Origin of the sequence: Bradyrhizobium sp. CIAT3101 (assembly GCF_029714945.1) — a bacterium.
In the GTDB taxonomy this organism is placed as follows: domain Bacteria; phylum Pseudomonadota; class Alphaproteobacteria; order Rhizobiales; family Xanthobacteraceae; genus Bradyrhizobium.
The window spans coordinates 2717299-2774969 of the sequence record NZ_CP121634.1 but is presented as its reverse complement, the minus strand read 5'-3'; the positions used below and the strand labels follow the sequence as shown (position 1 = coordinate 2774969).

Here is a 57671-nt window from a genome sequence, read left to right as displayed (position 1 = left end):
TGGCTTCGGTCGCGCCAGGGATCGCGATATCAGAGACGCGGGATGCGATGGGCCGGGCTGCGGCCCTGGACATCGCTGCTGCGCTACGCGATCGCCTCGCACGGCAAGATCGCGTGAGGATGGTATTCGCCGCCGCGCCGAGCCAAGCGGAGATGCTGGACGCGCTGATCGCAGAGCGCGATATCGATTGGCGACGCGTGATTGCCTTTCACATGGACGAATATCTCGGGCTTCCGGCGCACGCACCCGAGCGCTTCGGCGTGTGGCTCACCCGCCATTTCTTCTCGCACGTCCCTCTGGGCGCCATCCATTTGATCGGACAAGAACCGGATCCGGACCGCGAAGCGGCGCGTTATGCGGCCCTTCTCAGCGATGCCCCGATCGACATCGTGTGCCTCGGCATCGGAGTCAATGGGCATCTGGCGTTCAACGATCCGCCCGTCGCGGATCTGCACGACACCAAGCAGGTCAAGATCGTCGAGCTCGACGCGATCTGCCGTCAGCAGCAGGTCGACGACAGGTGCTTTGCAACATTGGGCGACGTGCCGACGCACGCGATCACCCTGACGGTTCCCCGGCTGCTGGACGCGGATCAGCTTTTCTGCGTGGTGCCCGGCGCGGCGAAGCGAGCGGCCGTCGAGCAATCCCTGTACGGCCCGATCGGCGCGACCTGTCCGGCGAGCGCATTGCGCACGCATCCGCGATGCATGCTGTATCTCGATCGGGATTCCGCACCGCCACGGCTGCAAGCCACGGCACGCGCATGAGCGATCGGGCGACACAAATCTCGGGCCGCGATCCGGAGACTGGTCAGCCTCATACGATCACCATTTCCGATGGCTGCATCTCCGACATCGCGCCCGGCGGTGCTGATGACGAGCACTGGTTGTCGCTCGGACTGTTCGATCTGCAATTGAACGGTTTTGGCGGCCATGACCTCAATGGCGGCACCGATGCACAGACGGTCCGCGATCTCGCCCTCGCCGTCCATCGCAGCGGTGTATCGCGTTTTGCGCCGACGCTGATCACGGCATCACGTGCTGCGCTCATCGATGCATTGAAGGCGATCGCAGAGGCGCGCGACAGCGACCCGCTGATCAGGCACGCGATCCCCTTCATCCATGTCGAAGGGCCCCATATCGCACCCGAGGACGGTCCTCGCGGCGCGCATCCGGCCGAACACGTCAGACCACCGGATCTCGATGAGTTCGACGCCTGGCAAGCCGCCTGCGGCAACCTCGTCGGCCTGGTGACCTTGTCACCACACTGGCCGAAGACGGCCGACTACGTACGAGGCCTTCGCGCTCGCGGAGCCCATGTTGCGCTCGGCCATACCAACGCCACGACGGATCAGATCTCCGCCGCGGTCGACGCCGGCGCCATATTGTCGACGCACCTCGGCAATGGCATCGCGGCCCAGCTACCGCGGCATCCCAACCCGATCTGGACGCAGCTCGCGGAAGATCGGCTCTGGGCAAGCTTCATCGCCGACGGCCACCACCTTCCGCCCGAGACTTTCAAGGCCATGCTGCGCGCAAAGGGCCTCGGGCGATCCATGCTGGTTTCGGACGCCGTTGCGCTCGCCGGCTGTCCACCCGCGATCTACGACATGCCCGTCGGCGGGCGCGTCGAACTGAAGGCGAATGGCCGGCTGGAAGTCGTGGGCACGCCGTTTCTGGCAGGCGCAGCGGCCAGCCTGCCGTTCGGGATCGCGACGGCGAAACGCATGGCCGGATTGACGCTGGCCGAGGGATTGAGCCTGGCAACGATCAATCCCCGTGCGCCATTCCAGCTTCCGGCTCTCACAGTCGGCTCGCCCGCCGATCTGCTTCGATTTCGCGTCGGCGATGATGGATCCATCATTCCCGAGACCACCTATGTTGCCGGCCAGCCCTTTCCGGCCAAGCCTTGAGGAATTGAGATGAACCAACTTCGCATCGGGTTGGTCGGTCCGGGCGCGATCGGTGAAACGCACGCGCGCGCGATCAGGGCGCTCGACGAGGCCGTTTTGGCCGCTGTCGCCGGCGGCACGCCCGAGCAGATCGCCGCGTGCATCGACGGCGAACCTGTTCCGTCATTTGCAACCACCGAGGCCATGCTGGCCGGCGCAGAGATCGACGCCGTCGTCATCTGCACGCCGAGTGGCGCGCATCATGATGCAGCCCTCGCCGCCATCAGGTCCGGTCGGCATGTGCTTGTCGAGAAGCCGCTTTGCGTCGATCCAGCCGCGGCTGCATCCCTGGTCCGCGCGGCCGAGAGCTCGCAGCTGACATGCGGCGTGGTCTCGCAGCGCCGCCTCGAGCCGCAGCACCAGGCGATCAAGACGCTGCTCGACGCAGGCCACCTCGGGCAACCGCGCCTGATCGAAGCGGCGATCCACTGGTATCGATCCGACGCATATTATGCCGAGAAGCCATGGCGCGCCGAAGCCGATCACGGCGGCGGCTCGCTCTTCAATCAGGGCGTCCACAATCTGGATCTGATGCTTTGGCTGTTCGGACCGGTTGCGAGCGTTCAAGGCAAGACGGCGACGCTCGGACATTCACACGCGATCGAAGACACGACGGCGGCGCTGCTGTCCTTCGCCTCCGGCACGCTCGGCGTGATCGTGACGAGCACGGCATTGCCACCAGGACGGCCGGCCATGCTCCGCCTGTTCACTGATCGCGGCAGTTGCGAGCTCGCGCACGACAGCATCGTTCGCTGGGATTTTCCCGGTGTCTCACAGCCGGCGAGCGCGACGGGACCGGGAAGTGCCGCCAACGACCCAAAGGCGATCGGCATCGAGGGGCATATCGCGCAATGGCGCGACTTCGTCGGGGCGGTCCGGGAACGACGGACACCCGCCACGCCATTCCGGGATGGATTCGAGGCTGCGCGCGTCGTCACCGCCATCTATCGCTCGGCTGCGGAAGGCCGGGCCGTCACCCCGAACGACATCTCGCCACTGGTGTAGCTCGATGGCCGATAGCGCCCCCATGCTCGACATCGCCATCATTGGCGCCGCTCATCCGCACGTCGAATATGTGCTCTCGGAAATCGCCGTCAGGACCGACGTCAGGATCGTAGCAGTCGCCGATCACGACGCCGCGCGCCTCGCCGAACTCGAACGGCGCACGCAGGCGCCCGGCTACACCGACCCGATCGCGCTTTTGGACGCGCATAAGGTCCAGGCCGTCGCGGTCTTCACCGAATTCGGTCTCAGAGCTCCGATCGTCGCTGAACTGCTGCGCCGGAATATTTTTGCGATCGCCGACAAGCCGATGGCGGTGACGCTTCCCCAGCTCGCCCTGATCGAGGACGCCCTCGCCGGCCGCAACCTGCTGACGCTGCTGCTCGAGAAGCGCTTCTATCCTGTGACGCTCGCGCTTCGTTCGGTGCTCGACAGCGGCGAACTGGGAGACATCGTCTCGATCAGCTCGACCGGACCCCACAAGCTCGTGCCAAGCCGACGTCCCGCATGGATGTTCGAGCCGTCGACCTATGGCGGCATTCTCGCCGACCTGACGGTCCACGACATCGATCTGGCGCTTTGGCTGACAGGCTACACCAGCGGCACGATCAGCGGCTGGGTCTCGCCCACCCCGGCTGCCGGCACAACGAGCTTCCCTGCCTTGGGACGCGCCATCCTCGCCTGCGACAACGGCCCGCAATTCTCGATCGAAGTGGACTGGATTCAGCCCGAAGCTTCTCCCCGCCACGGCGACTATGCCATGCGGATCTCGGGGACACGCGGGCGCGCGGACGTTCTCTTCGCCGAGAACCGCCTGCTCGTCGAAACCGCGACACAAGCAAGACGTGAGGTCGAACTTCCCCCGGGCGGCTCGCCTGCCGGCTTCGCCTTCGATCATCTCGCGCGCGGCGAAGCCCTGCAAATTTCGGCGAAGGACGCCCTGCGCGCCACGCGCATCGCGATCCTCGCCGAGGAAAGCGCGAAGCAAGGCGGCAAACCGATACGCTGGAGCTGAGAGGCGATGCTCGACGTTACGGCAGATTGTCCCGCAGAAAAATGTCGATACGGATGCGCTCCTGGTCGGGGCTGATCGGCTCGCCGGAACAATGCGCAAGCAGGACGCGCGCCGCGGACCGCGCCTCGTGGCCGGGATCCTGGTTGATGATGGCATCGAGCGTGCCGCGAACCAGAAAACGCCGCGTGTATTGCGTCAGTTCATGGGTGATCCAGACCACCTCGCGCGCACGACCGGAGGCCTCGAGCGCATCCGCGATGCCACGGTTTCCGGCGCCGCAGCAATAGATGCCGCGCAGATCGGAATGGCGTGCGAGTAGTGCGGCGGTGAGCTCCCGCGTGCGCTCGCTGTCGTCGCGCCCCTCGATGACTGGTAACGCACGCAGGTTCGGATATTCGCTGGACAGGATCTGGTGGAAGCCGAATTGCCGCTCGGTGTGATCGCGCAGCGACAGCGATCCCGCGATCACGGCGACCGTCCCCTCGCCCCCAGCCAGGAAACGTCCCATCAGCGTCGACGCAGTCCGTCCCGCGGCCGGGTTGTCGATACCGACATAATGCAGGCGGCGCGAGCTCGGCGCGTCCGACACTAGGGTCACCACGACAACCCCGCGCGCGGTAAGTTCGTCGATCGCGGCGCGCACACGGGGATGGTCGAGCGCGATGACGGCGACGCCCTGATAGGCCGGCGACAGGTTTTCCAGCGCGCCGGCCAACACATCCGGATCGAACACGTCGACATGGAGGATATCGATGAATCCGCGCTGTCCGGCGATCCAGTCCGCGGTGCGCTGGACCTGCTCGGTCAGGTTGGTCATGAAGCTGTTGCTGCCGGACGGCAGCACGAAGGCGAAGCGAAAACTCTGCCCACGTGCGAGCCGCGCGGCCGCCACGTCCGCGCGGTAGCCGAGCTTGGCGACCGCAGCCTCGACGCGCGCGACGGTCTTGGCGCGCACGCCCTCGCGCCGGTTGACGACGCGATCGACAGTAGCGAGCGAAACGCCCGCCGCACGCGCGACGTCTTCCAGCGTGGCGCGAACGGCCGGCTGCGTCGCGCCAGCTGTCATTCGCGCGCCGCCCACAACATGCCGCGGGTCATCAAGGTCCGGATCTCCGGGACGTCGAGCTCGTAGGCACGGTGGCCAAGCGAGGAATAGAACACCCTGCCCGCGCCGTAGCGCTTCTTCCAGACCACGGGCATCACCACCCCATCGATCCAGGATGCGTGCTCGCCGGTAAAGGTCGTCGTCGCCAACACCTCGATGGCGGGGTCGATATGCATATAATATTGCTCGGACCGATGCTCGAAGTCTTTCAAGCCTTTCATGATGGGGTCGTCAGGCTTGGTCACGTCGACCTTGTAATCGATGATGTTGCCGGGATGCGCAACCCACTGCCCACCACACAGAAACTGGTAGTCCACAGAATCGCGGAACGCATCGCACATGCCACCATGATGGCCGGCGAGCCCGACGCCCCCACGCACCGCTGCACAGAGATTGAGCGCGTCCGCCTTCTCGATCTTCGACATGGTGTAGATCGGGATGATCAAGGAGAGATCATGGATTTTGGGATCGCCGAACGCCTCCGTCGTGGTTTCGATCCGGACCTCAAAGCCTTCCGCCTTCAGCCAGCCGCGGATCATCGAGGCACAGAGATCGGGATCGTGTCCCGGCCAGCCACCCCATACAATCATTGCCTTGCGCATGGTCATTTCCTCAGTCGATCTGTCCGGTTTCACGTCCGGCCGGCAGCATCGCCGGCCGCTCGACGCGGTTCTCGATCTTGACGCGCCGCCCTTCGTCGGCGGAGGTCTGGAACGCCTCCATCACCTCCAGCACATGGAAGGCGAGCGCGCCGCTGGCGCGATGCGGCCGGTTGTTCAGGATCGCGGAAGCCATATCGGCGACGCCGATGGAACGGAACTCGCCTTCGACATGACCGTGTGTCAGCGGCACCGTCTCAAATTCGCCGCCGGTCTTGGCGACCTGCACCTCTCCCCCGAAGCGGTTCGGGTCCGGCACCAGCATGCTGCCCTTGTCGCCATAAATCTCGATCGGTGCGTGCCGATGTTTTGGGACATCGAAGCTCATCGCGATCGAGACGACCGCCCCGCTCTCGAATTCCAACGTGCCCGCGACATGGGTCGAAACCTCGACCGGGATCAAGGTGCCGTTCATCGGCTGGCTGGTGACCAGGCGCTCGGATCTCGGGCGCGCGGTCGAGCCCATCACGCTGGCGACCGGACCGAGCAGCTGCACGAGATCGGTGATGTAGTACGGACCCATGTCGAGCATTGGTCCGCCGCCGCGCAGATAATAGAATCCCGGCGCCGGATGCCAACGCTCGTGGCCAGGGCAACCGAAGAAGGCGCTGCCTGCCACTGGCGTGCCGATCGCGCCGTCGTCGATCAGCTTGCGTGCGGTCTGGTGGCCGCCGCCGAGGAACGTGTCGGGCGCGCAGCCGACACGCAAACTCTTCTGCGCTGCAAGATCCATCACCTTGCGGGCTTCCGCGACGTTGATGCCGAGCGGCTTCTCGGAGTGAACGTGCTTGCCGGCGTTCAGCACCGCGAGGCTGACGTCGGTGTGGGCGAGCGGCACCGTGAGATTGATGACGATCTCGACGTCGTCGCGCTTGAGCAGCTGATCGACCCGCATCGCCGGCAGTCCGAACGCGGCGCCCTGCCGCTCCGCGACATCGCTACGCATGTCGGCCAAGGCCCTCACCTCCATGACCGGGAAGCGCTGCGCCGCCTTGATGTAAGCGGTGCTGATGACACCGCAGCCGATGATTCCGACGCCGACTTTTCTCATTTTTTTCTCCGTGAAGTCCTGCTCACCCCTTGACCGCGCCCGCCGTGAGGCCGGCGACGATGTGCTTCTGTGCCAGAAGGAACAGAATGATCGTCGGCAGGATGGTGAGCGTGATGAAGGCCAGGATCAGGTGCCACTCGGACGAATATTCGCCCTGATAAATCATGATGCCGAGAGGCCAGGGATAGAGCGCATCGGTGTTGAGCATCACCAGCGGCAGCAGATAGGCGTTCCAGCTGTTGACGAAGGTAATGGTCCCGACCGTCGCCAGGATCGGTCGCGACAACGGCAGCGTCACGTAGCGGAAGAATTTGACGTAGCTGCAGCCGTCGACCAGCGCGGCCTCGAGCAGCTCATGGGGGATGTCCTTGAAGAAGCGCCGCAACAGCAGCACGCTCATGGCCAGGCTGAAAGCCACCTGCGGCAGCGCGACGCCAAAGTAAGTATCGAGCAGTCCGAGATCGCGCACCTTGATGAACAGCGGCAGCACGGCGGTCGCGGCAGGAAACAGCAAGCCAAGCGTCAGGTAGCTCAGCAGCATCGATGAGCCGTAGAACCTGACATGGGCAAAGGTGAACGCTGCCATCGAGGCGGTGATCAGGGTCAACGTCACCGTGAGCGTCGAGATGATCAACGAGTTGCGCAGGAGCTGCCAGTAGCGCCCGGAGAACAGAATGTCGGCATAATTCTGCCATTCCCAGTGACGAGGCAAGCCAAACGGATTGACGCGCAGTTCACCCAGCGATTTGAAGCCGCCGAGCAAGGTCGCGAGTAGCGGCACCAGCACGAAGATGGCAACGACGGCGAGGAACGCCGCCTTGAACAGCACGGCGGGATCGAACGGCGCGCGGGTGGTCTCGGCGTTACTCATCGCGCATGAACCATCGCTTGTAGGTGAAGGCAAAGGTCACGCAGATCACGAACAGGATGACGCCGATGGCGCTGCCGTAGCCGACCCGCATGCGCGAGATGCCGTTGTTGTAGAGGAAGCTCACCATGGTGTTGGAGGAATCCGCCGGTCCCCCGCGCGTCAGCGGCATGACGAGATCGAACAACTGCAATGAGCCGACGATGGCGAAGAACACGGAGAGCCGGATCGTGGGATAGAGCAAGGGGATGACGACATGCCGCAGCGTTTGCGAGCGCGTTGCGCCGTCGATCCGCGCCGCCTCGACCAGGCTCTTGTCGAGACTCTGGAGCGCCGCGATGAACAGCATCATGTGGAAGCCAAAGTACTTCCAGACGATCACGATCAGCACCGCCAGCATCGCCGTGTCTGTCGAGGCCAGCAGATGCGGCGGCTCGGCGCCGAAGGTGCGCCAGATCGAAGCAACGAGGCCGTAGTCGCCATCGTAGACAAAGCTGAAGATCAAACCGGTCGCGATCTCGGCCAGGATATAGGGCATGAAGAACAGCATCCGCAGCGCCACCGCGCCGCGAAACTTCTCGGCGAGCATCAAGGCCAGCGTGAGCGCGAGCGGCAGCTGGATCGCGAGCGAAACTGCGATGATCAACCCGTTGTTGCGTAGCGCGAGCCAGAAGGCGCGCGTCTCCAGCACGAAGCGGTAATTGTCGAAGCCGATCCAGTTGGTCGGCTTGCCAAAACCGTTCCAGCTGAAGCCGGAATACCAGGCGGCCTCACCGATCGGCAGCACCACGAAAAGCGTGAACAGCAGCAGCGCCGGCGGCAGGAACAGAATCAGGACAGTGAAGCGGCCGTCCCAGCTCGGGCCGCGAGCCACGACCTGCGGGGCCGTCTCGTCAGCAACGCCCATCGGCGACGCGATCGCGATCCGTCGCGCCACCGTCAGTTACCCTGCTTGTACGCCGCTTCGATCGCTTTCGCAGCGTCCTGCGGGCTCATGCTGCCACCGGCGATCTCTGCCGTGACATCGTTGACGACGCGACCGACCGACGGGCCAAGGCTCTGGTCATAGAAGTTCTGGTGATAGTTGGACTTCGCCAGATTGGCCGCGATCTGCTTCATGAAGGCGCTGTTGAGGCCGGCCTCGCCGCCCTTGACGACGGGAACGATGAAGTTGCCGGCGGCGAGCCGCGCCTGCACGTCCTTGGAGATAAAGTACTTGAGAAAGTCGGTGGCTTCCTTGGGCGCCCCCTTGGTGATCAGCCAGCCGGTGATGCCTCCGAGCGTGTCTGACGGATCACCCTTGCCGCCGGGGACGACCGGAAAATCGAACCAGCCGAGCTTGTCGTCGGTGAGACCGACCTTGTCGGCGGCGAGCGCGCGCTGGGTGTGGTAGAAGGACGAGATGGCCAGGATCATCGCGGCCTTGCCGTCACCGAAATAGCCGACGGCCTGCGGGTTCTTGAAGCCGAGGAAGCCGTTCTGGAACGGCTGCAGATCGACAAGCTGCTTGAACAACTCGCCGGATTTCTGAAAAGTTTCACCGGCAAAGCCGCCGTTTTCACCCTTCAGCGCTGCCTCGAAGGCCGGCTTACCGCCGACGCGCACGGCGAGATGCGTCCAATAGAAATGCAGCGGCCATTTGTCGGCACCGCCAACCACAATCGGCGTAACACCCGCGGCCCTTAGCGCTTTCACCGCGCCGAGCAGATCGTCCCATGTCTTGATCTTGCTCGCATCGACATTCCCCTTGGCCATCAAGTCCTTGTTGTAGAGGAAGCCGACCTGCGACAGCGCGATCGGAAGTCCAAAGACGCGGCCGTTCTGGGAGAAGGCGGCGAGCGCCGCCGGTGCGATCGTGTCGCCGTAGCCCCCGCTCTTCACGGAATCGGTGATGTCTTCCAGCACGCCCGCGTCGATCTGCGTCTTCAGCACCCCGCCGGCCCAGCTATAGATGATGTGCGGCCGGTCCTTCGATTGCAGCATGGTCGGCAGCTTGGCCTTGTAGGCCTCGTTCTCGAGGTACTGCATCTCGATTTTCACACCCGGATGCGACGCCTCATAGGCACGCGCAACCTCCTCCCAGATCTTCACCTGGGCCGGATTGACCTCGATATGCAGCCATCTGACGGTGGTGTCGGCCGACGCGGAACTGGCCCAAAGCAGGCATGCAACAGCGGTGAGTCCCAGCTTGGCAAGCAGCCTCATCACATCCTCCCGATCGAGTCTTATTCTTTGACTGCAATCCTGCCTTCAATTTTTGAGGTACGCAACTAAAATTCTGACCTATGCACCTCACGGGCAGAATGGCTAAAGTGCGGAAAAGAGTCGGGGCGGCCTGATCGCCGCCCGCAACAAACTTGAGAGGTGCCCATGGCTGCCATCTATTCCGACCTCGCCGGCAAGGTCGTTCTCGTCACCGGTGGTGCAGCGGGAATTGGTGCTGCGATCGTGCGGCGCTTCGCGGAGCAGAAATCCAAGGTCGTGTTCTTCGACATCAAGGTCGACGAAGGCCAGCGCCTGGCGCGCGAGCTATCCAATCAGGGACTGGCTGCGCACTTCCAACACGTCGACCTGACCGACATTCCCGCGCTGCGCGCCGGGGTGGCGGAGGCACGCGAGGCGCACGGCGCGATCAACATCCTGATCAACAACGCGGCGCATGACGAACGGCACAAGACCGAGGAGATGACGCCGGAATATTGGGACGACCGCATCGCGGTGAATCTGAAGCACCAGTTCTTTGCATCGCAAGCCGTGCTGCCGGACATGAAGGCTGCGAATGCCGGAGCCATCATCAATTTCGGCTCGGTGTCGTGGATGGCCGGACAAGGCGGCATGGCCGCCTACACCGCCAGCAAATCAGGCGTGATCGGTCTGACGCGCTCGCTGGCGCGTGACTACGGTCCCTACAATATCCGCGTGAACGCGATCGCGCCGGGCTGGATCATGACCGAGCGCCAGCTGGAGAAATGGATGACGCCGGCGGGCGAGGTCGAACTGCAGCAGCGACAGTGCCTGAAGCGCAGGCTGGTGCCGGACGAGGTCGCGAAGTTCACCGTCTTCCTCGCTTCCGACGAGGCTTCCGCTTGCACCTCGCAGCACTATGTCGTCGATGGCGGGTGGGTCTAGGATGCTTTGAGGATGGCCGGCGCACAAGCTTCGAGCCGGGACGCGTTGATGATGAGGCGTGTTGACTTGTCAGGTGGGCGATTATACGCCGTACAGCTTTCGTCGCACCGGCAACGTCAAAGGCAGCATCATGATCAAGCGCGTCCTACCGTATGAGGGATTGCTCCACGAGGTTGTCGAGCACAACGGTGTGCTCTACATCGGCGGGATTGTCCCCGAGGACACAAGCCTCGATATGGTCGGCCAGGCACACGATGTACTGGGCCAGTTGTCGCGCTTGCTGGACACACTGGGATCTGACCGGTCTCATGTGCTGCAAGTGACGATCTTCCTGACGAAGCTCAGCGAGAAGGCCGCATTCAATACGGCCTGGAAAGCATTTTTCGCGGAGACTTCTCTACCGGCGCGCGCGGCTATCGGAGTGGCCGACCTCGGCCCCGGCGTCAAGCTCGAGATGACCGCAATTGCGGCTCGTCGAGCCTCGAGCTGAAGGCAGACATCTGATCCGACGCGAACGGCGCGGCGTCGTTCGAGCTACCAAAAACCAACATCCGTTGTTGCACAACCCTCTCCTCGGCAGATTGCGCTGCGCCGCTGCGAGCGTATCGTCGTTGCCAGAACGGCGATTTCGGCCAACGCCGCTCCAGGCCATAGAGATAGTTTCGGTTCACCACATATTCGGTGTATCGGGCGTCGAGATATCGGGCGTAGCGATCGTTGCCGTCGGAACGCCCGCCGAGGACGCCGGCAATTGCAGCGGCGGCGCGAATGCCGTCCTCCAACGCGTTCATGATGCCCTGTGAGGAAATTGGATCACAGGCCGCGGCCGCATCTCCTACGGCCAACCAATTGGCGCCGGTGACGCGGTCCAGGCGAAAGCTTGGTGCGGCGCGCACGACGATATCCTTCAGCCGATATCCTTCGATCGCCTGCGCCACATGGCTCGTCGTGCGGAGAAGAGCGAGCCACTCGCTCGCGTGCGCAAGATTATGGTCCCGAATGATCGAGGCGTCCGAGGCAAAGGCGATGGCGAGCCTGCGATCGGGCAACCGCGCCTTGTACCACCAGCCGAGCTCCTGCGCTTCGAGCAGCGTGAGTTGCGAGGGAGCGGCCGCCTCCGGCGCATCGAAGAACCCATAGACAAAGCTCAATCGATCCAGCGGGATCTGGCGCGCGCCCATCTGGCGCGCAATCACCGAGCGCGATCCGGTGGCATCGACGATGTAGCGCGCCGTGAGATGCCGGCCGTCCCCGCTCGGGGTGATCGCGCCGAGAACGATGCCTCCGTCCGCAGCCTGCTCGAGTGAGGCGCATTTGGCGATCGGGAAAAGGGCAACGCCGCGGCTTTCTGCTTCTCCGAGCAGCAGCGCCTCGAACCGGGCTCGGTCCAGGTGCCAACCGCTGCCCTGCGGATTCAACACGAAATCATTATAACCCAGCTCCGTCCCGCCCCATGCCGAACAACTGCCGAGGCATGCCTCATGCCTTTGCTCGAGAAACTTCTCCCAAGCCCCTAGTTCACCGAGAAGTTTCCGTACATCGGGCGGGACGGTCTCACCGACCGCCAGCCGCGGTCTGGTGGTTACGGAATAGGACAGGCCGGTCCTGACGCCTGTTCGAGCGAGCGCGATAGCGGTAGCGCAGGCGGCAATTCCTCCACCGACCACGACGACGTCGCTCCTGATCGCTCCGCTCAATGGACACTACCCATCCCAAACATGCGTCCGGTCTTGTGCCGCTGCCGCTTCGGCGACGGCGTGGTGAGCCGCAGCATTCGAATGACCTCGTCGACGGCCGGACAACCATTGGCGATCCAGCGTTGAACGACTGCACGACACGTCATGCCGGGAGAGTCCACGGCCATCTGGCCAAATACGCCTCCCATCGGTCCATTGGGCGCAATCCACGTTGTAAGGAAGGCGCTCGCCCCGGGATCTCCCGGCGTGATCATGTTGTTACGAGGCGATGCGAGAGCTGCCATGAACGCAGCCGGCGGCTGATCGAACCACCAGGCGATCGTATGCGCCACTCCGGACTCGTCAGTGAGCGAATTCGCCGTGTGCCCGGGCGTGCCTGTCTGCTGTGACTTCAATTGCTTGAGCACCGCCTCCATGGCAGCCGCGGGTGGCAGCCCCTTTGGCGGAGGCGGCTTCGGACCGCCGGCCAAAGACAAGGTATAGTCCCTCAGGAGATCGATCTCATCATCGGTAAACACCCTGAACATCGCGCCTGTCTGAAACTGGATCAGCTGGTTCAGCCTGCTGTTCTCCCAATCACCGGGTGTCAACAGATCGGACTTTATGAGCTGCAGGAACTGGTCCGGCACGGCGAACAGCTCGTTGATCGGCGTCCCGCGCAATGCGTGGGCCTGGTGGTTTCGACTGCCGAAATCGGCCTTGCTCTTGATGAGCGCGATCATCCTCTCTTCCAGGCTCGGAGGATTGGTTATGAGATCATGGAGCTGCGCGCCCAAACTTCCGATCTGCCCGAATGCGACGTAGCCGTTCCAGATCCGCCGCCATGCCTTGTTGACCGCATCGGTCCCACCGGCCCCCTGTATCGTCTGGAGATAGAGCAGAACCGCATCGAGCGCACGACGACCGTGGCCGTTGACGGCGTTGTCGATACCGATATGCATGACGTAGAAATGCGAATTCAGTCCCAAGCTCGCGAGGAGATCGCGGGTTGGCTTGAGACCGAGCACTTCCCACTCCAGCTGCAGCGTCATGCCGAGGATCTCTGGATAGTATTCCTCGGTGAACTCCGAGATCGCGAGCTCGAATGTCGGCACCGTAAACGCGCTGTCCAGAAGCTCCTCGTCGAACGCAAACTCGCGGCTGGTGAGCTCCGGTGGATAGAACCCGACGCTATGACAGAGGTCGAGATAGATGTTGCAGTGGTTTTTCGACACCTCCCCGTCGCCGAACTCGTCCATCCAGATCGAAAACAGCAGCGCGCGCACTTCGTCCGTCGGGCCAGCCTTCCCGATGTTGCGAAGCCAGGCGCCGTCCAGCAAGTTCAGCGGCGTAAACTGCTTGATACGGGTAATCATCTGCCCGACGTTCGTGATCAACGGGTCGGGGTCCACGAGATCGGCGTCATCCGACAGTTCCTGGTAGATCAGCTGCATCCTGTCCTCGATCGCCTGAGGCGAATAGGGGAAGAACGTGCGATCGTACGAGGCAACCGTGGGATCGAGCGAAAAGACTTCGGCCCATTTCAACCAGAAGTCCACATAGCGCCGTGCATTCCGCAGCGCTCCGGGATATTCGTCGATGTTGAGAAGTTGATGAAACAACTCCCGAACAGCACCCGGATTCAGATTGTCGGGGGTCGGCCCGGCGTCATCATGTGTCGGCTTCGGATCTGGAGTGGGAATTTCCGTGGCATAGTTCGGGAAAGGCACGACCGGCGTTTGGCCGGTGTCGCGCAGCTGGCTCTCGACCTCGAGGTACCAGTCTTCAGGCACGCTGGCGCCAGGCGGACTGGACTGGGGCAGATCGGCAATCGCCGGAGACTGCAGCACCGTGCCGATGCGGTGCCAGTTATAGAGCATGTCCTTGCGCTCTTGATATCTTCCCCAATTCTCCGCATCCGCAGCGTCAGTGCCCCAGCCGCGCAGCGACCATAGCTGCGGCCCCAGCTGGAAGCCGTCGGTTGGATCGTTGAGGTCGCGTGGTCCCCAGCCCACCTGGGATGCGTCGTAGACCGCAACTGGCCGCTGCGCCGGCCACGACCAGAACAAGGTCCGAGTCTTGCCCACAGGAGGATCGAGCGGATGGGTTGCGCAAGAATTGTAATCGGTGTGCCACGGCAGGGCCAGGAACTTGGAGAGATCACCGGGCTCAAGACCCGACTGATCGTCATGGCGAGGAACGTAACCGACACTGAGGAATGGTCTACCGCCGGCGAGTCCGGCATCGTAAGCAAGCGCCTTCGCCCGAATTCTGAACGGCCCGGCTCCCGACGTCTGCCAGGGAAGTACGTAGAGCGCCGGCTCGCGCATCACGAATGTCAGATCGATCCCCGGGCTCAACCTGCCTCCGATGCAATTGACGAGTGTCGCTTTGTCGAGGAACTCTCCCGGGCCGAGGGCGCTCAAGCCAGGCCGAAAATGGCCGAGCCCCTTGTTCCATTGCTGCAGGAAGAAGTACTGCGTTCTCCGCAGAGCGAGCAGCGACTCATCTGCATCGCCGAGGTGCAAGGGCATTAGTGTAGTATTTCTCTTCTGATCCTGCGACGGATCCCTGAAGACTGCGGAAAGACCTGCGAGTGACGTCCGCGCGGGATCGGTCGTTTCCGTAATCCGCGCCAAAGCAGCATGTGCGGAGATGCCGGTTTGGCTGAGATTGGCCACCCAGTGCTGCTGGCTCGCGCTTTTGAGGATGGGCGCAACCTGGTCGACGAAAGTGGGCATGTAGGCCGGGTTGTAGTCCCTGGTCGCGTTGTCGAATATGTCGGGGGCGAGTTCGAGCTGTCGTACCCAGACGTCGTAGACATCATCCCACATCGAGACGACGTTGAGGATTTGCGGCGCGAAGGAAGGATCGGTCGCCGTCACCCACGCGCCGTGGGCGGCTGCACGGCCGCCGTCCTCGAAGACGATCGTCGCGCTGACTGGCCCGTCCGATGTGTCGTCGAACCATTGATCGTTGTTGACGTCATCGTCGAGGGGCGACTTTCCCGCAATCTTCCACGCAACCGCGCGGCCGCGACCGCCGAGCACGAGAAGCCGGCCGGAGGAATCGGTTTGAATTTCGCCCAGGCTGTCGATCGCACCAGACGGGCAATCGAGTTGCCCAAGGTCATCGGATGGAAACGATTTCGGGTAGTTCGGCATATCGACGACCGCTCCGCGGGCACCGTCGAAATATCTGGCAGGTGTCGGTGCATCAAAGCGGACAGGCGCTGCCGACACGCCGGATACGACACGCGGGCCCGGATCGATCACGAGCTTGCGCAAGCGATCCGGCGAAGCGAGCGTTCCGAGCTTATCGGGCGGCTGCGGAGCGCCGGCCTGCGTCAGGGACGGATTTCGGATCGGGGGGAGATTCCCGTCCTCGTAGCTTGCGATTCCCTGCGGATCGCTCTCGGCGAGAATGAACCAGTTGGTCTTCTTGTTCGCGACATGCACGGTCCAGATGATGTCTGCGATCCTTCGCCCGTCGATCTCGTCGCCGATCCGCACTTCGCGCCCGTCGCCACGGGGCCAGCTTTCCGAACCGCCATCAGCGTAGGAAAAAAGGCGAAACCGCGCGGCGTGACGCTTCAGGGCCCCGGACCCATCGCGAAGATCGCTGCTGCGAATGGGATCGGACTCCGTCCCGCGCCGGATCGGCAATCCGCCTGTCAGACGGCCGCCGCCGGGAAGTAAGCTGCCCGCCATCGTCTCCGGCGCGATGACATAGTCATCGGAATTGCCGACACGCGCGACGCCGATGGCGGGATGAATTCTGAATATGGTCATGACGCCGGGCCCACAAGATGCTCGGGGGTTACCATCTCGCTTGCGCTGATGAACCCCCGATGAGGAAACAGAAAGGTCTTGCGAAACGATCAGTAGGGAGTCCGGCTCATACGCCTTCGTACCGGGACGCCGTGAAGTCTGGTAGCAGACCGAGCTGACGCTGATGCGACGGCCAGCGGTCGAGGCTCCAGCTCGTCATAGAATCCGGCGAGGTCCGCTTTCATCGCTGCCCTCGAAGCATTGTCGAGATAGACCATGTGGCCCGAGGGATAATTTCGAATCGTTATCCTGCCGGCCATATCCGAACTGCCAAGGGGCATGTTTTCGAAGTTCAGGATCGTTTGAAAGAACGGTGTGACGGCATCGTAGTAGCCGTTGGCCGAAAACACTTTCAAATTGAGATTGAGCGCCATGGCTGCGGCAAGGTCGCCAGCGGTGTAGAGGGTGTCGGCACCACCCTTCTGTGCGCCTGTTGGATCGACGTGACCGAAATCCCAGTTGTTGAACGCCTGATCGTTCGAATCCAAAAATGGCGATACCGACGTATATTTCAGCTCGTCATTGAGATAGACGTTCCACATGGTGGTATAGACGCCGCCGATAGCGTTCATCGTCGGATCGTTGTTGCCGGAGTTCGGATCAATCGACCCGGCGATTCCCTGTTCGCTCGCTTTAACGCGCCCATCATAGGCGCCGATCGCCTTCCCATCGCTCTGGAGTAGACTTGTCAGAAAAACCGTTCCCTCTCCGGCGGCGGGATTGAGCTTCCAGTAGCTCAAGACGACTTCCGGTATTCCAATCATTTCGCTCAGACGTCGAAGCACCGCCTGATCAATCTGTGGATACCGAGGCAACGCTTGAGCGTAGTCCCCACGGGCGAATTCCTCGACCGATTTCATGAAGGAAGCAAGATCGCCTGGCACCGGCTTGACCTTGTGGTGAAAGAGCGCGTCAGCCGCCAGGGTCGGCAGCATCCCGATTGGATTGCTCGTCTTGGAATAGTCCAGGATGGAGGATTGCAGGACGACGCCATTCAGGTCCACGCCATCCTCGTGCAGCATCCAGGTGAGGACGCAAGTTCTGGGCGTGCCGTACGACTCGCCAAAAAGGAATTTCGGCGAATTCCAGCGCTGGAAGACGGTCAGGTAGCGCTTGATGAACTGTTTGATGCACCGGGCGTCCTGGTCGACACCCCAGAAATCCCTGTTCTTGTTCGGCGCGATGGCAGCCGAATAGCCGGTGCCGACCGGATTGATGAAAACCAGATCCGAATGATCGAGTAGACTATCAGGATTGTCTTCCAGCGCGTACGGCGCGGGCGGCGTGAAGTCCGGCAGGCTGGTCTTGATGCGGCGCGGGCCGAACGAACCGAGCAACAGGTAGACTGACGACGAGCCTGGCCCTCCATTGTAGAAGAAGGTGACAGGGCGCTCCTTTGCGCTCTTCACGTTCGCGGTAAACGCCACATAGAATATCTTCGCCGCCGGCTGCCCACTATAGAGGTCGGCCGTGACCAGATGCCCGGCCCGGGCCGTGTATTTGAGCGTCGCGCCCCCGATTTTGAGCTGATGCTGGGTGGCAACCGACCTTTCCGTGACGTCCGTGATCGAGTCGTTCTTGCGCGAGCCGTAGATGACGGTATCGATGAACGGCCGGTCCGACGACAGTTCTTCAGAAGGCATCAGGCTCATGAATGACCTCGTTGAAATCGGATGTTGGCCGGCTGGTCCCGTCGAAATGCTAATGCGCTTGCCGCAATATTCAGTCTCGTCACAACAGTCGTGATCGCGCCGTGCGGCCCGAGAGGGCCGCAACGAGCACCTTCCACGATCTCGGTGGGACGCTATGCTGCAAAGGGTTCGCGAGGAACCCGCAATAAATTCTCAATGGATGATAAGAATCGCACAGCTCAACTTCCCGGCGAGGCAATGATCGGTCGGGCATGCAGCTCTGCTCCGCCCTAAGGCACGATGCGTCTCAACAGGGGCGCCTCGAAATTCGCCTGAACCGCCCAGGGAGCCGCACGACCGGTCGTGTGACGGATCACGCTCGGGATATCCTTTTCATCGAGCACGACGTCGATCAGGATCGGAGACGCGGTCAGCTCAGCCGCCTGTCGCAGTGCCTCGTCGAGCTCGGCCAGCGTTTTGGCCCGGGCATGCCGTGCGCCGAAAGCCTGGGCCAGAGCGGCGTAATCCCAGCGGCTGAGCGCATTGTAATAGTCCGGCTGCCCCTGCGCGCTGTCATAGTACTCAGGATGCCCCATGAACTGCTGAATGCCCATGATCCCGTTGTTCATCACGCAGATCACCGCGGGCAGTTTGTACTGAACCAGTGTGGAGAGCACCTGCGGCCCCTCACGGAAGGCAGCGTCTCCCACGAACACGACCGGCCGCCTGGTGCCGGCGCAGGCTGCGCCGACCGAAGCTCCAAGGCTGTATCCGATCGACATCCAGATGGATTGCGACACATATCCCTGCCGGGCGGCGATCGGCAGTCCTGCGGAAGCGAAAAGCGACAGGCCGGTATCCGCGATGACGAGCTTGTCCCGCACGAAATCCGACATTCGCGCGAACAGAAGATCGAAAGTCATGGGTGAATCGCCGGCAGAGGGGCTGGAGCCCGGCTGTCGCAAGGCAGTCCCGTCCCACCGAAGCGGCACGGCCGCATGACTTGCCAGCCGGTACGTCAGCCCGACCACGAACTCCCTGAGCCCGACATCGGGGTAGATGTGATGCCCGATGCGTATGCCACCGTGCGATGCAAGTATCATGCTGTTGTAGTCTTTCGCGACGATGTCACCGACGAAATCCGTGATCGCGGTGCCCAGGGCAATGACGAGATCGGCCCTCTCGACGAATTCCTGAAGGTCGGGTGGCGCGAACCGTCCATCATAGACGCCGAGGAAGCCTCTTGTGGTCTCGGCCAGCACCGATTTTCCGGCCAGCGTCGTCACGTAAGGCAGCCCGCCCGCGCGCAACAGCTCGGCGAACTCCCCGTGCAATTGCCAGCGGTCGAGCTCTTCGCCGGCCCACACCACAGGGCGCTGCGCGCCGGCAAGCCGCGCCATGGCGTCGTCGAGGCATTCCGATAGCGAATCCGCATTGACCGGCGTCAGCGAGGCGCTGAGCTTCCCCACCGGCAAGGGGCAGGACTGCCCCCACAAGTCCTGGCTGATTTCGAGATAGACCGGGCGCCGGTGTGTCATGCAGGCGATCAGGACCTCGTCGATCTTGTCCGGCGCCTCCTCCGCCCGCTCGATCACGGCTGTCGCCGCCGTCACCTGCGCATAAATGGCCAGGTCCGCCCTCAGCCGGCCGGTCGAGTGCAGGAACATGATGCCGTAATCGACTTCGAGATCGAGCTGGTTGGTAGAGGGACCTCCATTGATGACGACAACCGGACATCGCTCGACAAAAGCGCCGGTGACGCCGTTGAGCGCACTCAGGGCGCCGACGCCATAGGTCCCGCACATCGCGCCATACCCCCGGATGCGGGCATAGGCGTCGGCCGCATACGCTGCCTCCATCTCATACGTCGTGAAGACAGCCTTCAGCCGGGAATTTCCGGCGAGCGCGGCAAGCAACCCACTGCAATAACTGCCCGGCACGTTGAACAGATGCTCGATGCCGAGCTCCTCCAGGCGGGTAACGAGATAGGATGCCACCGTGCCGTTGCGGGGCCTTTCAAGCATGGCCATCCACCTCCAGCGCCGGTTCGGCGTCCGCCGTTACCGCTGTCTCGAACCGGATACTGCAGCAGCCATGACCAGACGGCATACAGACCAGCAACAATCGATGATTGATCGTGTGGCGCCACCAAGTGGCGCACACCTGGAGATAGTCGGACTGCAAGATGAAAAAAGGAGCAATTCCGCCCTGTATTAAGCGGAGAAGCGTGCGCGCGAGGTGACGGCGCGTCGCCAGCTTCCCACCCTTCTTTTTTTCTACCATTACGCGAGTTTAGCCCTCGCCGCTGTCTTGGGAACTCGCTATAAATTCTCTATGCTTGATAAGAAATGCACAGGCGATCTCGACTGGGAAGACTTGCGCTATTTCGCAGCGCTTGCGCGGCATCGCTCGCTGTCCGCAACTGCCCGCGCGCTGCGCGTCAATCATGCGACGGTGTCCCGCCGAGTTGCTCACCTCGAGGCGCTTCTCGGGCGCGCCTTGTTCGAGCGCCGCGCCGAGGGCTACATGCTGACGGCCGACGGCAGGGCCGTGCTGGAAGAAGCCAAGGTGATGGACAGCGCAGCGCTCTCGGTTCTGCGGCGCCTCGATGCGAGCGCAGAACTCAGCGGCCTCGTGCGATTGACGGCCGGACGCAGCCTGGCCGAAGGATTCCTGATCGACCGGCTGGACGGGCTGCATCGACGTCATCCGGGAATAGATCTCGAGCTCATCGGCGATGTCAGGCTCCTGAGCCTTGCCCGGAGAGAGGCCGACATTGCCTTGCGTTTCGGTCACCCTAAGGGCAGTGAGCTCGCCGCCCGGCGCGTGGGCACGATCTACTTTGGCCTCTACGTCGCTGCGAACCTGCGCTCCGAACCGGACATGATGACGCGATTGCCGCTTGTCGGCTTCGACAGGGACGGCGATTCGATTGCCGAAGCCGAATGGCTCGAGCAGCATTTTCCGGGACGCCGGTTCTCCTTTCGCGCCAACAGCCAGATCGCGCAGGCTGCTGCGACACGGGCAGGCTTCGGAATCGCGCTGCTGCCGCGCTATCTGGCCGACAATGATCGCAAGCTTGCCGAGATCGACTGCGACGCGCCGATGCTCGAACGCGAGCTCTGGCTTCTGATCCGTCCCGACCTGACGAAAGTGCCTCGTGTCCGCGCGGTCGCCGACTATCTCGTCGAGATCTTCCGCCGCGAACGGCAGCACTTCGCGGGCCATTCCCACGCCGCCGGGCGTGAACCGATGGAAGTGCAGCCGGCGGCAGAAGAAGAGGCCCCGGAAGCCTGAGCTGCGGGGCCTCTCCTCCGCCGGCTGCACCGTCGTGCCGATGAATGGCCAGCCACCATCCACCGGCACGACGAGAAGTCACGCGCTCACACCAGCCAGTCTCGTCACGAGTTGCTTCAAATCCGGCGTTCCGATCCCGGTGACGAGGTCATAACCCGGCCCGCAGCTGTAGGCGCCGTTGCTTTGAGTCAATATGTCGCGGAAGCAGTTGCTGCCGATCATCGGGTAGATCAACGGATTGAGATAGGGAAGCGGTGCTTGGCGGTTGTTCTGCCGCGCCTCGTTGATCAGCGCACACAAGCCGGCCCAGATCGGCGCGCTCCAGCTGGTGCCGCCATACTGCAAGCGCTGGCCGTTGAGGATGATCAAGCCGCCTTCATTGGGATCCGCCGCAGCGCCGACATCGGGGACCATCCGTTGATTGCCGACCGGCACACCATTGCCCTGTTGCCACGACGGTCGCGGAAAGAATTTGCTCTTCCCACCGCCGCTGCCCGTCCAGCCGGTTTCGGACGCCACCTGCCCGTTCGCCGCCAGCCGCAGCGACGTGCCGCCGACCGCCACGACATGCGGGCTGGTCGCCATCCACTCGGCCGCCAGCGGGCCGTTGGCATGATGGCCGTCCGGCCCCGGGTTTGACCCGGCATCGCCGGTCGACACGAACACGTTGACGCCCAGGGCGGCGAACCGGACGAAACGGGCCTCCTCGGCGTTCACTTCGCCCTGCGTCATGAAGGCTTCACTGAGGCCAAGGCTGATCGACACGACACGCAAAGTCGGTTGCGCCAGCGCGTCGGCGTAGATGCGGTCGAGCGCACGGTCGAGATCGATAAAGGCGAGCGTGCCGGTGGCGTAGATGCGCACGTTCGCCTCGGGAGCGATGGTGCTCGCCCATTGCGCATCCAACGTCTCCTCGCCCGAGGGGGCAGGCAACGCTCCGCCCTTGACGTTGATCTTGGTGATGCGCGCCATGCTGCCGGCAACGCCGTTGGCCGTCCAAAACGCCGTCAGGTCGGAGTCCAGCGGGAACGTATCGATCAGGATGGCAATCTCCTGCCCCTTCCCGCTCAGGCCGAGCCCTGCGCCGCCGTAGGCCTTCAGGATTTCCGGAGCCAGATACGGCGGCGCGTTGGCGATCGCCGGCTCCACGGCCGCCTCCGACTTCACCTGCATGTACGAGCGGAGATGCTTGCGGGCTTGCCGATAGGGTTGCAGCCCGCCGATATTCACCACCGCACCAGCAACATCCACCGGCAGGCTCGGGACGTCGGACGCCGCGGTGTATGTCTGGCCCTCCCGTGTGACTCGCACCATGTGCACGCCGAGGCTCGCCTCGACCTGCGAGGCGGGAGCGGTGGCGTAGATGGTGGTGCGGTCGGGCGTCACCTGCGTGATGGTGAAGCCCTCCTTCTTCAGCCAGCTCTCCAGCGCGCCGGCTGCGGCCGAATCGACCGCGTATTTCGTCTTCAGCTCCTGTGGCGAAATCGTTTCGCCCTTGTCGACACGCGCCTCCAGCTCCTTCTGGACATCAGGCGCAACGCCAAGCGCAAAACTTACGTCCATCTTCTCGTCGCGGTGCCGCGGATCGGCCGCGCTGGCGATCAGGCCGTGCGCCGTCACGCCCGACGACGGAATGGGGACCACGCTGTTTGGAAACATTTTTCTGTCTGTCATTTTTACAGCCCTCGTTTCACAGGTTCATTGTTCGGATGGCAATTTGCTCAGGTGACAATTCTCGGCGTCGTCATTTGCAATTTCATTTTGATGCCGCACCTCGTTGAAATGAGGCGAAGCCAACCCGCACGCGAGCTTAGCCCTCGCCGCTCTCCTGGGAATTCGCAATAAATTCTCTGTGCTCGATCAGAAATGCACAGGCCCCCCGGGAGGAGCCGCAATGTGAGCCGGCTGACCAATTGCACGACTGCGGCGACACACTCGCTGACACCAATCGGGCTCCTGCGACCGTGGCGATCCAGAAGTGCGAGTTCTATGATTGAGGCTCAGTGCGTTGGAAAATTCGGCGCGGTATCGCCGACTGTCAACCGCTCCGATCCATCGTCGGTCAATTCGAGGAGATACCGCAAAGCAAAACCAGGGTCGGCAAGAGAGCCATCGAAAACAATTGCCGCGGCAAACTGTTATCGATACCGTAAGCTGATCATCGTTCGCCGTCGCGAGCGTCGGCAGGCCAAATCCCGTGGCACGGAGGCAGGCTCCACACACACCAAGCAGACATCGCGTTGAGATGAAGCGAACTCGGACGACGACCAGAAAGGCGCCCAAGCGGCCAGCGACCATGGCTGAGGTGGCGGCGCGGGCGGGCGTTTCCACCATGACCGTCTCGCGTGCGTTGAAGAGCGACGGTGCTGTCTCCCAGGAGACGCGGCAGCGCATCCTCGCCGCCGTCGAAGAGCTCGGATATGTGCTCGACCTGTCTGCGGGCGCACTGTCCTCGAAGCGGACGGGTTTCGTGGCGGCCCTCATCCCTTCCATCAACAACTCCAATTTCTCGGACACTGCGCGCGGCATCACGGAGGCGATCGAAGGCCAGGGGCTGCAAATGCTTCTCGGCTACACCGACTACGATATCGACAAGGAAGAGCAGCTCGTGCGGGCGATGCTGACGCGTCGGCCCGACGGGATCATCGTCACCGACGGCCGGCACACGCCGAAGGCGCGGCGGATGCTGCAATCCGCCGGCATTCCGGTGGTCGAGACCTGGGATCTGCCTGCCGATCCGATCGACCATGTCGTGGGCTTCTCCAATGCCGAAGCGTCGCGCGCGCTGGTGCACCGGCTTTACCAGAAGGGCTACCGCAACATTGCGTTCATCGGCGGCGCAAGCAGGCGCGACACGCGCGGCGCAGATCGCCGGCTCGGCTACAAGCGAGCCGTCGAGGAGCTCGGCCTGCCGGTCGGGCGTACGATCTCGTTTGGCAATCCGCCAATCTCCATGCAACAGGGCGGCGAGGCCATTGTCCAGCTCATCGAGCAATGGCCGGACGTGGACGCCGCCGTTTGCGTCTCCGACCTGTCTGCCTTTGGCGCGATCATGGAATGCCATCGCCGCGGCTGGGCAGTCCCTGGCCGGATCGCGGTGGCCGGCTTCGGCGACTTCGAGGTTTCGCGCTGCTCCTGGCCGAGGATCACGACCGTCGCCGTCGATTGCCGCAATATCGGACTGGAAGCCGGCAGCGTCCTGCTGCGCGCCATCGACGACGTGAGGGAAGGCCGGAGACCCGGGCCCGAGACCTTGATCGTCCCCTTCGAGGTCATCGAGCGCGAAAGCAGCTGAGCCCGGCTTGACAGCGTCGCCCGACCGGGTACGGTGTTATCGATAACAAATATGACGCCATAACGGATCACGATCGCCAAGCGCCTGGTCAACGGTCGGGAGATGCTCCCAATCGTTCGCGGCCGGCTGGCGATTTCGGGAGGAGAGCCAGGCATGGCATCGGGTGCGCTGCGCTTCGATGGAGTCGTCAAGTCGTTTGGCGGCACTCGCGCGCTCAAAGGCGTCAGCTTCGGCGTCGGGCGCGGCGAAATCGTCGCCCTGCTCGGCGAGAACGGCGCGGGCAAGTCGACCCTCATCAAGGTACTCGGCGGCATCCATCGTCCGGATGCCGGCGCGGTGACGATCGCAGGCGAGCCCTATCACCATGCGCCCGGCGGCCGCGCCGACCACCAGCCTGTCGCCTTCATCCATCAGGATCTCGGCCTCGTCGAATGGATGACGGTGGCGGAGAATGTCGGCCTCGCGCAGGGCTTTCCACGAACCCGGCCGTTCGGCCTCATCGACTGGCGTGGCGCCGAGGCGCGCGCGACCAAAGCGCTCGCGCTCGTGGGCTGCGATATCGACCCGACCACGCGCGTGTCGAGCCTGTCGCGCACCGAGAAGTCGCTGGTCGCCATCGCCCGCGCGCTCGTCGTCAATTGCGATTTCCTCGTGCTCGACGAGCCGACCGCGAGCCTGCCGGCAGATGAGGTTGAGCGCCTGTTCGCGGCGCTGCGGCGCCTGCGCGAGCAGGGCGTCGGCATGATCTATGTGTCGCACCGCCTCGACGAGATCTTCCGCATCGCCGACCGCGTCGTCGTGTTGCGCGACGGTCAGCTCGTCGGCGAGAAGGCGATCAGCGAGACTTCGCCGGAAGATCTGGTGCGGCTGATCGTCGGCAGGCCCCTGCTCGACATGTTCGAGAAAGCGGCTTCCCACTCCGGCAAGACCCGCGTCACGGTGCGAGGATTGATCACCCCGAAGGCCGGTCCTGTGGATTTCGACGTGCGCGAGGGCGAACTCCTCGGCCTCGTGGGCTTGCGCGGCGCGGGCCAGGAGGACGTCGGCCGCGCGCTGTTCGGCGCGGTCGCGCATCGCGGTGAGATCCTGATCGACGGCACGGCCCCCGATCTGTCCAGCCCCGTGACCGCCATGGCCGGCGGCATTGGCCTGGTTGCCCGCGACCGAACGGAGGAATCGATCGCGGCATCCTTGTCGATCCGCGAAAATGCCTTCCTCAACCCGGGCGCTTCCGGGCGCGGCCTGTTCGACGTGCTGGCACCGCGCCGCGAAGCGGAAGAGGCGGTCAAGCTCGGCGCCCTCGTGGGCCTGCGGCCCAATGATCCGCATCTCGCCATCGAGGGGCTGTCAGGCGGCAATCAGCAGAAGGTCGTCGTCGGACGCTGGCTTGCCACCGGCCGCAAGCTGCTGGTGGCCGAGGATCCGACTGCCGGCGTCGACGTCGGCGCCAAAGCTGAGATCTATCGGCTGATCGCGCGCGCCATCACCGAAGGACTTGCTGTCGTCGTCGTCTCCACCGATTTCGAAGAAGTTGCGCATATCTGCCATCGCGCGCTCGTCTTCAACCGCGGCCGGATCATCACCGAGATCGCCGGCGACAACCTTACGACCGAAGCCCTGATCACCGCCGCGTCGGCCTCCGAGGCCGCGTAAGGGACAAATCGCACGGGCTCGCGAGAGGCCCGCCGGGAGGAACGCATGGGAATGAATTCGATCGAATCGAACGCACTGGAGCCGACGCGCGCGGATCTCGCCGGCGCGTCGCTGTCGCAGAAGATCACGCGGCTGCTGCCGGTGTACGGCCTGCCGATCATCACCGTGGCGCTGATCGCGCTGTTCTCGATCCTCCTGCCCAACACATTTCCGACGCTGCTCAACCTGCGCTCGATCGTGTCCGACAAGTCGATCATCGCCATGCTGTCGCTCGCGGCGATGATCCCGATGGCCGCCGGCAAGATCGACCTCACGGTCGGCTATGGCATCGTGCTCTGGCACATCCTGGTGATCAGCCTGCAAACCGCCTTCGGCCTGCCCTGGCCGGTCGCGGTCCTCGTCGTCATCTGCCTGGGCGCCTTCACCGGCCTTCTCAACGGTCTGCTGGTCGAAGTCGCGCGCATCGACAGCTTCATCGCCACGCTCGGCACCGGCACGGTGCTGTATGCGCTCGCGCTTTGGCACACCGGCGGCCGGCAGGTCGTCGCGATGCTGCCGGAAGGGTTCCTCGCGCTCAACGGCACGATGGTCTTCGGCCTGCCGATCACGGGCTTCTATGTGCTCGTTCTCGCGGTGGCGATGTGGCTGATGTTCGAATATCTGCCGCTCGGCCGCTACATCTACGCCATCGGCGCCAACCCGAAGACGGCCGCGCTCAACGGCATTCCGGTGCAGCGCTTCACGGTCGGCGCCTTCATGGCCTCGGGCATCCTCACCGCTGTCACCGGCGTTTTGCTTGCCTCGAAGCTGCGCATCGGCCAGGCGAGCGTCGGCCTCGAATATCTCCTGCCCGCCCTGGTCGGCGCCTTCCTCGGTTCGACCACCATCAAGCCCGGCCGCGTCAACGTCTGGGGCACCATCGTCGGCGTCGCGGTGCTCGCGGTCGGCATCGCCGGCATTCAGCAGTTCGGCGGCTCCTTCTGGGTCGAGCCGCTCTTCAACGGCCTCACGCTGCTCGCCGCAATCGGAATGGCCGGATACGCGCAGAGGAAGCGCGGGGCCGTTGCGAAGGTCCCGGTCGGCGCACCCGATCGCAGGGCTTGAAACCAACCAACGATGGAGTTCGTGGCCGGCGACGAGCCGGCCACAACGGAAAGTCCGGCGCAAAGCCGGCGATGAAACCGAAACGGCAATTTACCAAGGAGAACGCTCTATGTTGCATTCGATGATAAGAACCGGCGCTGTCGTCGCCGGCCTCGCATTCGGTCTTGCCTCCGCCCACGCCGACTCGCTCGCTGATGCCAACGCCTTCGTCGAGAAATATGCTTCCAAGGTCGACAAATGGGACGGTCCGACCACCGCTCCGAAGATCGCCAAGGGCAAGACCATCGTCGTGCTTGCTTCCGACATGAAGAACGGCGGTGTGCTCGGCGTCACCAAGGGCATCGAGGAAGCGGCGAAGGCCGCCGGCTGGACCGTGCGCACGCTTGATGGCGCCGGCTCGGTCTCCGGCCGCACCGCCGCCTTCGGTCAGGCCATGACCCTCAAGCCCGACGGCCTCGTGATCTGCGGTTTCGACGCGGTCGAGCAGAAGCCTGGCATGGAGGCGGCCAAGGCCGCCAAGATTCCGATGGTCTCCTGGCACGCCGCTCCCGCCATCGGCCCCGTGCCCGAAGCCGGCGTCTTCGCCAATGTGACGACCGATCCGATGGCCGTCTCCACGGCCGCGGCCAACTGGGCGTTCGTCGATGCCAAGGGCAAGCCGGGCGTGATCATCTTCACCGATTCGACCTATGAGATCGCGATCGCCAAGGCCAAGAAGATGAAAGAGGTGATCGAGGCGCTCGGCGGCAAGGTTCTCGAATGGGTCGATACGCCGATCGCCGAGACCTCGACGCGCATGCCGCAGCTCACCACCTCGCTGCTGCAAAAGCACGGCGCCGCCTGGACGCATTCGCTTGCGATCAACGACCTCTACTATGACTTCATGGCGCCCTCGCTGTCCGCGGCCGGCATCAAGGGCACCGGCGCGCCCGTCAATGTCGCTGCGGGCGACGGCTCCGAAAGCGCCTATCAACGCATCCGCTCCGGCGCCTACCAGGCTGTCACCGTGGCCGAACCACTCAACCTCCAGGGCTGGCAGCTTGTCGACGAATTGAACCGCGCCATTGCCGGAGAGAAGTGGTCGGGTTACGTCTCGCCGCTGCATGTGGTGACCAAGGCCAATGTCGAATTCGACGGCGGCCCGACCAATACGTTCGACCCGGGCAACGGCTATCGCGACTCCTACAAGAAAGCCTGGGGCCTCTAAGCGTCCTTCCCCTCACCCCGAGCACGGCATGACCGTGCTCCCTCGGCGGTCGGCCGGAAGCTGACCGCCGATTTTCTTCCACCCATCAGACAGACGAGCGAATACCGATGTTCATCCGTTGCGCTTTTTTCAGTGGCCGCATCAAGCCGGGACGCGAAGCTGAATTCACCGCCTATGTGCGCGAGAAACTCGTGCCGCTGTGGACGCGCTTTCCCGGCGCCGAGGAGGTTCGCGTGCTGCGCCAGGAGGAAAGCGACAGTGACGCCCAGCATTACGAGATGGTGCTCGCGATCCGCTATCCCTCGCGGGAGGCCATCGAGCAAGCGCTCGCCTCGCCGGTTCGCTTCGAGAGCCGCGAAGTGACCAAGGGGCTGACAGAGATGTTCGACGGCTCCATCTTCCACACGGTCTTCAAGGCCGATGATTTCGCGCTGCCGACCGACTGATCGCGGAGATCTGACGCCGTGAGCACTTACGACGTTCTCGACCAGCGCTTTCACGCGCTGGTCATCGGACATGCCAAGCTCGACAGGCTCTGGACTGGCAGCCGCTGGGCCGAGGGCCCGGTCTATGTGCCGGCCGCCAAGTCGCTGCTGTGGTCCGACATTCCCAACGACCGCGTGTTGCGCTTCGACGAGACCGACGGTTCGGTCTCGGTGTTCGAAAACCCTTGTGGCTACCACAACGGTCATAGCCGCGATGCGCAGGGACGTGTGATCGCCTGCGAACACGGCGGCCGCCGCATCTCGCGGCTGGAGCCCGATGGCCGCTGGGTGGGACTGGTCGAGCGCTTCGAAGGAAAGCGTTTCAATTCTCCCAATGATGTCGTGGTCAAGTCGGACGGAACCATCTGGTTCTCCGATCCGACCTACGGCATCGACAGCGAGTATGAAGGGCATGCCGGGCCCAGCGAGATCGGCGCCAGCAATGTCTATCGCTTCGAGCCGGCGAGCGGCGTACTGTCGGCAGTTGTGACAGACATGGTGAAGCCGAACGGTCTCGCCTTCTCGCCCGACGAACGGCTGCTCTATGTCGCCGAAACGGGCGCGACGCACGTGCCGGGCCTGCCGGCTATCATCCGCGCCTATGACGTTGCACCGAGCGGGCTTACGGTGAACGAAGGCCGCATTTTCGCGACCTCACCGGCCGGATTCTATGATGGATTCCGCGTCGATCGGAACGGCAATATCTGGACGTCGACGGCGGATGCCGTCGCCGTCTATGCGCCCGACGGCACGCTGATCGGACGCATTCCGGTGCCTGAGATCGTCTCCAACCTGACCTTCGGCGGACCGAAACGAAACAGGCTCTACATCACCGCCCAGACATCGCTCTACGCGATCTTCGTCAACGCGCACGGATTGTCCTGAGCCCGCACGTGCGCATCAGGTGGGCGGCGTGCGCGCCGCCCAGAATTCCATGAGCGCGGCCTGATCCATCGCCCCGCACCCGATCGCGGTCAGCAGGCGATGGATCTCGGCGCAGACGACAGTCATCGGCATCGCGATGCCCGTCTGGCGCGCAAGATCTTGCGCGCCGTTCAGGTCCTTCACCATGTTGTCGATGCGGCCCGTCGGACGATAGTCGCGCGCGGCAAAGCGCGGCATGTATTCCTGGAGGATCGCGCTGTCGGCGCGGCCGCCACGCAAGGCTTGCGGAATCTTGGCCGCATCCACACCTGAGGCCTCAGCCAGCGCCGTCGCCTCGGCGACGGCGACGAAGTTGAGCGCGCACAGAACCTGGTTGATCAGTTTCGTGGTCTGTCCTGCGCCGCTCGGACCCATATGCGTGAAATTCGAGGCGACCTCGGCGAGCACCGCCCGCGCCTCCGCGACATCGGCAGCGTCCCCACCGGCCATGCAGGTCAACTGACCGATCAAGGCTTTCGGCGCGCCGCCGGACAGAGGGCTATCGACCCAGCGCAGATCGGCTGCGGCCGCGTCCTTCGCCAGCGCGCGCGTGGATTCCGGATCGATCGACGACATGTCGATGATGAGCGTGCCCTTCCGCGCGCCTTCGGCGACGCCTGCCGGTCCGAACACGGCGGCTCGGACGATCTTGGGCGAGTTGAGGCTGAGGATCACGGCGTCAGCTTCGGCCGCAGCCTTCGCAGCGGTGGTGGCCGCGGTCGCGCCCTTTTCGACGAGGCTAGCTACCTTCGCAGCATCGAGATCGAACACCAACAGGCGGGTGTTGGTCTGAGCCAATCGAGTTCCGATCGCGCCGCCCATGGCGCCGGCGCCGATCAATGCGACTGAACAGGGCATTTCGACATCTCCGCGGTGAGTTTCGGCGGCACGCCTCAGAGCGAGGCCGTGATCCCGCCGTCGACATAGAGCACGTGCCCGTTGACGAAGGAGGACGCGCCCGAAGCGAGGAAGATGCAGGCGCCGACGAGTTCCTCGACTTTGCCCCAGCGGCCCGCGGGGGTGCGCTTTTCGAGCCAAGCCGAGAACGCGGAATCCGCAACCAGCGCGGCATTGAGCGGCGTATCGAAATAGCCGGGCGCGATCGCGTTGACCTGAAGGCCGTGTTTCGCCCAGTCCGTCGCCATGCCCTTCGTCAGATTTCCGACCGCGCCCTTCGTCGCTGTGTAGGGCGCAATCGACGGGCGCGCGAGCGCAGTCTGCACCGACGCGATGTTGATGATCTTCCCGGCGCCACGCGCGATCATGTGGCGCGCGCAGGCCTGGCCAACATTGAAGACCGAGGCGATGTTGGTTTGCAGCAGGCGTTGGAACGCGTCCGCCGGGAAATCCTCGAGCGGCGCGCGGTGCTGCATGCCGGCATTGTTGACGAGGATGTCGATGGGCCCGATGTCGGCCTCGAAGCGGTCGACGGCCGTACGGGCCGCGGCGTGATCAGCGGCATCGAAGGCGAGCGTTCGCGCGCCGGCAATGGAGCTCGCGGCAGCCGCAAGCTTGGCCTCGTCGCGACCGTTGAGAACGACCTGCGCACCGGCCTCGGACAGGCCGCGCGCAAGCGCAAAGCCGATACCTTGCGAAGATCCTGTCACCAGCGCTCGGCGTCCTGTCAGATCGAACAAGTTGATTGCCACCCTGTTTCCTTTTCTTGCGGCTCGACATACCACTCTCACTACACTATGTTATCGATAACATGAACTGTCAAGACCGCGCCAAAGAGGAGCGCTCACCTGCATGTCGAAGCCTGAAATCCTTCAGATGGGCCCCTATCCGGAATGGGATCAGCTCCCGCTTGATGAAACCTACATCGCGCACCGCTACTTCGAGGCGGCCGACAGGCCCGCCCTCCTCGCCGAAGTGGGAGCCCGCGTGCGAGCCATCGCTACGCGCGGCGAGCTCGGCGCGAACGCGGAACTCATCGCGGCATGTCCAAAGCTCGAGATCATCTCGATCTACGGCGTCGGCTTCGATGCCGTGCATCTGGACAGCTGCCGGTCGCGCGGCATCCGCGTCACCAACACGCCGGACGTGCTGACGAAGGACGTGGCCGACCTCGCGATCGCGATGATGCTCGCGCAATGGCGCGGCGTGAACGGTGCCGAGCGCTGGGTGCGGGACGGTTCATGGGCCGCCAAGGGACTCTATCCCCTGAGGACACGAGCCTGGGGCAAGCGCGCAGGCGTCCTCGGCCTCGGCCGCATCGGGTTTGAGGTGGCGCGCCGGCTGGCCGGCTTCGACATGGACGTCGCTTATTCCGACATCGAGGCGAAGCCATACGCCGGCGATTGGACCTTCGTCGCCGATCCGGTCGCGCTCGCCGCGCGTTCGGATGTCCTGTTCGTCACGCTCGCCGCCTCGGCGGCAACGCGGCACATCGTCGGACCTGCGGTTCTCGAAACGCTCGGCCCCAACGGACTGCTCATCAACGTCTCACGAGCCTCCAACATCGACGAAGAGGCACTCATCTCGGCGCTTGCCGGCGGCAAGCTCGGCGCGGCGGCGCTCGACGTCTTCGAGGGCGAACCGAACCTGAATCCGAAATTCCTGGAGCTACCGAACGTCCTCCTGCAGCCTCACCACGCCTCCGGGACGGTCGAGACCCGCAAGGCGATGGGTCAGTTGATGCGCGACAATCTCGCCGCGCATTTCGCTGGCCGCACGCTGCCCAGTCCCATCCTCTGACTTGTCGACGGGGCACCTGCCGCAGAAGGAACCTTCCACACCCGTCCTGCAAGCCGGTGATATAAAGTCGCACGCAAGCCAGGAGGCCCTACACCTCGCGCAGTCCTGCAAAAAGCGGTTTGAATTCGCTATCCGCCCGATACAACACCGCAGGTCGTCCCAACGGCGCAGCGACCGATATCTCCTGCCCGCCTGTAAATGACTGACCGGTCCAGACATGGATCCAGTCGCTCCCTGCCGGAAGGTAGAGGCTCCGCTGATCCTGGGAAGCCTGCCAGACGGGCGCGACAAGCAGATCGCGGCCATAGAGATAGCAATCCTGAATGCCGTAGGTTCGCCGGTCGTCTTCGTGATGGAGGAACAGCGGACGTTGGACCGGAAGGCCCAGACGCGCAGCTTCCAGCGACAAGGTCCTTAGATAAGGCGAGAGGTGAACGTAGATCGCAGTCATCCTGGCGAAATGCTTGAGGACCGCTGGATCGCCATCGAGCTGCAGATTGTCACGGGGCCTGTTGCCTTCGTGGCTGCGCATCACGGGCGTGAAGGCCGCCATCTCGCTCCAACGCATCAGCAACTCGGGCGTGCGCAGATTGCCGAACAGGCTAGTGTAGCCGCCGATGTCGGAGTGATGAAACGCGTTGCCGAGCAATCCCGACGACAGGGCGGCGCAGATCACCGTGACCAGACCGTCATGCCGCGAAAAGTCGACCGATTGATCGCCGGCCCAAAGCCAAGGGCACGACTTCTGCACACCCGTGAAGCCGGACCGCATGAAGAACACGGCCTCTCCGGTGCGGCCGCGGCTCGCCACCGCCTTCGCGTTCACTTCGGCCCACAGCGTCGGCCAAAGGTTGTGCGCAAGCCGTGCATCGACGCCGCTGGCGAGACGCACGTCCACCGGCAGATACTCACCGAAATCCGCCATCCAGCCGGACAGACCATAGTCGAGCATCTTCTTGCCGATGATTTCCTCGGAGAACCATGCCGCGGCGTCCGGATTGGTGAAATCGACGGTGCCGCAGTGAAACTCGCCGAAGTCGATCAGGGCCGTTCGCCCCGAGGCGTCCTTGACGAAGTAACCGGCATTCTCGGCCTCCTCGAACAGGACGCCGTCGTTACAGAGATACGGGTTCACGTAACCGAGAAAGCGGATGCCTTGGTCGTGCAATTCGGCGATGCGCTGCCGCAGGCCCGGATAACGCGTCTCGTTGGCCTTCCAGTCCCAGAACAGCCGCGCGCCAAAGGCGGTCGGCCGAATCCCGACCCAATCCTCGCACCAGAGGCCGGACACCTTGACGCCGGCGGCGCGCATCTTCGCGAGGCGAGTGAACGAATTCGCGCCATCCTTCAGGCCGACGATCGCGCCGTTGTAGATCCATTCCGGAAGCGGCGGTTGGCGGCCGAAACGACCAGACAGCGTCTCCACCAGCGCGACGAAGGTCGGAGCGGCAAACAGCTCGATGCGCGCCGGAACGGACCAGACTTCGATCTCGTGAAATTCACATTCGCGAAAATCAAACACGCTGTAGGCAGACGTCTCGACGTGAAGCGCGTAGCGCGCCGACGACAGGTAGGTCGGCTGCGGATAGTTGGTGTGATAGTAGTCGCCACCCGCCTGCCCGGCCACGTCCGCCTTGAAGGTGATCTCGGTGGTCTTGTCGCGCCCGACACCCGGCTCGGAGCTCCACAGCGGAAACCGCCGGCCACGCAGGTCGAAATAGGAGAACTGCTCGCCGCCACCCCAGACATGCTCGTCACGGTCAGCCGCGACGCGCAGCCAGAATCGGTTCACGGACGGATCGAGCGACCGTAGCGCCAACGCATTGCCTTCGAGCGTCACGGCGAGGCGCGCGGGCTGCCCCTTGGCCGCGGATAGCAGGACCGTGTTGCCGTCGATCTCGGCATGCCCGAGCGGGCAGCGTTCGGCCAGGCGATCTTCGATTACGAAGCGGCCGCGGTGCATTTTGATGCTGTCATCGCCTCGGCCGACGAAGAAACACGGCGCCGCAGCACTGTGAGCGAGAATCCGGCGGCCCGACATGGAAAGCGCAAAGCCGGATGGGGTTGTCTCGAGTTTCAAGTCCATTCCACTTGGCCTTTCCGTCAGCCCTTGATGCCGCCTGCGGTCAGCCCCGAGACGACGCGCTCCTGGAAGATCACGATCAGAATTGCGATAGGCACGATGCCGACGACGAGCGCAGCCGAGATCACCGGCCAGGGAAACGCAAACTCACCCTGATAGAGCTGGATGCCGACCGGCAGCGTCCGCAATCCGGGATTGGAGTTGAACGACAGGGCCAATAGGAATTCGTCCCAGGCGTTGACGAAGGCGAGGATGCCGGCGGTGAAGACGCCTGGCGCCGACAGCGGCACCACAACCCTGAACAGCGCGCCAAATCGCGTGCAGCCGTCGATCATGGCGGCATTCTCCAGATCGCGCGGGATGCCTTCGAAGAACGACGTCAGCACCAGGGTGCACACGGGCAGGCTGAGCACGGTGTAGGGCAGGATCAGCGCCGTCCACGAGTTGAGCAAATTGAGCGCACGCATCGTCTCGAACAAGGGGACCAGCAGCGTCACCAGCGGAAAGGTCGAGATCGCGATGATGACGGACATGATCAGCCCCCTGAACCGCAGATTCAGCCGCGCCAGCGCATAGGCCGCGAGAACCGACACCAGAAGCGTGAGCGCAGTCGAGAGCAGCGCGACCATGAAACTATTGAACAAGAAAGTGAGCAGCGGCTGGTCGGAGAACGCCTGGATGTAGTTCCGCAGCGTCGCCGCGTGCGGCAACCAGGTGATCGGCTTTTGCGTGAGCTCCGCCTCGGTCTTGAACGAGGTCAGCAGGATCCACAGCGCCGGAAACAGGCCGTTGACGACTAGAACGAGCGCGGCAATGGCCCGGAGCGGTTTTCCCGACAGGACCGAGTTGAGGGTGGAGGCGACCGCCGTGCTCACGATGCAGCCCCGCTGCTGCGGATCATACGCAGGTAAAGCGCCGTGACCAGCATCGACAGTCCGAACATCACCACCGCGAGCGCCGATCCGTAGCCGAGGTCGAGGAACGACACGGTATTCTGGTGGATGTACATGGCGAGCGTCGCAGTTTCGGTGCCCGGCCCGCCGCCCGTCATCATGTAGGGAATGTCGAAAGTCTGCAGCGCAGTGATGGTGCGGAAGATCAGCGCGACCACGATGGTGGGCTTGAGCAGCGGCAGCGTGATCTCGAAGAACTGCCGCACGCGGCCGGCGCCGTCGACGTCCGCGGCCTCGTAAAGCGAACGTGGAATGGTCTGCAGGCCCGCGAGAATGATCATTGCCATGAAGGACGAGGCCTTCCAGATGATCGCAAGGCAGATCGCGGCGAAGGCGAGACGCGGCGAGTTGAACCAGATCACGGTGGGCAAACCGATCCGGTTGAGCACATCGTTGACGACGCCATACTCGGAATGGAAGAACCAGCCGAAGATCAGGCCGGCGAAGGAGAGCGGCAGTGCCCAGGGGATCAACAGCGAGAGCCGCACCGGCCATTTCATCTGGAACGGCAAATTGGCGAGCAGCGCCAGCGCAAACCCGACGACGAGCGAGCCGGGCACGGTGATGAGCGTGATCAGCACCGTGTTCCAGGTCGCCTGCCAGAACACGGGATCGTCAGGCATCTGCCTGAAGTTCGCGAGCCCGGCAAAGCGCGCCGGCAGGCCCGACGTCAGCGACAGGTCGAGAAAACTGGTGTAGATCAACCGCGACACCGGATAGACGATCATCACGCCGAGCAGGATCGCGGCGGGCAAGAACAGCAGCACCGCGAGCGTGGTGTCGTCCGGATCGAACCAGCGCGACAGAAACGCACGCCGTGCGGTAGCGCCGCCCGCTCCGTTCTTGACCGTAGATGTCGTTGTCATGCAGACCAACCCGGATGTGCTGGACGCCGTTAGCGGATGATCCGCTTGAGGCGCGCCTCGATCTGGGCCGCGCCGTCCGCCGGCGTGGTGGCACCTGCCAGCACCGCGTTGACCGTGGTCCGGATCGCTTCGCTGACCTCGTTGTAACGCGGCGTCACGGGTCGCGGTTTTGCGGTCTCGACGATCGCCTGAGCATCGGCGAACCATGGCACCGCCTTGGTGACGTCGGTGTCCTTGTAGAGCGTGCCGTAGGTCGGCAGCAGCGAGCCGTTGATGGCCACGTATTTGGAGACCTCGGGGCTCGACAGATACGCCACCAGCTTCTTGGCTTCCTCCTGGTTCTTGGACAAGGCGGACACACCCCACTCCCAGCCGCCGAGGCAGGTCGCCTGCTCGCCGCCCTTGACCGCCGGAAGCCGCGCGACACCGACCTTGCCGGCCACGGCGGACTCGGCGCCTTGCGACATCGCCCAGGCGTAGGCCCAGTTCACCGCGAACAGGACGTTGCCGGCCTGAAACTCCTTGCGCGTGTCGTCGGTTGCAACCTCGGCGATGTTCTTCTTGGCGACGCCGCTGTCGGCAAAACCCTTCCAGAGCGCAAGCGACTTCGTCGCGGCGTCACGATCGAAATCGAGCTTGCCGTCCTTGGTCACCACCTTGCCCTGGCTCCAATACGGCACGAGGAAGGTGCAGACCGCGCCTTCGATCGCCTTGCCCTGGAAAGACAGGCCCTGCAGGTTCGGATTCTTCTCGCCGTCTGCGACCTTCTTGGCGGCGTCCGCGAGCTCGTCCCAGGTCTTTGGCGGCTGCAGCCTGTATTTGTCGAGCAGGTCCTTCCGATAATAGAGGAACATGGAATCGGCAAAGGCGGGGAGCGCGACCACCTTGCCGTCGACCGTGTTCGCCTCGGCATAGGCGCGCAGATAAGAAGACATGTCGCTTGCGATCGGGCTGGTCCAGCCCGCGGCCGCGAACTGCGCCGGCCGGATCACGTCGAGCATCAGCACGTCGAGCGAGGAATCCTTCGCCGTGAGCACCGTGTTGAGATATTGCGCCTGCAGATCCGAGGTCGTGCCGCCGAGCTCAATACTGACCTTCACGCCGGGATTGCGCGCCTCGTATTGATCGAGCAGCGTGCGCCAGATGCCGGGCTGCCCCTGGCTGGTAACGAAGACCTTCAAATTGGTCTCGGCGGCGGCGCCGGTTGCGAATGCGAACGCTGCACATCCGAACAGCCATCCCGCCATCTTTGAAATGCGTGCCACACTCATATTGTCCTCCCGGAAAAGCTCGCCGCTTGCTCGCGACCTTGCTGGCTTGTCGTTGATGGCCTCGCTGCGCCCGTTCTATTGCAAGGCGCGCTCCGTCTCCGCATCGAACAGGTGAATTTTGGCGGGGTCCAGCCCCAGCTTGATGGCCTGACCGGCTTGCGGCCGAAGCTCGGGCGGCAGCCGCGCGGTCAAGGTCGCGCCGCCCACCGCAAAATGCACCAGCGTGTCGGAGCCAAGCGGCTCGACGACCTGAACCTGGCTGTCGAGGCCGACATCGGACGCGCCCGGCGTAAAATGCTCGGGCCTGATGCCGACGATGAATTCGCGCCCGTCAACTGCCGAAAGGGCCGCGCCGGCGAGGCCCGCGAGCGGCAAGCGGTTGCCATCGGCGAAATCGAGATAACCCTGAGTGGCCTTGGCCTTGGCAAAGTTCATGGAGGGAGCGCCGACGAAGCCACCGACGAAAACGCTCGCGGGATTGTTGTAGACCTCTTCCGGCGTTCCGATCTGCTCGATGTCGCCCCCGCGCAGGATGACGATGCGATCGGCCAGGGTCATCGCCTCGACCTGATCGTGGGTGACGTAGACGATGGTGGTGCCGATCGTCTGGTGCAGCCGCTTGATCTCGGTGCGGACCTGACCGCGCAGCTTTGCGTCGAGATTGGACAGCGGCTCATCGAACAGAAAGACCTGCGGCCGCCGCACGATGGCCCGGCCCATCGCAACCCGCTGCCGCTGGCCGCCGGAGAGCTGTCCCGGCCGCCGGTCGAGCAGATGGGTGATGCCGAGCATCTCTGCCGCATCGCGGATCTTGGCGTCCGCGTCCGTCGCGTTCGTACCGCGCACCTTGAGGCTGAAGCCCATGTTCTCGCGCACCGTCTTGTGCGGGTACAGCGCGTAGTCCTGGAACACCATGGCGATGTCGCGCTCGCGCGGCGGCAGATCGTTGACGATGCGGTCGCCGATCCGGATCTCGCCGCCACTGATGCGTTCGAGGCCGGCGATCATCCGCAACGTGGTCGACTTGCCGCAACCGGACGGACCGACCAGCACCAGGAATTCGCCGTCGACGATCTCAAGATCAATGGCCTTCACGACGCGGAACGCGCCGTAGCTCTTCTCAAGCTTGCGCAGGCTGACCGAAGCCATGAGCCGTGTCTCCCGTCCCGACGGTTCTTGAAGCCGTGGTGATAGCTAATAGTAGCGCTACGATTTTTGGAAATCAACGACCGAGCCGCACCAACTGATCCAGAGGATAAAGGGGCATAGTCCTGTTCTATATGACTGATAATAATACAAATATCATCCTGTTGGAGAACATGATTGTATCAATCGGACGCTTCAGCTATATAATAGCGCTATTATTCGAGCCACTGTAGAGATGGCGGCACCAAAGCCCATACGCACCCGGCGCAAGATGCAACGGGTCACGATCATGGATGTGGCGGCGCGCGCGGAGCTGTCGCCCTCCACGGTATCCCTCTATTTCAGAAAGCCCGATGCGGTCTCGGCGGCGGCAAGCGAGTCGATCGCACGCGCCATCGAAGCGCTCGACTACGTGCCGAACCTGATGGCCGGAGGCCTGGCGGCGGCCTCATCGCGCGTCGTGAGCATCATCGTGCCATCCGTCCGCAATGCGTTCTTCGCCGAGACCGTCGCGGCCCTGCAGGACGAGCTCGGCAAGCAGCGACTTCAGGTGATGCTCAGCCACACTGAGTACAAAGAGCACGACGAGGAGAATCTGGTCCGCACGGCACTCTCCTGGGCCCCTGCCGCTGTCGTCTTGACCGGCCTCTCGCATAGCACCGCAACACGCAGGCTGCTCCGCGACAGCAAGGTGCCAGTTGTCGAAATCTGGGAGCTCGGCTCCCCGACCATGGACATGGCAGTCGGTTTTCACCACGGCCAGGTCGGTCAGACCGCTGCGTCGCATCTGTTGCAGCGAGGACGCAAGCGGCTCTTGTTTCTTGGCGCCCGGCTCCATGAGGATCGCCGCGCCGCGCGGCGGGCCCAAGGCTTCGTCGAGACGGCGCGAAACGCACCTGACGTCACCGCAGAGATCATCCAGCACCCTGCGCCGGCGAGCGCAGAGGTCGGCGCGATGCTACTCGGTGAGGCCATGCATCGCTTTCCGCACGTCGATGGGATTGCCTGCTCCAACGACCACATCGCCCTCGGCGTGATCTTCGAATGCCAGCGGCTGGGCATTGCCATCCCCGATCGCCTATCGGTGGTGGGCTTCGGCGATTTGAGCTTCAGCGCGTCCGCAAATCCGTCGCTTACGACGATCCGCCCTCCCGGCGACCTGATCGGGAAGGAAGCCGCGCGGCTGATCATCGCACGGCTCCTGCACCCCGACGCCGGGTCAGAACAGGCCGTCATCGATACGCGCTTCACCCTGCTCCATCGGCAAAGCAGCTGACGATCGGCAAGACGTCGCTTTTGCCGATCGGCACATCCCGATTCCCCGCGTGGCGCCCCTCCCGATGCCGCGAGCTTACCGGCCAAGCGCTTTCTTGATTCCGGCGAGACCAATCCGCAGGAATGGGTCCGAATGAATGTAGAAATATTTGACGCCGCGCCCGAGCCAAAACGGCAGTTCGTCTGATGTCACCAGCGTCCCGGCGATCTTGCCCGCCGCGCAAATCTTTTTCACGGCAAACTCGACCCGATCGATCACTGCTTGGGGCCTCGGTTCACCGAACGCAGGGGCCGGCGGATATCCCATGTTCTGAGAGAGATCGCCGGGGCCAATGAAGAACACGTCAATGCCTTCCACCGTGAGAAGCTGATCGATATTGTCGATTGCCTGAGGCGTCTCGATCATCGCGATGATCAACCGCTTCTGGTGGTCGGCGGGACAGGCATATCGCACAGCATCGACGATTGCGCGCGCCTGCTCCGCCGTGTCGACCATCGGCACCATGAGGCCATCAGCGCCCGCATTGAGGTAGCGGATGAGGACTGGCCGCTCATGCGAATGCGGGCGCACGATCGCCGCGCCGCCTGCACCACGGATGACTTGCGCTGCCACGCGCACGTCCTCGAAACTCCAGGTGCCGTGCTCGCAATCGACGAATATGGCGTCTGCCCCGAGCTCGATGAGCCGGACCGCCAATCCCGACGAGGCATGATGCGGCGTGAGCATCGTCACCGCCTCGCCCTTGGCAAGACGTTCGCGCAGCCTGGCTCCGTTCATGGGAAGTCCTCTCTAGCTCTTTGGCTTGTCTTTCAGATCCGCGGGCGCGCCAACCCAGCGGGCCACCTCGATATCCGCCGATGTGTCGCGCATGAAGGTCGGGCAGATATGCAGCTCCGGAATGACTGCACCCTTTTGCAGGCTTGCGCAGAGCAGGACCGCGCGCGCGACGTCGTGCGGATTCAGCATCACGGCACGCTCATTGTCGAGCGGCGGCCGCGCGCGATTGTCCATGATCGGCGTATCCGTCTCGCCCGGTAGGATGGTCGTCGCACGAATACCCTGGTTGCGGTAGGTGTTGTGCAGGAAAGTCATGAAGTTCTTCACACCGGCCTTGGCCGCACCATAGGCGGCGCCGCCGAGCAGATTGGGATTCACCACCGCGAGCGACGACACGGTGATGATCGTGCCTTCCGTCCTGGCAATCATGTCCTCCAGAACGGCCTGCGTCAGGTTGAACACTGCGGTGAGATTGACATTCACCGTGGCGTTCCATTCGACTTCGCTGAGGAAACGCGCGTTCAACACCTTGCTGGCACTGCCGGCATTGTTGACGAGAATGTCGATCGCTCCGACGTTGCGCTTGGCCCAGGCGACCGTCTCCAGGATCGCCTCGCGCGATGCCACGTCCAGCTCGTGAGCGACAGCCTTTCCGCCGGCCTTCTCGATGATCGCGGCGACGTCGCGCAGCGGCTCGATCCGGCGTCCGGTCAGGACAACCGTTGCGCCCTCCCCTGCGAGCAGGATCGCGGTCTCGCGGCCGATCCCCGTTCCGGCACCGGTAACGAGTGCGACCTTTCCATCGAGCAGACCCATGTTTCCCCTATTCGGCTGCGGTCGCCGCCACGCTGGAGCTCTGATAGCCGTAAATCTGCCTCGCCGCCTCGGGCGTAATCAAGCCTTCGGCGAGGTCGAGCTCGATCGCGGCCGCCGTACGATCGGCTGTGCGCCCCCAGCCCCCGCCACCGGGCGTCTCGACTTCCAGGCGGTCGCCGGTCTTCAGCACGACCTTGCCCTTGGGAAACTGGGGCTCGCCATTCCTGTACACCTTGCCGGCGCTCCCGGACTTGCCGCCGACGACACCGAAACAGGGGTGTCGCACGCGCTCTGACGCCAGATAAATGTTCATCGGGTTGCGCCCGAGGTTGCGCAACACGACGCGTTGGCCGAGACCGCCGCGGCTCCTACCGGCGCCGCCGGAATCCGCGATCAGCTCCTTGCACTCGGTGAGCGCAGGGACCGCGATCTCGAACATCTCGATCGCCGTAACCCGGCAATTGGACGGGAAGCTCAGGGTGTCCAGACCGTCGAATTCGGCGCGGGCGCCCTGCCCGCCGTGAAAATTCTGCACCGAACCATATTGCGAACCATCGTCGCGCCGTCCGACGCAATTGGCGGCCCAGATCGGCGCACCGCCGCTATCGCCCATCACCTTATCAGGCACCACGCCTTCCAGCGCCTTGAAGATCAGCGACGGAATCACATGCCCGATCAGGTTACGCGAATTGCCAGCGGTCCATTCCTCGGGATTGAGAATGGAACCGAGCGGCGCCTCGTCCGTGATCGGCGTGATGCAACCCTCATTGTTCGGCGTATCGGGGTCCAGCAGGCATTTCAGCGCATAGACCGAATGCGCGTAGCGATAGTTGGTGCGACAATTGATCGAGTGGAGGATCTGCTCCGACGTTCCGGTGTAGTCGACATGAATGGAATCGTCGCGGACGATCACCGCGGCCTTGAGGGTCACATCGGTATCGTATCCGTCGAGCAGGACCTCGGCGCTGTAGGTACCGTTCGGCCATTGCCGGATCGCGCGCCGGGTTTGCGCTTCGGAGCGGGTGTGGATCGCGTCGGCCAGCTCGTCGATCCCGTCGAGACCATACTCGTCCAGGAATTTGACCAGCTCGCGGCCCATGACATTGTTGGCCGCCACCATGGATTCAAGATCGCCCATCACTTCGGTGGGAAGCCGAACGGACGCGGCAATGATGTCGAGCGCGTCCTGATTGGGGACGCCGGCCTTGTGCAGCTTCACGATCGGGAAGCGGATACCCTCCTCGAAGATATCGCTGGCTTCGGAATGCAGGGGTGCGCCGCCGATGTCAGGAAGATGCGCGATCGAGCCGGCGTAGGCCACGACCTTGCCGTTCTTGAAGATCGGCGTGATCATCGTGACATCGGGCAAATGACCGGTGCCGATCTCAGGATCATTGGTGGCAAGCACGTCGCCCTCTTGCAACGTCTCGGCCGGAAACTTCGGCAGGAAGTATTTCTGCGCCGCCACCGGCAGCGAGGTGATGAACACAGGGATCGACCAGGTGCATTGGGCCAGTGCACGGCCGCGGCTGTCGAGCAGCACGGTCACATAATCGTGGTTTTCGCGTACGATCGGCGAGAATGCGGTTCGGCCGAGCACGATGTCGGCCTGATCGGCGATGAAGATCAGGCGATTCCACATCACCTGCAGATTGATGGGATCATTGAAATCGGCAGCATTCACGGACATGGGGCGTGGTCCTCAGGCGATGTTGATCACGAGATTGCCGTTGACGTCGACGTGAGCCGTTCCGCTCGGTCCGACGACAGCGGTCGATTCCCGCTGCTCGACGATCGCCGGGCCCTGGATCTTCCCGTCGACCGGCAGCTTGTAGTGATCGTAGACCGGCGTATCGACGAAGCCGCCAGCTTCGCTGAAATAGACCGAACGTGCGCCCTTCCTGGCCTCGGCAACATCGCGCGCATGGGGGCGAGTCACCTGATCCTTCTTGCCGCTGGAGCGCAGACGCCAGGTGATGACCTCGACGGATGAACCAGCAACGGTGCGCCCGAACAGTTCGCGATAAAGCTTGTAGAAATTGCCGAGCAGCTCCTCGTGGAATTGCTCCGGCGGCAGGCTGCGATCCGGCAATGCAACGGTGATCTCGTGGCCCTGGCCGACGTGCCGCATGTCCACCGTGTAGCTGTTGGTGATCGTGTCCGGGGCGACGCCCGCGGCGCGCACGACGTCCGCCCCTTGCGCGGAGAGGTCGCCGAGCAGGCGATCCATCGTAGCGAAATCCCAATTGTCGACCTGCATCGGGAAGCTCGCGGAGAGGTCCACCGCAACGGGAGCAATCAACAAGCCGATCGCCGAGGTGACACCGGCGCCGGTCGGGCAGATGATGCGCTTGATACCGAGCTTGCGCGCGATGCCATAGGCATGCACGGGACCGGCGCCGCCAAAGGCGACCATGGGCAGGCTTCGCGGATCGACGCCGAGGTCGGTCGCATGCACGGCCGCCGCCTTGCTCATGGATTCATTGACGAGATCGTGGATACCGAAGGCGCAGCGCGGCACGCTGACGTCGAGCGAAGCTGCGAGCTTCGACATGGCCGAGAGGGCGGCGTCCTTGGAAACCTTGAACGACCCGCCGACGAAGGATTCGGTGCCCATATAGCCGAGCAGGATATCGGCGTCGGTCACGGTTGGCTCGGTGCCGCCGCGCTGATAGGCGGCCGGCCCCGGCAGCGCGCCCGCCGAACGCGGACCGACGTCGAGCAGACCGAGCGGATTCTTCGCTGCGATCGAGCCTCCCCCAGCGCCGATCTCGATCATGCGGATCGACTGGATCTTCAGGGGAAAGCCCGAGCCTTTGCGGAAGCGATGATAATGCGCAACCTCGAGATCAGTGCCGACCGTCGGTTCGCCGTTCGGAATCAGACACAGCTTTGCGGTGGTGCCGCCCATGTCGAACGACAGCACGCTGCCCTCGCCCGCGATGCGGCCGAATTCGGCAGCTGCAACGGCGCCGGCGGCCGGGCCCGATTCAATGAGCCGTACCGGCAGCTCCGCAGCCCGGCTGCTCGGCACGAGGCCGCCCGACGACGTCATCCAGAGCACCTGGCGATGGATACCCTTCGCGGCGAACTCGTGCTCGAGATGCGCGACGTGGCCGGACATCTGCGGCCGCGTGTAGGCGTTGACGACGGTGGTCGAGGCGCGGTCGAACTCACGAACCTCCGGGCAAACTTCCGACGACAGCGACACGAAGATACCGGGGTATTCCTCGCGCAGCAGCGACGCGATGCGCTGCTCATGATCAGGATATTTGTAGGCGTGCAGCAGGCAGACGGCGACGGACTTGATGCCTTCCTCGCGCAATCGGCCGGCGATCTCGCGGACCGTCTCCTCCTCGAGCGCCGTGACGACCTCGCCGTCCGCCGATATGCGCTCGATCGCACCGAAGCTGTTCGCGCGCGTCACCAGCGGATCCGGATATTTCAAGTTCAGGTCGTAGAGATCGTAGCGTCCTTCGTTGCGGATGCGGAGCATGTCCTGGAAGCCGGCGGTCGAGATGAATCCGGTCTTGACGCCCTTGCGCTCCAGCACCGCATTGGTGACGACGGTGGTCGCCCCCAAGACCTGAAGGCCATCGAGGTCAACGACGTCGCCGAATTCCGCGAGCAGTTCGGACACCCCGCGAACCACGGCCTCGGCCGGATTGGCCGGTGTGCTCAACACCTTGTGGAGATGAAGTTCGCCCTTGTCGTCGAGCAGCGCGAAATCGGTGAAGGTTCCCCCGGTATCGAATGCGAGCTTGGCCATCTTTTTCCTCGAAGCGATTGTTTTCGAGGGTAGGAAATGCGGCCGCACGCGACCACCACAACTCCCGTCTGCCGCCATAGGTTTTGTTTATGGCATAGCGAAACCGGCACAATGCAGCCGAGCTGCGTCGATGCTCGTGCCATAGATGGCAAGCGTTCTGCTTAGACCGCCCGAATGCCTTGCGGATGACTGCGCATCAGCTTCTCGACGACTGTCAGAAGCACCGAGCGCGTGGCCAGCGCGGGCTCCGACAGCGGCAGATGATCGGAGACGCACAAGGACACGGTCGCCTCGATGGCGGGGCGCACCAGGCGCCGCACCTCGACACCCGCAAAGCTCGACGCGCTGGCGGCGGCGACCGAGGCCGGCAGGATGGTCGAGCCCAACCCCTCGGTCACGGCCGCGCCGAGTGCCGAGACCGATTCAATCTCGGAGGCGACGTTCGGCGTTACCCTCGCGCGCGCGAGCGATTCATCAATCAGGCGGCGCAAAAAATGCCCCTGGCTTGGCAGCAGCAGCTTGACGTCGGCCAGCGCCGACAGCGGCAGCGGCTCGTCCGTCGACTTCTTCGCGGTCTCGGCGCGCGACACGAGATACAGCTCCTCGCGAAACAGCGGCTGGAGCTTGACGCCCTTGATTGGCCCGGAACCGTAGATCATGGCCATATCCATCTTGCCGGTCATGATGAGCTCGCTGAGCACGTGACCGAAACTATCGTTGATATGGACGATGATCTGCGGATGCAGAGCCGACATCTCTTTCAGAATCGGCAGCGATAGCGTGCTCGACGCCGAATAGGTCGCAAGTCCGATCGACACGCGCCCTGCCAGTGCCTTGGTCGACTGGTCGATGTCGATCTGCGCCTGCTCGATCTGCTTCAACAGCAACTGGGCGTGACGATAGAGAATCAGGCCGGCTTCGGTCGGGACAATGCCGTGATTGCTGCGCAGAAGCAGCTTGTGCTTGAAGTGGCTCTCAAGAGCAGCGATCTGCTGCGAGAGCGCCGGTTGCGCCGTGCGCAGCAGGCCGGCCGCGCGCGAGACGCTTCCGGCATCGACGACTTTGACAAAGCTTTTCAGCTTCCTGAAATCGACGCTCATATGTGTCGAATACCGGCTCTGAGGATGTCACTCTGACCAGCAATATCCTTTATCTAGCCTGTTGATTTCAATGAGATTCTTCGCGAAGCGCCCCTGGTTCTTCGGTCCGCGCCCCGGCGTGCTCAACGAAGCGCCCGACAGGCCTTTTCGATACGGTCGCAGGCCTCCTTGATCGCCTCCATCGAGGTCGCGATCGACAGGCGGAAATACGGCGAGAGCCCGTAGGCCGCGCCCTGCACCGCAGCAACGCCGACACCGTCCAGAAGATAAAGTACGAAGTCGAGATCGTTCTCGATGACCTTGCCTTCGGGCGTGGTCTTGCCGATCACGCCGGCACAGCCGGGATAGAGATAGAACGCGCCGTCAGGCACGAGGCAGGACAGGCCCGGGATTGCGTTCAGCCGTGCACAGGCATAATCGCGCCGCTCCTTGTAGAGCTTGACGCTGTCGCGCACGAACGACTGGTCGCTGGTCAGCGCATGGGCCGCAGCGGCCTGGCTGATCGACGATGGGCACGACGACATCTGCGATTGCAGCTTGTTGATCGCCGAAACCAGCGGCGCGGGGCCGGCGGCATAACCGATCCGCCATCCGGTCATGGCATAGGTCTTTGACACGCCGTTGGTCAGCAGGATGCGATCCTTCAACGCGGGCACCGCCGCCGCAAGCGTCGTCGCCGGTTCGTCGCGGTACCAGATCTGGTCGTAAATATCGTCCGAGAGCACGAGGACGTCGGGATGGCGCGACAGCACAGCGCCGAGCGCTTCGAGATCGCTGCGGGAATGGGCAGCTCCAGTCGGATTTGAGGGAGCGTTGAGGATCAGCCACCGCGTCCTCGGCGTGATAGCGGCCTCCAGCGCATCAGCCGTCAGCTTGAATCCCTGGTTCTCGGAGCAGCGGACGATCACCGGTTTGCCGTCGTTGGCAATGACCATGTCGGGATAGGAGACCCAGTACGGCGCGGGAATGATGACCTCGGCGCCCTCCTCCACGCTCGCCATCAACGCGAGAAACAGGATCTGCTTGGCGCCGCCGCCGACGCAGATCTCGTTGTCACTATAGTCGAGCCCGAGGCGACGCTTGTAGTCGGCAATAATCCCCTTGCGCAGCGCCACGGTGCCGTTGACGGCGGTATATTTCGTCTCGCCGCGATCGATCGCCGCGTGCGCCGCCGCCTTGACGTCGTCGGGCGTGTCGAAGTCAGGCTCGCCGATCGCCATGTCGACGATGTCGCGGCCGGCAGCCTTCAGCTCGCGCACGCGCGCGGACGCCGCGGTGGTCGGGGATATCTTGATGCGCGAGACGCGCGCGGCCGGCACGAAGATCGTCACTGTGGTCGTCCTTTTGATTGTAAGTCGTGTCAGTGCTCGACGTCGGTCTCGCCGCGCATGCGGCCGGTGAGGAACAGCTCGCCGAGCTCGTCGTGGGTGATGTCTGCGGGCCGCCCGTCCCAGATCACTTTGCCGAGCCGCAGGATGACGGCGCGCTGAGCGACCTGCATGGCCTTTTTGGTGTTCTGCTCGACCAGCAGGATGGTCTGGCCGGCCGCGTTGATACGCAGCAGCTCGTCGAACACGACGCCGATCGCAGTCGGCGACAGGCCGACCGAGGGTTCGTCGACCAGCAGGATCTTTGGCCGCTGCAACACAGCCATTGCGACCTCGAGCAATTGCTGCTCGCCGCCGGACATGTTGCCCGCCAGCGTGTTGCGGCGTGTCTTCAGGATCGGGAACAAGTCGTAGACATAGTCGCGCTCCGCCTTCACGTTCCTGTCGCGCAGCGTGTAGGCGGCCATCTGCAGATTCTCGTCGACCGTCATCACCGGAAAGTTGCAACGGCCCTGCGGCACCCAGGAGATGCCTTCGGCCAGGATTGCGCGGGACTTGAAGGCTGAAATGTCCTTGCCCCGCCAGTTGATGCTGCCGCCCTTGACGGTCGTCATGCCGTAAAGCGTCTTGAGCAGCGTCGATTTTCCTGCCCCATTCGGACCCATCAGCGCAACGAACTGCCCCTGCGGCACATCGAGATCGACGCCGTTGAGGATATCGAGCGAGCCGTAGCCCGCGCGCAGTCCCTTGATCGAAAGAGAGGGTTCAGCCACCGAGATAGGCCTCCCGCACCGCCTGATTCTGGACGATCTCGTCCGGTGTTCCCTCAGCGAGCTTGCGCCCCTGATCGAGCACGACCACGCGCCGGCACAGGCTGGTGACCACGTCGATGTTGTGCTCGATGATCAAGAAGCTGACGCCGAACGAGGTGTTGGCAAGACGAATGCTCTCGACCACACGTTCGATCAGCTTCGGATTGATGCCCGCCATGGGCTCGTCGAGCAGGATGAGCTTCGGCTCCGGCATCAGCATGGAAGCAAACTGGATCAGCTTCTGTTGTCCGCCCGAAAGCTTTCCCGCGGGCTGGAAGCGCACGTCCCAGAGGCCGGCGATCTTGATCAGCTCGCGCGCCCGTTCCCGCAGGGCTTTAATGCGATTGCGCGCGGCGGCGCCGATCCCGAAGGTCGACAGGATTCCAGGGAAGGCAAACATCTGGCCGGCGATGACGAGGTTCTCCTCGATATCGAGCGCAGAGAACACCACCGTCTTCTGGAACGAGCGCAGCATGCGTCCTTCCCGCGCAATGTCGTTCAGCGACCAGCCGGTGATGTCCTGGCCATCGAGCTTCACAGCACCTGCGCTGGGCTTCGCAAGCCCGGTCACGCAATCGAAGAAAGTGGACTTTCCGGAACCATTTGGTCCGATCAGCCCGCAGATCTCGCCGCGGTTGACGTGCAGGTCGACACCGTCGACCGCGCGCACCGCGCCGTAGGATTTGCAGAGCCCGGAGATGTCGAGAATCGGCAGCCCGCTCATTTGCGCCTCTCGAGGAATGACCAGAAACGGCCGATCAGCGGCGCGAAACCGTTCGGGAAATAGAAGACGAGGGCGAGCAGGAAGAAGCCGTAGGCGATCATGCGCAGTTCCGGCGCGACGCGCAGGGCTTCGGTGAGACCGACGAACAGCAGGCTGCCGAAGATGACGCCCGAGATGGTGCCTGCGCCGCCGCCGAGCACGATGATCAACATCGTGGTCGAATAATACATCTGGAAGGTCAGCGGGCTCACCACCGTGAGGTAATGCGCATAGAGGCTGCCGCCGAGCCCGGCAAACGCGGCGCTGATCATGAACACGATGAGCTTGTAGTACCAGGTGGGGATGCCCACGGATTCAGCCAGCGTCTCGTTTTCGCGGATGGCGATCATGTTGCGCCCCGCGGGCGAACGCACGATCAGATAGATCGCCAAGGTCGCCAGCGCCGCGATCGCGAGCACCAGATAATAGAAACCGACGGTGCTGGAGACCGTGAATGAAGCCGGCCCTAGCGCAAAGTAGGGCTTCGGTATTGCGGCCAGGCCCATGTCGCCACGCGTCAGGCTGATCCAGTTTTTCGCAATCGCCTGCCCGATGATCACGAAGCCGAGCGTGCACATCACGAACGAGGTCGAGCGCAGGCGCAAAGCGGGAATTCCGAGCGGAAGCGCGATCGCACCGGCGATGAGCCCGGCGGCGAGGAAATTCAGATAGAACGGGGTGCCGAAATGCACCGCCAGCAGCGCCGAGGCATAGGCCCCGATGCCGAAGAACGCTGCCTGCGCCAACGACAGCAGCCCGGTGTATCCGAGCAGCAGATTGAGACCATGAGCCGGCAGCAGGAAGATCAACGCGATGATGATTGCATGCAGCGGGTAGTTCCCGAGGAACAGCGGTGCCAGGCAGGCCAGCGCTGCCAGCGCAAGGCCGAACGCGACGCGCAGATCCGTTCCGGTCTTCGCCACTGGGCTTTCTGCCGGTGTCATGGTCTGGTCTCGGACAATCTCGGTCAATGTCACATCCCAGCGATCAAAAGCGCGCCTGCGCGGAGAACAGCCCGTGCGGACGCCACATCAGCACCAGCATCAGGGTTGCAAAGCCGACGGTGTCGCGGAACTGCAACCCGACATAGGTCGCGACCAGGCTCTCGGCGATGCCGAGGATCATCGCCGCGACGAAGGTGCCACGGACATTGCCTAGTCCGCCCATGATGATGATCGGCAGCGTCTTGAAGGTGATGAGTTCGCCCATGCCGCCGTAGACACTGACGTTGACGGGCGCGGTCAGCACACCTGACAGCCCGGCAAGGCCGGCGCCGAGGATGAAGGTCCACAGCGCGATGTGTCGGACGTCGATGCCGACCACCGCACAGCACTCGATATTCTGCGAGACCGCGCGCATCGCCTTGCCCATCCGGCTGTAGGTGACCATCAGTTCGAGGCCGACGAACACGATGAGGCCGACGATGATGATGAGGATGCGCTGCTCGGCCAGCGTGAAGCCAAACAGCGTCACCGGCTCGATATAGCCGCCGGAGAAGAACTTGTAGCTGCCACCGAACACCAGGATAACGGTATTCTGGAGGATCAGCGCGACGCCGAGGGTCGCGAGCACCCCGGCCTCGGCTGGCGCTCCCACGATCCGCTGCATCACGAGATTGCCGACGACGACGGCGATCAATGCCGTCGCCACCACGCCGATCACGATCGCCACCGGATAAGGCAGATCGAAATAGTCGATCGCGAACCAGGCGCCGAAGGTCCCCAGCATGTAGTATTCGCCATGGGCGAAATTGATGGCGCGCAACACGCCGAAGATCATCGTCATGCCAACGGCAACGATCGCGTAGACTGATCCGGAGACGATGCCGTTAACGACCTGCTCGATGACCGTGTAGAACATATGAGTCTCGTTGCTTTGCCTTACTTCGGATAGTCGATCTCGGCCGAGTAGGCTCCCTTGATCGCGGGCTTGCCGTGCTCGATCTCCAGCAGGATCATCGGCAAGCGGGCCTGATTGTGATCGTCGAACGTCACCTCGCCAACTGCGCTATCGTAGTGGATGGCGGAGAGCGCGGCGCGGACCTTCTCGCGGTCGATGCTCTGGGCCTGCTCGATCGCCTTGGCCAGCAGATGCACCGTCTCCCAATGCACATAGGCGTGATTGTTTGGCGCCTCGCCGTACTCGGCGATGAACTTCTCCACGAAGGCCTTGCTCTTCGGGGAGTCGTACGCCGGAAGCCAGGCCGCCGCCTCGATGGCTCCTTCGAGCGCCTTCGGTGCCGCCTTGATCGAGCTTGCCGTATTGAACTCGGCATTGCCGATCAGCGGAATCTTGCCGGCGATCCCGACCTCGATCATCTGTCGACCGACGATGGGCGTCGAATCTGCATTGCCATACATGATGATGGCCTGGGCGCCGGAATCGCGGATCTTGGAAAGCACGCTGCGGAAATCGACTTCACCTTCCTTATAGTAATCCTCGGTCAGGATCTGGCTGTTGAAGCGAGGCAGGTACTTCTTGGTGAAGGCGATGGCCGCGCGCCCATAGTCGGTGTCGACGGAGAGGACAGCGTATTTGGTAAAGCCCTTCTTCTCGGCGGCGTATTGCAGCACGATCAGCGCGCGGTTCTCGTCGGTCGGATAGTTGCGGAAGGTCCATTTGAAGCCGCCGACACCGGCCTTGTAGGTGATCATGGGGTTGGACGACGCCGCATTGAGGAGCAGCACACCCGCGTCCTCGACGACCGGCTGCATGGCCAGCGTGACCGAGCTCGAGACGTCGCCGATGATGTAGTCGACCTGGTTCTGGTCGATCAGGCGCCGGGTCGCCGAAACGCCCTCGACCGGCGTTCCCTGGCTGTCCGCGGGCATGACGTTGATCTTGCGGCCCCCGACGCCTCCGGCTGCGTTGATCTCTTTCGCCGCCATCTCGGCGCCGCGCAGCGAAAAAGCGCCATATCTGGCGTTCGGACCGCTCATCGGTGCGACGAGGCCAAGCTTGACCGTGCCATCCTCAGTTCGGGCGAAGGCAATGGAGGAAGCGGATTGCAGTCCAATCAGGGCGGTCCCGATGCAAAAACCCCGTCGGCTCAACTCAATCGTCATTTCCCCGCTCCATTGCTGCTGCAAATCTATGCGCCTGACCACTCCGCCGCTTTTGCGATCTTGCTCTTGGAATTTTTTGCTGCGGCCGACAGTAAAAAATAGATTTGCAGCTGCGGGCGGGGGAAGCACGACTGCGGTCTGCCGCCATAGCGAATTCTTATGGCAGGATCCACGCGCGCGTGCCGCGAGCCGGCGAACGTCCGGATCAATCCAGCTTGATCCAGACCCCCTTCGTGTTCAGGTATTCATCGAGCTGCTCGGTACCGCCTTCTCGTCCATATCCGCTCATCTTGTAACCGCCGAAGGGCAAGGCAGGGTCGATGGCGTGATAGGTGTTCACCCAGACCGATCCGGCGCGCAGACTGCGCGAGATGATATGGGCCTTGCTCACGTCGCGCGTGAACAGACCCGCCGCGAGCCCATACGGCGTCGCATTGGCACGCGTCACGGCTTCGTCCAGCGTGTCGAACGGCAGAGCGGAAATGACCGGACCGAAGATTTCGTCACGGGCGATCTGCATGTTGTCGGAGACGCCGGCGAACACGGTCGGCTCGACGAAATTGCCCTTCGCAAGCGCGCCCTCTTTCAGTCTTCGGCCTCCCGCCACGAGCTTCGCACCCTCGTCGCGCCCGCTCCGCAGGAATCCTTCGACCTTGTCGAGCTGTCGCTCGGACACGATCGGTCCGATCTCGGTTGTGGGATCGGCCCCATCGCCGATCTTCAGGGCCGAAGCAAACTTGCCGAGCCGTTCGACCAGCTCGTCGTGGATCGATCGTTCGACGAACAAACGGGAGCCGGCGATACAGATCTGGCCCGAATTGGCGAATGCGGCCATCGCGGCAATCGGCACAGCCTTGTCGAGATCCGCGTCGGCACAGACGATGACCGGCGACTTTCCACCGAGCTCGAGCGCCACCCGCTTGAGGTTGCCGGCCGAGGCGCGAACGATGGCCTGTCCGGTTGCTGTCGAGCCAGTGAAGACGATCTTGTCGACGCCGGAATGTTCGGCCAGCGGCGCACCCGCCTCCTGTCCGGTCCCGGTCACGACGTTGACCACGCCGGGCGGCACACCCGCCTCGTTCATCAGATCCGCGATCAGCAGTGGCGTCAGCGGCGCCTCTTCGGAGGGCTTGAGCACGATGGTGCAGCCGGTCGCGAGCGCAGGGCCGATCTTCCACACCGATGCCGCCGTGGGCGCGTTCCAGGGGATGATGGCGCCAACGACACCCACCGGCTCCTTTCGCGTGAAGGAGACGATGTCACCCGGAAGCGAATTGTCGATCGTCTGGCCGTGGATCGCGGTGGCCATGCCGGCGTAATATCGGAGCATGCCGAGCACGCGAAGCTTGTTCGCCCGCGTCCTGACGATCGGCATGCCCATGTCAGTCGTGTCGGACTGGCTGATCTCCTCCCAGTGCTTCTCGAAGAGGTCGGCGATCCGCAGCAGCAGCGCTTGCCGCTCGAACGGCTTGAAGCGGCTCCACGGGCCATCAAACGCCCGACGGGCCGCGGTGACGGCAAGGCCGATGTCGGCCGCGTCGCCACGCGGCACGCAACCGATCACCTCGCCTGTCGCAGGATTGCGCGTCTCGAAGACCTTCCCCGAGCGGGCTTCTACCCATGCGCCATCGATGAACATCTTGCGGGTTCGGCCGTCGATCGGAAATCGAATCTCGGCTTTTGTCATTGGTCTGCTCCTGTCTCGACGGAGGCGGTTGTAAGATGCTCGCCTTCGTTTGATGTCGTGCCTTCATTGCAACGTTTCTTCGCCTCGGAAGCTCACGGATGCAACCCTCTCGACGCCCTCGCGAGAGACGATGTGGCCTGCCTGATCGCAGCAAGATCGTCACCGCCGCCGCGTGTCGCGGTCTGGCGTCGTCCGAACGCGTCGGAGACAAAGCCTGCGGCTGATGCGCCCAGCGCCACTGGCTCGGGAACTCCTACGGATCGTCCAATCGGGATTGCCCTTCGCGAAAATCACAGCTCTTCGAGGCGACGCCACGCATGCAACACGCGACGATCATGCAGTCGAAACGCGAAGAAGCAACCGCCGCCAGCGGGTTGGTCATGGGCGCGAGCAATCGCAAAACCGGAATAATGGCAGTATAGGAGAGTACCAACGCCACCGTGGCCGACAAGGAGCACATCACCCGGCCTGTCGTGCGCCAATACGCGCTCTACCTCCTGGACAATGCGCAACTGGGCGTCAATCGCTCGTTCCCAGCCACGAACGCTGATGCGGGGGTGCCCGAAGAACTGATTGGCCACTGCCTCGAACTCGTCGGGGACGAGGAAGCCCGTGGCCGATCGGTCGTTCTCATGCATCGCATCGCACACCTCTACGTCAACGCCCAGCTTTGCGGCAATGATCTCAGCCGTCTCGATCGCCTTCCGCTCTCCGCTGGAGACGACCCGCGTGGTAGCCGACAGCGATCCGGTGATCGTCACGGCTTCTGTACGCGCCTTCCCAACCGCACTCAGACCCCAGCGCGGAACGGGGATCGACGGATCGATACTCACCTGAGGATGGGTCAGATAGCGTACGACATTTGTCATGATTGAACGATCGCGCCACCGAACCTGCATGCAACCGAAGTCGCACCGTTAGCCGATCTATGAGGCAACGCGCAACCCGGAAGCATTAAAGACGTGCACGTCGGAAGTCGCCGCAACGACCGTCACCGTTTCGCCTGGCGCCGGCGTCTGGCGGCCGCGGATCTCGACAACGAACATCCTGCCGTCGACGCGGCGCACATAGGCGAACGAGGCCTCGCCAAGCCGTTCGACCAGCTCAACGATGCCCTCGGCGACGAATCCGCCGTCGGCGCCCCGGACAAGATGCTCCGGACGGACGCCGACCGTCAGCGTGTCGCCGATTTTCAATGAGGGCGCCGGCAAATCGAAGTTACGAAAGCCGGGTCCAGTCACACGTGCGCATCCGCCCTCCACACTGCCGACCTTGGCCTCGAAGAAATTCATCGCAGGCGAGCCGATGAAGCCGGCAACGAACAGATTGGCGGGCGCATAGTAGAGATCCAGCGGCCTGCCGACCTGCTCGATGCAACCCTTGTTCATCACGACGATCCGATCGGCGAGTGTCATTGCCTCGACCTGATCGTGCGTGACATAGACGATGGTGGATTTCAGCAGCCTGTGCAAATTCGCGATCTCAACGCGCGTCGAGACGCGCAGGGACGCATCGAGATTGGAGAGCGGCTCATCGAACAGGAAAACGGCCGGCTCGCGCACGATCGCGCGGCCGATCGCGACGCGTTGTCGCTGGCCGCCGGAGAGATCGCGTGGATAGCGCTCGAGCAGCTCATCGAGTCGCAGCATGCGGGCCGCCTCCGAGACGCGCCGATCGCGCTCAGCGGGCGGGACTCCGGTGAACTTCAACCCAAACGTCATGTTCTTGCGCACGTTCATGTGTGGATAGAGCGCGTAGGACTGAAACACCATGGCGATGCCACGCTCGGCAGGCGCGAGCGTATTGACGAGCTTGCCGGCAATATGGATGTCGCCGCCCGATGCACCGTCGAGCCCGGCAATCATGCGCAGCAGCGTCGACTTGCCGCAACCTGAAGGGCCGACGAGAACGACGAACTCACCGTCCTCGATGCTCAGGTTGACATCGTTGAGCACTGTCGTCGCGCCATAACGCTTGTTGAGGTGCTCGATGCGCAGATTGGCCATTTGACAACCTATTTGACTGCGCCGGAGGTGAGGCCTGCGATGAGTTGGCGCGAGAGGATCACGTAGATGATGACGACAGGCAAGATCGCCATCGACAGCGCGGCGAGCACGGAATTCCAGTCGGTGATGTATTGGCCGAGAAACTGCTGCACGCCGAGCGTCACCGTATGGGTCGAATCGCTCGACGTCAGGATCAATGGAAACCAGAGGTCGTTCCAGATCGGCACGATCGTGAAGACGGCCACCGTCGCGATCGCCGGGCGCAGCAGAGGCAGGACCACCTCGAAGAAGATGCGGGTTTCCGGCACGCCGTCGCAGCGTGCCGCGTCGCGCAGGTCCTTGGGGATCTGCTGAACGAACTCGCTCAGGATGAAGATCGACATCGGCAGCCCCTGCGCGACATAGACGAGGATCAAGGCCGTCAGCGTGTCGTTGAGGCCGGCGGACCGCATCATATTGAGGATCGCGACGGACCCGAGCCGGATCGGAACCATGATGCCGATCGACAGAAACAGTGCCAGCGCCGTCGAACCGCGAAAGCGGTATTCGGTCAGCGCCCAGGCCGCCATCGCGCCGAACAGCAGCACGAGCCCCATGCTGACGAGGGTCACGATCAGCGAATTCGAATAGTAGGTCAGGATATGGGAGGAGCGAAAAACCTTCTCATAGCCGACGAGGCTGAAAGTCGTGGCGTCCGGCGGCGCAAGCGGGCTGCCGAAGATGGCGCTGCGCACCTTGAACGAATTCATGACCACGAGCAGGATTGGACCGACCGCCAGCAGGCTATAGGCGATCAGGACGAGATGAACGCTCAGGCTCCTTGCGCGCTGCTCCGCCGTCATCCCGCCGTCCCTTTCAGAAAGCGTAACGGCGGATGCGCCGCTGCACGAAGAAGAGATAGAGGCAGAGGCCGACGAGGATGATAAGGAACATGACGGTCGCGACCGCGGAGCCCATGGTCGGATTGCCGAGCTGCAGCTGATTGCCGAAGAAGGTGCGGTAGAAGAAGGTGCCGAGAATGTCGGTCGCGAAATTCGGCCCCGCAAGCGCGCCCTTGATTGAATAGATCAAGTCGAACGCGTTGAAGTTGGCAACGAAGGTCAAGACCGAGACCAGGCTGATCGTCGGCAGGACCAGCGGAAGCTTGATGTGGAAGAAGATGCGGAAATGTCCGAGCCCGTCGACGCGTGCCGCGTCGATCAATTCTTCGGGGATGTTGAGCAGGGCGGCATAGATCAGCATCATCGGGATGCCGACAAATTGCCACACGGAAATGAGGGACAGCGTCACGAGCGCGCTCGATTCGAGCCCCAGCCAGGGAGCAAACAGCGAGCCCAGACCCACGGCCTTCAAGGCGCCGGCAGCGACGCCCCA

At 63.3% G+C, this 57671-nt stretch carries 50 protein-coding genes (2 of these 50 only partly in view); 16 read left to right on the top strand and 34 right to left on the bottom strand.

What is annotated here, in order from left to right:
• The 4 genes in view from QA645_RS12950 to QA645_RS12935 are tightly spaced (at most 9 nt apart) and all read left to right on the top strand, a layout consistent with a single transcriptional unit that may run on beyond the window.
• A protein-coding gene (locus QA645_RS12950; protein ID WP_283050629.1) for a glucosamine-6-phosphate deaminase crosses the window boundary here: on the top strand, positions 1 to 767 show its 3' portion. Its footprint begins 4 nt before the window's first position; the window shows 767 of its 771 coding nt (coding positions 5-771); its start codon lies beyond the left edge, outside the window; it ends in the stop codon at positions 765 to 767.
• Positions 764 to 1912: an amidohydrolase family protein gene (locus QA645_RS12945; protein ID WP_283050627.1), complete on the top strand. Its 1149-nt coding sequence runs from the start codon at positions 764 to 766 to the stop codon at positions 1910 to 1912. Before QA645_RS12950 ends, QA645_RS12945 begins: the two co-directional genes overlap by 4 nt.
• A gap of 9 nt (positions 1913 to 1921) precedes the next feature.
• On the top strand, positions 1922 to 2956 hold the full coding sequence (locus QA645_RS12940; RefSeq protein ID WP_283050625.1) for a Gfo/Idh/MocA family oxidoreductase: 1035 nt from the start codon (positions 1922 to 1924) through the stop codon (positions 2954 to 2956).
• 4 nt (positions 2957 to 2960) lie between these two features.
• Positions 2961 to 3968, top strand: coding sequence for a Gfo/Idh/MocA family oxidoreductase (locus QA645_RS12935; RefSeq protein WP_283050624.1), 1008 nt, complete (start codon positions 2961 to 2963; stop codon positions 3966 to 3968).
• A gap of 16 nt (positions 3969 to 3984) precedes the next feature.
• Here QA645_RS12935 and QA645_RS12930 read toward each other — a convergent pair whose 3' ends face one another.
• The 6 genes from QA645_RS12930 to QA645_RS12905 are packed head-to-tail and all read right to left on the bottom strand — an operon-like array spanning position 3985 to position 9856.
• Positions 3985 to 5034 (bottom strand): LacI family DNA-binding transcriptional regulator, encoded by a 1050-nt coding sequence (locus QA645_RS12930; protein ID WP_254194824.1) that lies wholly within the window; start codon positions 5032 to 5034, stop codon positions 3985 to 3987.
• Positions 5031 to 5675 (bottom strand): ThuA domain-containing protein, encoded by a 645-nt coding sequence (locus QA645_RS12925; protein ID WP_254194825.1) that lies wholly within the window; start codon positions 5673 to 5675, stop codon positions 5031 to 5033. The genes QA645_RS12930 and QA645_RS12925 overlap by 4 nt, the downstream gene beginning before the upstream one ends.
• 10 nt (positions 5676 to 5685) lie before the next feature.
• Positions 5686 to 6783 carry a Gfo/Idh/MocA family oxidoreductase gene (locus QA645_RS12920; protein WP_283050622.1) on the bottom strand — a complete coding sequence of 366 codons (1098 nt, stop codon included), beginning with the start codon at positions 6781 to 6783 and terminating at the stop codon, positions 5686 to 5688.
• Positions 6784 to 6805: 22 nt separating this feature from the next.
• Positions 6806 to 7654 carry a carbohydrate ABC transporter permease gene (locus QA645_RS12915; RefSeq protein ID WP_283050620.1) on the bottom strand — a complete coding sequence of 283 codons (849 nt, stop codon included), beginning with the start codon at positions 7652 to 7654 and terminating at the stop codon, positions 6806 to 6808.
• Positions 7647 to 8588: a sugar ABC transporter permease gene (locus tag QA645_RS12910; protein WP_254194826.1), complete on the bottom strand. Its 942-nt coding sequence runs from the start codon at positions 8586 to 8588 to the stop codon at positions 7647 to 7649. The genes QA645_RS12915 and QA645_RS12910 overlap by 8 nt, the downstream gene beginning before the upstream one ends.
• Before the next feature lie 2 nt (positions 8589 to 8590).
• On the bottom strand, positions 8591 to 9856 hold the full coding sequence (locus QA645_RS12905) for an extracellular solute-binding protein (protein ID WP_283050619.1): 1266 nt from the start codon (positions 9854 to 9856) through the stop codon (positions 8591 to 8593).
• Positions 9857 to 10021: 165 nt separating this feature from the next.
• Between QA645_RS12905 and QA645_RS12900 the strand changes: the two genes are divergently transcribed.
• The gene (locus tag QA645_RS12900) at positions 10022 to 10780 is read left to right on the top strand and encodes an SDR family NAD(P)-dependent oxidoreductase (protein WP_283050617.1); all 759 of its coding nucleotides are present in this window, start codon (positions 10022 to 10024) and stop codon (positions 10778 to 10780) included.
• A gap of 130 nt (positions 10781 to 10910) precedes the next feature.
• On the top strand, positions 10911 to 11270 hold the full coding sequence (locus tag QA645_RS12895; RefSeq protein WP_283053172.1) for a RidA family protein: 360 nt from the start codon (positions 10911 to 10913) through the stop codon (positions 11268 to 11270).
• Here the strand turns inward: QA645_RS12895 and QA645_RS12890 are convergent.
• The 4 genes from QA645_RS12890 to QA645_RS12875 form a co-directional block, all read right to left on the bottom strand.
• Complete coding sequence (locus QA645_RS12890; RefSeq protein ID WP_283050616.1) at positions 11224 to 12477, bottom strand: tryptophan 7-halogenase; 1254 nt, start codon at positions 12475 to 12477, stop codon at positions 11224 to 11226. The two genes, QA645_RS12895 and QA645_RS12890, sit on opposite strands and share 47 nt — an antisense overlap.
• Complete coding sequence (locus QA645_RS12885; protein WP_283050615.1) at positions 12474 to 16247, bottom strand: LodA/GoxA family CTQ-dependent oxidase; 3774 nt, start codon at positions 16245 to 16247, stop codon at positions 12474 to 12476. Before QA645_RS12885 ends, QA645_RS12890 begins: the two co-directional genes overlap by 4 nt.
• A gap of 89 nt (positions 16248 to 16336) precedes the next feature.
• Positions 16337 to 17938 (bottom strand): peptidase S1, encoded by a 1602-nt coding sequence (locus QA645_RS12880; RefSeq protein ID WP_283050614.1) that lies wholly within the window; start codon positions 17936 to 17938, stop codon positions 16337 to 16339.
• Between the two features lie 269 nt (positions 17939 to 18207).
• Positions 18208 to 19941, bottom strand: coding sequence for a thiamine pyrophosphate-dependent enzyme (locus QA645_RS12875; protein WP_283050612.1), 1734 nt, complete (start codon positions 19939 to 19941; stop codon positions 18208 to 18210).
• Positions 19942 to 20155: 214 nt separating this feature from the next.
• On the opposite strand from QA645_RS12875, the gene QA645_RS12870 reads away from it, so the two are divergent.
• On the top strand, positions 20156 to 21214 hold the full coding sequence (locus tag QA645_RS12870) for a LysR family transcriptional regulator (protein WP_283050611.1): 1059 nt from the start codon (positions 20156 to 20158) through the stop codon (positions 21212 to 21214).
• A 78-nt stretch (positions 21215 to 21292) separates the two neighbouring features.
• Here QA645_RS12870 and QA645_RS12865 read toward each other — a convergent pair whose 3' ends face one another.
• On the bottom strand, positions 21293 to 22888 hold the full coding sequence (locus QA645_RS12865) for a S53 family peptidase (RefSeq protein WP_283050609.1): 1596 nt from the start codon (positions 22886 to 22888) through the stop codon (positions 21293 to 21295).
• A 622-nt stretch (positions 22889 to 23510) separates the two neighbouring features.
• Between QA645_RS12865 and QA645_RS12860 the strand changes: the two genes are divergently transcribed.
• The 6 genes from QA645_RS12860 (at position 23511) to QA645_RS12835 (ending at position 29843) form a co-directional block, all read left to right on the top strand.
• A complete protein-coding gene (locus QA645_RS12860; protein WP_254133025.1) occupies positions 23511 to 24509 on the top strand; it encodes a LacI family DNA-binding transcriptional regulator in 999 nt (332 codons plus the stop codon).
• Between the two features lie 153 nt (positions 24510 to 24662).
• Positions 24663 to 26162 (top strand): sugar ABC transporter ATP-binding protein, encoded by a 1500-nt coding sequence (locus tag QA645_RS12855; RefSeq protein WP_254133026.1) that lies wholly within the window; start codon positions 24663 to 24665, stop codon positions 26160 to 26162.
• Positions 26163 to 26213: 51 nt separating this feature from the next.
• The gene (locus QA645_RS12850; protein ID WP_283050606.1) at positions 26214 to 27266 is read left to right on the top strand and encodes an ABC transporter permease; all 1053 of its coding nucleotides are present in this window, start codon (positions 26214 to 26216) and stop codon (positions 27264 to 27266) included.
• A 109-nt stretch (positions 27267 to 27375) separates the two neighbouring features.
• Positions 27376 to 28473: a substrate-binding domain-containing protein gene (locus tag QA645_RS12845; protein WP_283050604.1), complete on the top strand. Its 1098-nt coding sequence runs from the start codon at positions 27376 to 27378 to the stop codon at positions 28471 to 28473.
• Positions 28474 to 28580: 107 nt separating this feature from the next.
• Positions 28581 to 28919 carry a hypothetical protein gene (locus tag QA645_RS12840; protein ID WP_283050602.1) on the top strand — a complete coding sequence of 113 codons (339 nt, stop codon included), beginning with the start codon at positions 28581 to 28583 and terminating at the stop codon, positions 28917 to 28919.
• Between the two features lie 18 nt (positions 28920 to 28937).
• Positions 28938 to 29843, top strand: a complete 906-nt coding sequence (locus tag QA645_RS12835; protein WP_283050600.1) for an SMP-30/gluconolactonase/LRE family protein — start codon at positions 28938 to 28940, stop codon at positions 29841 to 29843.
• A 15-nt stretch (positions 29844 to 29858) separates the two neighbouring features.
• Here QA645_RS12835 and QA645_RS12830 read toward each other — a convergent pair whose 3' ends face one another.
• Positions 29859 to 30740 (bottom strand): NAD(P)-dependent oxidoreductase, encoded by an 882-nt coding sequence (locus QA645_RS12830; RefSeq protein ID WP_283050599.1) that lies wholly within the window; start codon positions 30738 to 30740, stop codon positions 29859 to 29861.
• Between the two features lie 35 nt (positions 30741 to 30775).
• Positions 30776 to 31531: an SDR family oxidoreductase gene (locus QA645_RS12825; protein ID WP_254194837.1), complete on the bottom strand. Its 756-nt coding sequence runs from the start codon at positions 31529 to 31531 to the stop codon at positions 30776 to 30778.
• 100 nt (positions 31532 to 31631) lie between these two features.
• Between QA645_RS12825 and QA645_RS12820 the strand changes: the two genes are divergently transcribed.
• Positions 31632 to 32579: a 2-hydroxyacid dehydrogenase gene (locus QA645_RS12820; protein ID WP_283050597.1), complete on the top strand. Its 948-nt coding sequence runs from the start codon at positions 31632 to 31634 to the stop codon at positions 32577 to 32579.
• 88 nt (positions 32580 to 32667) lie between these two features.
• Here the strand turns inward: QA645_RS12820 and QA645_RS12815 are convergent, their stop codons facing one another.
• The 5 genes from QA645_RS12815 to ugpC (QA645_RS12795) all read right to left on the bottom strand — a co-directional run bounded on the left by QA645_RS12815 (position 32668) and on the right by ugpC (QA645_RS12795) (position 38901).
• On the bottom strand, positions 32668 to 34659 hold the full coding sequence (locus QA645_RS12815) for an alpha-glucosidase (RefSeq protein ID WP_283050595.1): 1992 nt from the start codon (positions 34657 to 34659) through the stop codon (positions 32668 to 32670).
• A 23-nt stretch (positions 34660 to 34682) separates the two neighbouring features.
• Complete coding sequence (locus tag QA645_RS12810; protein ID WP_283050593.1) at positions 34683 to 35537, bottom strand: carbohydrate ABC transporter permease; 855 nt, start codon at positions 35535 to 35537, stop codon at positions 34683 to 34685.
• Positions 35534 to 36481, bottom strand: coding sequence for a sugar ABC transporter permease (locus QA645_RS12805; RefSeq protein ID WP_283050591.1), 948 nt, complete (start codon positions 36479 to 36481; stop codon positions 35534 to 35536). Before QA645_RS12805 ends, QA645_RS12810 begins: the two co-directional genes overlap by 4 nt.
• A 29-nt stretch (positions 36482 to 36510) precedes the next feature.
• Complete coding sequence (locus tag QA645_RS12800; RefSeq protein ID WP_283050589.1) at positions 36511 to 37752, bottom strand: ABC transporter substrate-binding protein; 1242 nt, start codon at positions 37750 to 37752, stop codon at positions 36511 to 36513.
• A gap of 75 nt (positions 37753 to 37827) precedes the next feature.
• Positions 37828 to 38901 carry a sn-glycerol-3-phosphate ABC transporter ATP-binding protein UgpC gene (gene ugpC, locus QA645_RS12795; RefSeq protein WP_283050588.1) on the bottom strand — a complete coding sequence of 358 codons (1074 nt, stop codon included), beginning with the start codon at positions 38899 to 38901 and terminating at the stop codon, positions 37828 to 37830.
• 232 nt (positions 38902 to 39133) lie between these two features.
• On the opposite strand from ugpC (QA645_RS12795), the gene QA645_RS12790 reads away from it, so the two are divergent.
• Positions 39134 to 40174, top strand: coding sequence for a LacI family DNA-binding transcriptional regulator (locus tag QA645_RS12790; RefSeq protein WP_283050586.1), 1041 nt, complete (start codon positions 39134 to 39136; stop codon positions 40172 to 40174).
• Positions 40175 to 40249: 75 nt separating this feature from the next.
• Here the strand turns inward: QA645_RS12790 and QA645_RS12785 are convergent, their stop codons facing one another.
• From QA645_RS12785 to QA645_RS12735, 11 genes are all read right to left on the bottom strand, one after another.
• Positions 40250 to 40951, bottom strand: coding sequence for an aldolase/citrate lyase family protein (locus QA645_RS12785; RefSeq protein WP_283050584.1), 702 nt, complete (start codon positions 40949 to 40951; stop codon positions 40250 to 40252).
• Positions 40952 to 40963: 12 nt separating this feature from the next.
• Complete coding sequence (locus QA645_RS12780) at positions 40964 to 41767, bottom strand: SDR family NAD(P)-dependent oxidoreductase (RefSeq protein WP_283050583.1); 804 nt, start codon at positions 41765 to 41767, stop codon at positions 40964 to 40966.
• A 7-nt stretch (positions 41768 to 41774) separates the two neighbouring features.
• Entirely contained in the window at positions 41775 to 43457 is a 1683-nt protein-coding gene (locus QA645_RS12775; RefSeq protein WP_283050581.1) for a hydantoinase B/oxoprolinase family protein, read from the bottom strand.
• 12 nt (positions 43458 to 43469) lie between these two features.
• Entirely contained in the window at positions 43470 to 45536 is a 2067-nt protein-coding gene (locus tag QA645_RS12770; RefSeq protein WP_283050580.1) for a hydantoinase/oxoprolinase family protein, read from the bottom strand.
• A 161-nt stretch (positions 45537 to 45697) separates the two neighbouring features.
• Positions 45698 to 46636 carry a nitrogen assimilation transcriptional regulator NAC gene (gene nac / locus QA645_RS12765; protein ID WP_254133044.1) on the bottom strand — a complete coding sequence of 313 codons (939 nt, stop codon included), beginning with the start codon at positions 46634 to 46636 and terminating at the stop codon, positions 45698 to 45700.
• 122 nt (positions 46637 to 46758) lie between these two features.
• A complete protein-coding gene (locus QA645_RS12760) occupies positions 46759 to 47967 on the bottom strand; it encodes an aspartate transaminase (RefSeq protein WP_283050579.1) in 1209 nt (402 codons plus the stop codon).
• 29 nt (positions 47968 to 47996) lie between these two features.
• The gene (locus QA645_RS12755; protein WP_254133046.1) at positions 47997 to 48737 is read right to left on the bottom strand and encodes an ABC transporter ATP-binding protein; all 741 of its coding nucleotides are present in this window, start codon (positions 48735 to 48737) and stop codon (positions 47997 to 47999) included.
• Positions 48730 to 49500, bottom strand: a complete 771-nt coding sequence (locus tag QA645_RS12750; protein WP_283050578.1) for an ABC transporter ATP-binding protein — start codon at positions 49498 to 49500, stop codon at positions 48730 to 48732. Before QA645_RS12750 ends, QA645_RS12755 begins: the two co-directional genes overlap by 8 nt.
• Positions 49497 to 50510, bottom strand: coding sequence for a branched-chain amino acid ABC transporter permease (locus tag QA645_RS12745; protein WP_283050577.1), 1014 nt, complete (start codon positions 50508 to 50510; stop codon positions 49497 to 49499). Before QA645_RS12745 ends, QA645_RS12750 begins: the two co-directional genes overlap by 4 nt.
• A 16-nt stretch (positions 50511 to 50526) precedes the next feature.
• Complete coding sequence (locus QA645_RS12740) at positions 50527 to 51399, bottom strand: branched-chain amino acid ABC transporter permease (RefSeq protein ID WP_254133049.1); 873 nt, start codon at positions 51397 to 51399, stop codon at positions 50527 to 50529.
• 20 nt (positions 51400 to 51419) lie between these two features.
• A complete protein-coding gene (locus QA645_RS12735) occupies positions 51420 to 52604 on the bottom strand; it encodes an ABC transporter substrate-binding protein (RefSeq protein ID WP_283050576.1) in 1185 nt (394 codons plus the stop codon).
• Between QA645_RS12735 and QA645_RS12730 the strand changes: the two genes are divergently transcribed.
• Positions 52545 to 52706: a hypothetical protein gene (locus QA645_RS12730; RefSeq protein ID WP_283053673.1), complete on the top strand. Its 162-nt coding sequence runs from the start codon at positions 52545 to 52547 to the stop codon at positions 52704 to 52706. The genes QA645_RS12735 and QA645_RS12730 overlap by 60 nt on opposite strands.
• A gap of 103 nt (positions 52707 to 52809) precedes the next feature.
• Here the strand turns inward: QA645_RS12730 and QA645_RS12725 are convergent, their stop codons facing one another.
• The 5 genes from QA645_RS12725 to QA645_RS12705 form a co-directional block, all read right to left on the bottom strand.
• Positions 52810 to 54291, bottom strand: coding sequence for an aldehyde dehydrogenase family protein (locus QA645_RS12725; protein ID WP_283050575.1), 1482 nt, complete (start codon positions 54289 to 54291; stop codon positions 52810 to 52812).
• Between the two features lie 290 nt (positions 54292 to 54581).
• Entirely contained in the window at positions 54582 to 55160 is a 579-nt protein-coding gene (locus tag QA645_RS12720) for a histidine phosphatase family protein (RefSeq protein ID WP_283050574.1), read from the bottom strand.
• A 57-nt stretch (positions 55161 to 55217) separates the two neighbouring features.
• The gene (gene ugpC, locus QA645_RS12715; RefSeq protein WP_283050573.1) at positions 55218 to 56297 is read right to left on the bottom strand and encodes a sn-glycerol-3-phosphate ABC transporter ATP-binding protein UgpC; all 1080 of its coding nucleotides are present in this window, start codon (positions 56295 to 56297) and stop codon (positions 55218 to 55220) included.
• 8 nt (positions 56298 to 56305) lie between these two features.
• The gene (locus tag QA645_RS12710) at positions 56306 to 57139 is read right to left on the bottom strand and encodes a carbohydrate ABC transporter permease (protein ID WP_254133054.1); all 834 of its coding nucleotides are present in this window, start codon (positions 57137 to 57139) and stop codon (positions 56306 to 56308) included.
• 13 nt (positions 57140 to 57152) lie between these two features.
• Positions 57153 to 57671: the 3' portion of a sugar ABC transporter permease gene (locus QA645_RS12705; protein WP_254133055.1), read on the bottom strand. Its footprint extends 432 nt past the window's final position; the window shows 519 of its 951 coding nt (coding positions 433-951); the start codon falls outside the window, past its right edge; the stop codon is at positions 57153 to 57155.

Bases quoted from the DNA above. Each gene is read 5' to 3' on its own strand.
- QA645_RS12790 (WP_283050586.1), top strand. From the start codon at position 39,134: ATGGCGGCACCAAAGCCCATACGCACCCGGCGCAAGATGCAACGGGTC.
- QA645_RS12850 (WP_283050606.1), top strand. From the start codon at position 26,214: ATGAATTCGATCGAATCGAACGCACTGGAGCCGACGCGCGCGGATCTC.
- QA645_RS12845 (WP_283050604.1), top strand. From the start codon at position 27,376: ATGTTGCATTCGATGATAAGAACCGGCGCTGTCGTCGCCGGCCTCGCA.
- QA645_RS12820 (WP_283050597.1), top strand. From the start codon at position 31,632: ATGTCGAAGCCTGAAATCCTTCAGATGGGCCCCTATCCGGAATGGGAT.
- ugpC (WP_283050573.1), bottom strand. From the start codon at position 56,297: ATGGCCAATCTGCGCATCGAGCACCTCAACAAGCGTTATGGCGCGACG.
- QA645_RS12720 (WP_283050574.1), bottom strand. From the start codon at position 55,160: ATGACAAATGTCGTACGCTATCTGACCCATCCTCAGGTGAGTATCGAT.
- QA645_RS12875 (WP_283050612.1), bottom strand. From the start codon at position 19,941: ATGCTTGAAAGGCCCCGCAACGGCACGGTGGCATCCTATCTCGTTACC.
- QA645_RS12785 (WP_283050584.1), bottom strand. From the start codon at position 40,951: ATGAACGGAGCCAGGCTGCGCGAACGTCTTGCCAAGGGCGAGGCGGTG.
- QA645_RS12905 (WP_283050619.1), bottom strand. From the start codon at position 9,856: ATGAGGCTGCTTGCCAAGCTGGGACTCACCGCTGTTGCATGCCTGCTT.
- QA645_RS12940 (WP_283050625.1), top strand. From the start codon at position 1,922: ATGAACCAACTTCGCATCGGGTTGGTCGGTCCGGGCGCGATCGGTGAA.
- QA645_RS12830 (WP_283050599.1), bottom strand. From the start codon at position 30,740: ATGCCCTGTTCAGTCGCATTGATCGGCGCCGGCGCCATGGGCGGCGCG.
- QA645_RS12840 (WP_283050602.1), top strand. From the start codon at position 28,581: ATGTTCATCCGTTGCGCTTTTTTCAGTGGCCGCATCAAGCCGGGACGC.
- QA645_RS12770 (WP_283050580.1), bottom strand. From the start codon at position 45,536: ATGGCCAAGCTCGCATTCGATACCGGGGGAACCTTCACCGATTTCGCG.
- QA645_RS12945 (WP_283050627.1), top strand. From the start codon at position 764: ATGAGCGATCGGGCGACACAAATCTCGGGCCGCGATCCGGAGACTGGT.
- QA645_RS12865 (WP_283050609.1), bottom strand. From the start codon at position 22,888: ATGACAGACAGAAAAATGTTTCCAAACAGCGTGGTCCCCATTCCGTCG.
- ugpC (WP_283050588.1), bottom strand. From the start codon at position 38,901: ATGGCTTCGGTCAGCCTGCGCAAGCTTGAGAAGAGCTACGGCGCGTTC.
- QA645_RS12805 (WP_283050591.1), bottom strand. From the start codon at position 36,481: ATGACAACGACATCTACGGTCAAGAACGGAGCGGGCGGCGCTACCGCA.
- QA645_RS12855 (WP_254133026.1), top strand. From the start codon at position 24,663: ATGGCATCGGGTGCGCTGCGCTTCGATGGAGTCGTCAAGTCGTTTGGC.
- QA645_RS12895 (WP_283053172.1), top strand. From the start codon at position 10,911: ATGATCAAGCGCGTCCTACCGTATGAGGGATTGCTCCACGAGGTTGTC.
- QA645_RS12725 (WP_283050575.1), bottom strand. From the start codon at position 54,291: ATGACAAAAGCCGAGATTCGATTTCCGATCGACGGCCGAACCCGCAAG.
- QA645_RS12900 (WP_283050617.1), top strand. From the start codon at position 10,022: ATGGCTGCCATCTATTCCGACCTCGCCGGCAAGGTCGTTCTCGTCACC.
- QA645_RS12920 (WP_283050622.1), bottom strand. From the start codon at position 6,783: ATGAGAAAAGTCGGCGTCGGAATCATCGGCTGCGGTGTCATCAGCACC.
- QA645_RS12885 (WP_283050615.1), bottom strand. From the start codon at position 16,247: ATGACCATATTCAGAATTCATCCCGCCATCGGCGTCGCGCGTGTCGGC.
- QA645_RS12800 (WP_283050589.1), bottom strand. From the start codon at position 37,752: ATGAGTGTGGCACGCATTTCAAAGATGGCGGGATGGCTGTTCGGATGT.
- QA645_RS12930 (WP_254194824.1), bottom strand. From the start codon at position 5,034: ATGACAGCTGGCGCGACGCAGCCGGCCGTTCGCGCCACGCTGGAAGAC.
- QA645_RS12735 (WP_283050576.1), bottom strand. From the start codon at position 52,604: ATGACGATTGAGTTGAGCCGACGGGGTTTTTGCATCGGGACCGCCCTG.
- QA645_RS12880 (WP_283050614.1), bottom strand. From the start codon at position 17,938: ATGAGCCTGATGCCTTCTGAAGAACTGTCGTCGGACCGGCCGTTCATC.
- QA645_RS12935 (WP_283050624.1), top strand. From the start codon at position 2,961: ATGGCCGATAGCGCCCCCATGCTCGACATCGCCATCATTGGCGCCGCT.
- nac (WP_254133044.1), bottom strand. From the start codon at position 46,636: ATGAGCGTCGATTTCAGGAAGCTGAAAAGCTTTGTCAAAGTCGTCGAT.
- QA645_RS12740 (WP_254133049.1), bottom strand. From the start codon at position 51,399: ATGTTCTACACGGTCATCGAGCAGGTCGTTAACGGCATCGTCTCCGGA.
- QA645_RS12925 (WP_254194825.1), bottom strand. From the start codon at position 5,675: ATGCGCAAGGCAATGATTGTATGGGGTGGCTGGCCGGGACACGATCCC.
- QA645_RS12750 (WP_283050578.1), bottom strand. From the start codon at position 49,500: ATGAGCGGGCTGCCGATTCTCGACATCTCCGGGCTCTGCAAATCCTAC.
- QA645_RS12710 (WP_254133054.1), bottom strand. From the start codon at position 57,139: ATGACGGCGGAGCAGCGCGCAAGGAGCCTGAGCGTTCATCTCGTCCTG.
- QA645_RS12915 (WP_283050620.1), bottom strand. From the start codon at position 7,654: ATGAGTAACGCCGAGACCACCCGCGCGCCGTTCGATCCCGCCGTGCTG.
- QA645_RS12860 (WP_254133025.1), top strand. From the start codon at position 23,511: ATGGCTGAGGTGGCGGCGCGGGCGGGCGTTTCCACCATGACCGTCTCG.
- QA645_RS12775 (WP_283050581.1), bottom strand. From the start codon at position 43,457: ATGTCCGTGAATGCTGCCGATTTCAATGATCCCATCAATCTGCAGGTG.
- QA645_RS12780 (WP_283050583.1), bottom strand. From the start codon at position 41,767: ATGGGTCTGCTCGATGGAAAGGTCGCACTCGTTACCGGTGCCGGAACG.